This window comes from Streptomyces aureus (assembly GCF_000725495.1).
GTDB classification, from domain to species: domain Bacteria; phylum Actinomycetota; class Actinomycetes; order Streptomycetales; family Streptomycetaceae; genus Streptomyces; species Streptomyces aureus_B.
On record NZ_JNZD01000021.1, the window covers coordinates 56,731 to 114,401 of the forward strand.

45 protein-coding genes and 2 pseudogenes (2 of these 47 only partly in view) are annotated in these 57,671 nt (G+C 72.4%); 24 read left to right on the plus strand and 23 right to left on the minus strand.

Going from position 1 to position 57,671, the window contains the following annotated elements:
* Positions 1-348, plus strand: the final stretch of a protein-coding gene (locus IO36_RS46940; protein WP_037623167.1) for a hypothetical protein. The gene continues 924 nt to the left of window position 1, outside the view; the window shows 348 of its 1,272 coding nt (coding positions 925-1,272); its start codon lies off the left edge, out of view; it ends in the stop codon at positions 346-348.
* A gap of 68 nt (positions 349-416) precedes the next feature.
* Here the strand turns inward: IO36_RS46940 and IO36_RS24380 are convergent, their stop codons facing one another.
* Genes IO36_RS24380 through IO36_RS24400 form a run of 5 tightly spaced genes read right to left on the minus strand, consistent with a single transcriptional unit; the run spans position 417 to position 7,932 of the window.
* Positions 417-1,052 (minus strand): vitamin K epoxide reductase family protein, encoded by a 636-nt coding sequence (locus IO36_RS24380; protein WP_037622968.1) that lies wholly within the window; start codon positions 1,050-1,052, stop codon positions 417-419.
* A complete protein-coding gene (gene narI / locus IO36_RS24385) occupies positions 1,049-1,834 on the minus strand; it encodes a respiratory nitrate reductase subunit gamma (RefSeq protein ID WP_051900900.1) in 786 nt (261 codons plus the stop codon). Before narI ends, IO36_RS24380 begins: the two co-directional genes overlap by 4 nt.
* Positions 1,831-2,649, minus strand: a complete 819-nt coding sequence (gene narJ / locus IO36_RS24390) for a nitrate reductase molybdenum cofactor assembly chaperone (RefSeq protein WP_037622970.1) — start codon at positions 2,647-2,649, stop codon at positions 1,831-1,833. The genes narI and narJ overlap by 4 nt, the downstream gene beginning before the upstream one ends.
* Positions 2,646-4,226, minus strand: coding sequence for a nitrate reductase subunit beta (narH, locus tag IO36_RS24395; protein WP_051900901.1), 1,581 nt, complete (start codon positions 4,224-4,226; stop codon positions 2,646-2,648). Before narH ends, narJ begins: the two co-directional genes overlap by 4 nt.
* Position 4,227: 1 nt before the next feature.
* On the minus strand, positions 4,228-7,932 hold the full coding sequence (locus IO36_RS24400; protein ID WP_037622971.1) for a nitrate reductase subunit alpha: 3,705 nt from the start codon (positions 7,930-7,932) through the stop codon (positions 4,228-4,230).
* A gap of 459 nt (positions 7,933-8,391) precedes the next feature.
* Here IO36_RS24400 and IO36_RS24405 point away from each other — a divergent pair, with 459 nt between their 5' ends.
* Genes IO36_RS24405 through IO36_RS24420 form a run of 4 tightly spaced genes read left to right on the plus strand, consistent with a single transcriptional unit; the run spans position 8,392 to position 13,906 of the window.
* Positions 8,392-9,780: a TIGR04053 family radical SAM/SPASM domain-containing protein gene (locus tag IO36_RS24405; protein WP_245173461.1), complete on the plus strand. Its 1,389-nt coding sequence runs from the start codon at positions 8,392-8,394 to the stop codon at positions 9,778-9,780.
* Complete coding sequence (locus IO36_RS24410; RefSeq protein ID WP_051900902.1) at positions 9,761-12,418, plus strand: multicopper oxidase domain-containing protein; 2,658 nt, start codon at positions 9,761-9,763, stop codon at positions 12,416-12,418. Before IO36_RS24405 ends, IO36_RS24410 begins: the two co-directional genes overlap by 20 nt.
* Positions 12,418-12,864: a hypothetical protein gene (locus IO36_RS24415; protein WP_037622972.1), complete on the plus strand. Its 447-nt coding sequence runs from the start codon at positions 12,418-12,420 to the stop codon at positions 12,862-12,864. The genes IO36_RS24410 and IO36_RS24415 overlap by 1 nt, the downstream gene beginning before the upstream one ends.
* 31 nt (positions 12,865-12,895) lie before the next feature.
* Entirely contained in the window at positions 12,896-13,906 is a 1,011-nt protein-coding gene (locus IO36_RS24420; protein ID WP_037622973.1) for an Acg family FMN-binding oxidoreductase, read from the plus strand.
* 226 nt (positions 13,907-14,132) lie between these two features.
* Here the strand turns inward: IO36_RS24420 and IO36_RS24425 are convergent, their stop codons facing one another.
* From IO36_RS24425 to IO36_RS24450, 6 genes are all read right to left on the minus strand, one after another.
* Positions 14,133-14,546, minus strand: coding sequence for a pyridoxamine 5'-phosphate oxidase family protein (locus IO36_RS24425; protein ID WP_037622975.1), 414 nt, complete (start codon positions 14,544-14,546; stop codon positions 14,133-14,135).
* A 140-nt stretch (positions 14,547-14,686) separates the two neighbouring features.
* Entirely contained in the window at positions 14,687-15,145 is a 459-nt protein-coding gene (locus tag IO36_RS24430; RefSeq protein ID WP_037622976.1) for a GNAT family N-acetyltransferase, read from the minus strand.
* 94 nt (positions 15,146-15,239) lie between these two features.
* Positions 15,240-16,637: an FAD-dependent monooxygenase gene (locus tag IO36_RS24435; protein ID WP_037622977.1), complete on the minus strand. Its 1,398-nt coding sequence runs from the start codon at positions 16,635-16,637 to the stop codon at positions 15,240-15,242.
* A gap of 112 nt (positions 16,638-16,749) precedes the next feature.
* Positions 16,750-18,054, minus strand: a complete 1,305-nt coding sequence (locus tag IO36_RS24440; protein ID WP_037622979.1) for a hypothetical protein — start codon at positions 18,052-18,054, stop codon at positions 16,750-16,752.
* Between the two features lie 55 nt (positions 18,055-18,109).
* A complete protein-coding gene (locus IO36_RS24445; RefSeq protein ID WP_063764897.1) occupies positions 18,110-19,321 on the minus strand; it encodes an MAB_1171c family putative transporter in 1,212 nt (403 codons plus the stop codon).
* A gap of 3 nt (positions 19,322-19,324) precedes the next feature.
* Positions 19,325-19,864, minus strand: a complete 540-nt coding sequence (locus IO36_RS24450) for a hypothetical protein (protein WP_037622985.1) — start codon at positions 19,862-19,864, stop codon at positions 19,325-19,327.
* A gap of 357 nt (positions 19,865-20,221) precedes the next feature.
* Here IO36_RS24450 and IO36_RS24455 point away from each other — a divergent pair, with 357 nt between their 5' ends.
* Both IO36_RS24455 and IO36_RS46945 read left to right on the plus strand, forming a co-directional pair.
* A complete protein-coding gene (locus IO36_RS24455) occupies positions 20,222-21,037 on the plus strand; it encodes a DUF427 domain-containing protein (RefSeq protein WP_037622987.1) in 816 nt (271 codons plus the stop codon).
* 134 nt (positions 21,038-21,171) lie between these two features.
* Positions 21,172-21,537 (plus strand): hypothetical protein, encoded by a 366-nt coding sequence (locus tag IO36_RS46945; RefSeq protein ID WP_158997470.1) that lies wholly within the window; start codon positions 21,172-21,174, stop codon positions 21,535-21,537.
* Positions 21,538-21,616: 79 nt separating this feature from the next.
* On the opposite strand, the gene IO36_RS24465 is transcribed toward IO36_RS46945, so the two are convergent.
* Positions 21,617-23,248: an alpha/beta hydrolase gene (locus IO36_RS24465; protein WP_037622994.1), complete on the minus strand. Its 1,632-nt coding sequence runs from the start codon at positions 23,246-23,248 to the stop codon at positions 21,617-21,619.
* Positions 23,249-23,344: 96 nt separating this feature from the next.
* Between IO36_RS24465 and IO36_RS24470 the strand changes: the two genes are divergently transcribed.
* Entirely contained in the window at positions 23,345-24,259 is a 915-nt protein-coding gene (locus IO36_RS24470) for a helix-turn-helix domain-containing protein (RefSeq protein ID WP_037622996.1), read from the plus strand.
* Between the two features lie 171 nt (positions 24,260-24,430).
* Here the strand turns inward: IO36_RS24470 and IO36_RS24475 are convergent, their stop codons facing one another.
* On the minus strand, positions 24,431-24,988 hold the full coding sequence (locus IO36_RS24475; protein ID WP_037622998.1) for a pyridoxamine 5'-phosphate oxidase family protein: 558 nt from the start codon (positions 24,986-24,988) through the stop codon (positions 24,431-24,433).
* Between the two features lie 147 nt (positions 24,989-25,135).
* Between IO36_RS24475 and IO36_RS24480 the strand changes: the two genes are divergently transcribed.
* On the plus strand, positions 25,136-25,708 hold the full coding sequence (locus IO36_RS24480) for a GNAT family N-acetyltransferase (protein WP_037623000.1): 573 nt from the start codon (positions 25,136-25,138) through the stop codon (positions 25,706-25,708).
* 33 nt (positions 25,709-25,741) lie between these two features.
* Here the strand turns inward: IO36_RS24480 and IO36_RS24485 are convergent, their stop codons facing one another.
* On the minus strand, positions 25,742-25,999 hold the full coding sequence (locus IO36_RS24485; protein ID WP_037623001.1) for a hypothetical protein: 258 nt from the start codon (positions 25,997-25,999) through the stop codon (positions 25,742-25,744).
* 295 nt (positions 26,000-26,294) lie between these two features.
* Here IO36_RS24485 and IO36_RS24490 point away from each other — a divergent pair, with 295 nt between their 5' ends.
* A complete protein-coding gene (locus tag IO36_RS24490) occupies positions 26,295-27,233 on the plus strand; it encodes a virginiamycin B lyase family protein (protein ID WP_078943409.1) in 939 nt (312 codons plus the stop codon).
* Positions 27,234-27,437: 204 nt separating this feature from the next.
* On the opposite strand, the gene IO36_RS24495 is transcribed toward IO36_RS24490, so the two are convergent.
* Entirely contained in the window at positions 27,438-28,778 is a 1,341-nt protein-coding gene (locus IO36_RS24495; RefSeq protein WP_107065791.1) for an MFS transporter, read from the minus strand.
* Positions 28,779-29,280: 502 nt separating this feature from the next.
* Here IO36_RS24495 and IO36_RS24500 point away from each other — a divergent pair.
* From IO36_RS24500 to IO36_RS24520, 6 genes and pseudogenes are all read left to right on the plus strand, one after another.
* A complete protein-coding gene (locus IO36_RS24500; protein ID WP_063764898.1) occupies positions 29,281-29,733 on the plus strand; it encodes a hypothetical protein in 453 nt (150 codons plus the stop codon).
* 72 nt (positions 29,734-29,805) lie between these two features.
* Positions 29,806-31,630 (plus strand): annotated as a pseudogene (locus tag IO36_RS24505) (SPFH domain-containing protein).
* 75 nt (positions 31,631-31,705) lie between these two features.
* Positions 31,706-36,676 (plus strand): DNA repair ATPase, encoded by a 4,971-nt coding sequence (locus tag IO36_RS24510; protein ID WP_425535547.1) that lies wholly within the window; start codon positions 31,706-31,708, stop codon positions 36,674-36,676.
* A complete protein-coding gene (locus IO36_RS48985; protein ID WP_280923750.1) occupies positions 36,676-36,801 on the plus strand; it encodes a hypothetical protein in 126 nt (41 codons plus the stop codon). Before IO36_RS24510 ends, IO36_RS48985 begins: the two co-directional genes overlap by 1 nt.
* A gap of 178 nt (positions 36,802-36,979) precedes the next feature.
* Positions 36,980-37,444, plus strand: a complete 465-nt coding sequence (locus IO36_RS24515) for a CBS domain-containing protein (protein WP_037623003.1) — start codon at positions 36,980-36,982, stop codon at positions 37,442-37,444.
* A 431-nt stretch (positions 37,445-37,875) separates the two neighbouring features.
* Positions 37,876-39,073: pseudogene (locus IO36_RS24520) on the plus strand (SLC13 family permease).
* Positions 39,074-39,211: 138 nt separating this feature from the next.
* Here the strand turns inward: IO36_RS24520 and IO36_RS24525 are convergent.
* Positions 39,212-40,465: a lactonase family protein gene (locus IO36_RS24525; protein WP_078943410.1), complete on the minus strand. Its 1,254-nt coding sequence runs from the start codon at positions 40,463-40,465 to the stop codon at positions 39,212-39,214.
* 229 nt (positions 40,466-40,694) lie between these two features.
* Between IO36_RS24525 and IO36_RS24530 the strand changes: the two genes are divergently transcribed.
* The 3 genes from IO36_RS24530 to IO36_RS24540 all read left to right on the plus strand — a co-directional run bounded on the left by IO36_RS24530 (position 40,695) and on the right by IO36_RS24540 (position 46,377).
* Positions 40,695-41,303 (plus strand): hypothetical protein, encoded by a 609-nt coding sequence (locus tag IO36_RS24530; protein ID WP_037623004.1) that lies wholly within the window; start codon positions 40,695-40,697, stop codon positions 41,301-41,303.
* A gap of 426 nt (positions 41,304-41,729) precedes the next feature.
* Positions 41,730-44,015: an FUSC family protein gene (locus IO36_RS24535; RefSeq protein WP_051900903.1), complete on the plus strand. Its 2,286-nt coding sequence runs from the start codon at positions 41,730-41,732 to the stop codon at positions 44,013-44,015.
* Positions 44,016-44,139: 124 nt separating this feature from the next.
* Positions 44,140-46,377: a HEAT repeat domain-containing protein gene (locus IO36_RS24540; protein WP_037623005.1), complete on the plus strand. Its 2,238-nt coding sequence runs from the start codon at positions 44,140-44,142 to the stop codon at positions 46,375-46,377.
* A 33-nt stretch (positions 46,378-46,410) separates the two neighbouring features.
* On the opposite strand, the gene IO36_RS24545 is transcribed toward IO36_RS24540, so the two are convergent.
* Together IO36_RS24545 and IO36_RS24550 are read right to left on the minus strand one after the other, a co-directional pair.
* Positions 46,411-47,334, minus strand: coding sequence for an RNA polymerase sigma-70 factor (locus IO36_RS24545; RefSeq protein WP_037623008.1), 924 nt, complete (start codon positions 47,332-47,334; stop codon positions 46,411-46,413).
* Between the two features lie 22 nt (positions 47,335-47,356).
* A complete protein-coding gene (locus IO36_RS24550) occupies positions 47,357-47,830 on the minus strand; it encodes a carboxymuconolactone decarboxylase family protein (RefSeq protein WP_037623010.1) in 474 nt (157 codons plus the stop codon).
* A 377-nt stretch (positions 47,831-48,207) separates the two neighbouring features.
* On the opposite strand from IO36_RS24550, the gene IO36_RS24555 reads away from it, so the two are divergent.
* Positions 48,208-49,626 (plus strand): M48 family metallopeptidase, encoded by a 1,419-nt coding sequence (locus IO36_RS24555; RefSeq protein ID WP_051900904.1) that lies wholly within the window; start codon positions 48,208-48,210, stop codon positions 49,624-49,626.
* A gap of 32 nt (positions 49,627-49,658) precedes the next feature.
* The gene (locus tag IO36_RS24560) at positions 49,659-50,159 is read left to right on the plus strand and encodes a GNAT family N-acetyltransferase (protein WP_037623012.1); all 501 of its coding nucleotides are present in this window, start codon (positions 49,659-49,661) and stop codon (positions 50,157-50,159) included.
* Positions 50,160-50,198: 39 nt separating this feature from the next.
* Here IO36_RS24560 and IO36_RS24565 read toward each other — a convergent pair whose 3' ends face one another.
* The 4 genes from IO36_RS24565 to IO36_RS24580 form a co-directional block, all read right to left on the minus strand.
* Positions 50,199-50,735, minus strand: coding sequence for a 2'-5' RNA ligase family protein (locus IO36_RS24565; protein ID WP_037623015.1), 537 nt, complete (start codon positions 50,733-50,735; stop codon positions 50,199-50,201).
* 139 nt (positions 50,736-50,874) lie between these two features.
* On the minus strand, positions 50,875-51,480 hold the full coding sequence (locus IO36_RS24570) for a hypothetical protein (protein WP_037623016.1): 606 nt from the start codon (positions 51,478-51,480) through the stop codon (positions 50,875-50,877).
* A 619-nt stretch (positions 51,481-52,099) separates the two neighbouring features.
* The gene (locus IO36_RS24575) at positions 52,100-53,062 is read right to left on the minus strand and encodes an NAD(P)H-dependent flavin oxidoreductase (RefSeq protein WP_037623182.1); all 963 of its coding nucleotides are present in this window, start codon (positions 53,060-53,062) and stop codon (positions 52,100-52,102) included.
* Positions 53,063-53,351: 289 nt separating this feature from the next.
* A complete protein-coding gene (locus IO36_RS24580; protein ID WP_037623017.1) occupies positions 53,352-54,014 on the minus strand; it encodes a TOPRIM nucleotidyl transferase/hydrolase domain-containing protein in 663 nt (220 codons plus the stop codon).
* Between the two features lie 185 nt (positions 54,015-54,199).
* On the opposite strand from IO36_RS24580, the gene IO36_RS24585 reads away from it, so the two are divergent.
* Genes IO36_RS24585 through IO36_RS24595 form a run of 3 tightly spaced genes read left to right on the plus strand, consistent with a single transcriptional unit; the run spans position 54,200 to position 57,527 of the window.
* Positions 54,200-55,420, plus strand: a complete 1,221-nt coding sequence (locus IO36_RS24585; RefSeq protein ID WP_425535549.1) for a PP2C family protein-serine/threonine phosphatase — start codon at positions 54,200-54,202, stop codon at positions 55,418-55,420.
* A 50-nt stretch (positions 55,421-55,470) separates the two neighbouring features.
* Positions 55,471-57,081 carry a sensor histidine kinase gene (locus IO36_RS24590; RefSeq protein WP_037623185.1) on the plus strand — a complete coding sequence of 537 codons (1,611 nt, stop codon included), beginning with the start codon at positions 55,471-55,473 and terminating at the stop codon, positions 57,079-57,081.
* Positions 57,078-57,527, plus strand: coding sequence for a response regulator (locus tag IO36_RS24595; RefSeq protein WP_037623020.1), 450 nt, complete (start codon positions 57,078-57,080; stop codon positions 57,525-57,527). Before IO36_RS24590 ends, IO36_RS24595 begins: the two co-directional genes overlap by 4 nt.
* On the opposite strand, the gene IO36_RS24600 is transcribed toward IO36_RS24595, so the two are convergent.
* Positions 57,528-57,671 carry the end of a hypothetical protein gene (locus IO36_RS24600; protein WP_037623021.1) on the minus strand. Its footprint extends 1,833 nt past the window's final position, so 144 of the gene's 1,977 nt are visible here — the last part of the coding sequence; its start codon lies beyond the right edge, outside the window; its stop codon occupies positions 57,528-57,530.

Consider the following 57,671-nt stretch of genomic DNA (forward strand, 5'->3'; position numbering starts at 1 on the left):
CCCAAGGTGGTCCGCTGGAACCTCGACTACACCGACCGGCAGCTCGCCTCGCTCACCGCGACGGAGGCCGTCACCGTCAGCCAGCAGAAGATCCAGGGCGTGGTGTCCCGCAACACCAAGCACTACCTGTCCGCCAGCGACGGTCCCTCCACCAAGGGCACCCTGCGCACCTTCACCTCCGGCGGATCGACGGCGAGCGCGGTCTGCGACCTGGTCATCGGCTGCGAGGACCTCAGCTACCACAGCAGCGGAGCGTCCAAGTGGGCGTTCAGCGAGTCCGTGATCTGGAACGTGGGCGAGTACGTCAACAAGCGCTACGTGTACGCGGTGCACGCGGACGGTTCGTGACGCGGGGGAGCCGTCGGCGGGCACCGGGCGTGCCGCCGCCGGCTCCCACAGGGGGCCTCGGCCCCGTATCAGAACAGGCTGCTCCAGTACGGCCAGAAGCGGGTCAGGACGAGCAGCGCGATCACCCCGTACCAGGCGATGAGCAGCATCCAGTGGGACTCCCTGACGAGCGTCAGGACCGGGCGAGGCGCGGGCAGGAGGCCCCGTTCCAGGCAGTGCACGGTGGCGTACCAGAACAGCGCGATGGTGGAGACCCATACCCCGGCGCAGTAGGGGCAGATCCTGTCGAGCTCGTAGAGCGACTGCGCGATCAGCCAGTGGACGAACACCACCCCCGCCAGGGCTCCGGCGTCCAGCGCGAGCCACAGGCCCCGGCTCAGCCGGGACCCGGTCAGGACGGCGACCCCCAGGACGGCCACGGCCGCGAACGCGCCCAGCCCGAGCAGCATGTTGGGGAAGCCGAACACCCGGCCCTGAGCGCTGGACATCACACTGCCGCAGCTCACCACCGGACTGATGTCGCACGGCGGCGTGTACGTGGGATCGCGCAGCAACCGCCAGTCGTCCAAGGTCAGTTGGAACGAGGCGAGCCAGCCGGCGATCCCGGTCAGGAGCATCACCAGTCCGGTGCGCCGGGCGGAGCCCGTGGAACCGGTGCTCGCGAGTGCCGTGGCGTCCGCCGACAGCGCGGGGCCGTGGCTCATCGGGTCCGCCCCGGGTGCGGGGCCCGCCGGTTGCCGCCCGTCGCGGCCCGCGCGGCGGCCGTCGGCACGGCCCGGCGGCGGTAGACGATGTAGGGCCGGGCGAGGTACCCGATCGGCGCGCTCCACACGTGCACCAGGCGGGTGAACGGCCAGGCGGCGAAGAGCAGACAGGCGGTCAGGGCGTGCAGCTGGAACAGGAGCGGCGCCCCGGTGATGGCGTCCGGCTGCGGCTGGAGGGTGAACACGCCCCGGAACCACACGGAGACGGTGCACCGGTAGTCGTAGCCGGGGCCGAAGACGTTGTGGGTGGCCGTCGCCGACAGGCCCAGCAGCACGGTCGCGGACAGCAGCGGGAACAGCACCTTGTCGCTGCGGTCGGTGCCCAGCCGGATCGGCCGGGTCAGCAGCCGCCGGGCGCACAGCATGCCGAGCCCGGTGACCATGGCGACGCCCGCCACCGAGCCCGCCCAGACGGCCGTGGTGTGGTACGCGTGCTCGGAGATGCCCGCGGCCTCGGTCCAGGTGTCGGGGACGGCGAGCCCGACGACGTGCCCGCCGATCACCATGAACGCCCCGAGGTGGAACAGCGGACCGGCCCAGCGCAGCCAGCGGTGCTCGAAGAGCTGGCTGGTGCGGGAGGTCCAGCCGAACTGGTCCTGCCGGTAGCGCCAGGCGTGCCCGACCACGAACACCGCGAGACACGCGTAGGGGAAGGCGACCCACAGGAGCAGGTCGGCGCCGCTCGTGGAGGCGGCCGCTACGGGCAGGAGCGGGGCGTTCATCGGGGGCCTTCCGTACGGCTGGTCGGGTGGGCCGGCAGCCGGGTCGGCGGCGCGGGCATCGGCGGCACGAACGTGCCCGGAGGGGCGAACTCCCCCTGGCCGTACGTCCCGTAGGGGTCGAGCCCCACGTCCTCGTTCGGCGGGCCCTCGGCGATCAGCTGGTCCACCGCGGCCCGGTCCGCGTCGCTGGGCGGCGGGAGCAGGGTGAGCAGTGCCCCGAGTACGTGCCGGTAGGGGGAGTCGGCGTCGGTCAGCGCCCGGTGGATCAGCTCGAGGCCGCGCCGGTGCTGACGCAGCGGCGCCTCGCCCGCGCCCGGACCGGAGAGGGCGGCGAACTCCAGCACGACCGGGAGGTGGTCGGGCAGTTCGCCCCCGTCGGTGTCCCACCCGGCGGCCCGGTAGCGCTGGTTCAAGGTGAGCAGCGCCATGCCGCGGCGGCGGGTGTCGCCGTGGAGGTAGTAGGTGAGGTAGAGGCCGCTCCGCCGGCGCAGGTCGAACATCTCGACGTAGTGCCGCTCGAGGGCGTCCGGCTCCTGCGCGGTGAGCCAGCCCGCGAACGCGGAGAGCTCCGCGGCGGCGGGGGAGGCCGGGAGCGTCTCGACTGCGGCTGCCAACGCCGTTCGGGCCGAGGTGAGTTCGGCGTCGGGGTACTGGAGCAGCAGCGAGCACAGCCGCAGCACCAGGGTGCGGGCCTCGGCCTCCTCGGGTGTGAGCCGGGCCGGGCGGCGGACGGCCGCCCGGACGCGGGTGCGGACGAGGGAGGGAATGCTCGGGGACCGGGGGGTCGTCCGGACGGGGTTCGGGGCAGGGTTCACGGTCGGTCTCCGGTCTTCTTGCGGCGCAGGGTGGGGATCCCGAGCATCACCCGGCCGCCACCGGGGTCCTCGGCGCCGCCGGACGACTCGACCGGGCAGCGGTTCTCGACGGCGGTGAGGGCGGCCGCGTCCTCCTTGTGCGCGGCCGGCACGACATAGCGGTCGGCGTACTTGGCGACGGCCAGCAGCCGGTGCAGGTCCTCCGCCTCCCGCGTGGTGAGGCCGACGGCCTTGAGCACCGACTCGTCTCCGTCCTCGCCCAGGGTGCGTTCGCGCATGAAGGACCTCAGGGCGGTGAGCTTCATCAGCACGCCGCCGACCACGTCCGTGTCGCCCGCGGTGAACAGCTCCGCCAGGTATTCCAGCGGGATCCGCAGCCGGGTGACGGCGGCGAAGACATGGTCGGGGTCGTCCTGGTTGCCGCCCGCCGCGTCCACGGCGTCCAGCACGGGCGAGAGCGGCGGCACGTACCAGACCATCGGCAGGGTGCGGTACTCCGGGTGCAGCGGCAGCGCCACCTTGTACCGCATGACCAGGTCGTACACCGGGGAGCGGCGGGCCGCCTCCAGCCAGTCCTCCGGGATGCCCGAGTCCCGCGCCGCCGCGATGACGTCGGGGTCGTGCGGGTCGAGGAAGACCCCGCGCTGGGCGTCCAGCAGGTCCTTCTCGTCCGGGGTGGCCGCGGCCTCGCCGACCCGGTCGGCGTCGTAGAGGAGCAGCCCGAGGTAGCGCAGCCGCCCGACGCAGGTCTCGGAGCAGACGGTGGGCTGTCCGGCCTCGATGCGCGGGAAGCAGAAGGTGCACTTCTCGGCCTTGCCGGTGGCGTGGTTGACGTACACCTTCTTGTACGGGCACGCCGTCACGCACATGCGCCAGCCGCGGCAGCGGTCCTGGTCGACCAGGACGATCCCGTCCTCGACCCGCTTGTACATCGCGCCGGACGGACAGGCCGACACACAGGCCGGGTTGAGGCAGTGCTCGCACAGCCGGGGCAGATGGAACAGGAAGGTCTGCTCGAACTCGAACCTGACCTTCTCGGCCCAGGCGCCGCTGAGGTTGGGGTCGGCGCCGGCGTGCTCGCCCGCGCCGCCGAGGCCGTCCTCCCAGTTGGCGCCCCAGGTGATGGGGGTGGGTCTGCCGGTGAGGACCGAACGGGGCTGGGCCACCGGGAAGTCGGGGCCCGCGGGGGCGCTGACCAGGTTGTCGTAGTCGTAGGTGACGGGCTCGTAGTAGTCCTCGATGGACGGCAGGTCGGGGTTGGAGAACAGCGACAGCAGGCGCTTGACCCGGCCGCCCGAGCGCAGCACCAGCCGGCCGCGCCGGTCGAGCATCCAGCCGCCCTTCCAGTGCTCCTGGTCCTCGTAGCGGCGCGGGTAGCCGACGCCGGGCTTGGTCTCGACGTTGTTGAACCAGGCGTACTCGACGCCGGTGCGGTTGGTCCAGGTCTGCTTGCAGGTGACCGAACAGGTGTGGCAGCCGATGCACTTGTCGAGGTTCATCACCATCGCGACCTGTGCCATGACCCGTCCGACAGCGGCTTCGCCGCGGGGTCCGACGGTGGTCTCGCCGCTGGCCATGTCAGTACTCCACGTTCTGCGAGCGGCGGCGGACGACCGTGACCTCGTCGCGCTGGTTGCCGGTGGGGCCGTAGTAGTTGAAGGCGTAGGTGAACTGGGCGTAGCCGCCCGCCAGATGGGTCGGCTTGATCAGCAGTCGGGTCAGCGAGTTGTGGATGCCGCCCCGCTTGCCGCTGACCTCGGTCTTCGGCACGTTCACGTTGCGGTCCTGGGCGTGGTACATGTACACCGTGCCCTCGGGCATCCGGTGGCTGACCACGGCGCGGGCGGCGACGACACCGTTGCGGTTGTACGCCTCGATCCACTCGTTGTCCTTGACGCCGATTTTCTCGGCGTCGGCGGTGGACATCCAGATGACCGGGCCGCCCCGGGACAGCGCCAGCATGTGCGCGTTGTCCTGGTAGTTGGAGTGGATCGACCACTTCGAGTGCGGGGTCAGATAGCGGACGGTGACCTCCGCCCGGCCCCGCTCGTGCAGCCGGTCGTCCCCGTAGTGCCGGGGCGTGTTCAACGGCGGCCTGTAGGCGGGCAGTTGCTCGCCGAACTCGGCCATCCAGTCGTGCTGCACGAAGAAGTGCTGCCGGCCGGTGAGGGTGTGCCAGGGCTTCTTGTGCTCGGTGTTGATGACGAACGCCGAGTAGCGGCGCCCGCCGGTCTCGCTGCCCGACCACTCGTACGACGTCATCACCGAGCGGGGCTGGGTGCGGGTGTCGGCGAACGTGATCCGCTCGCCCTCCCGTTCGGCGGCGAGCTCCACGAGCCCCTTGCTGCCGGTGCGCCGTTCCAGTTCGCGGAAGCCCTCGGTGGCGAGGCGCCCGTTGGTGGTGCCGGACAGCGCGAGGATCGCCTCGCACATGTCGGAGGCGGTGGCGAGCGACGGACGCCCGGCGGCCACGCCGTCCCGGACGGTCCCGCAGCGGTGGCGCAGTTCCTCGATCTCCCGGTCCGGGTGGACCGTCACGCCCTTGGTGGTGGTGCCCAGCGTGTCCAGGAGCGGACCGACGGCACGCATCTTCTGCGCCACCGCCGCGAAGTCCCGCTCGATGACGACGAGTCTGGGCATGGTCCGTCCCGGGACCGGTTCGCACTCGCCGGCCTTCCAGTCCCGCACCACCCCGCCGGGCTGGGCGAGTTCGTCGGGGGTGTCGTGCAGCAGCGGCACCGCGAGGACGTCGGTGCGGGTGCCCAGGTGCTCGGCGGCCAGTTCGCTGAACCGGTCGGCGATGGTCAGGAACGTGTCGTAGTCGGTGCGGGCCTGCCAGGGTGGGGCGATGGCGGGGGTGAAGGCGTGGACGAAGGGGTGCATGTCCGTGCTGGACAGGTCGTCCTTCTCGTACCAGGTCGCGGCCGGCAGGACGACGTCGGAGAGCAGACTGGTCGAAGTCATCCGGAAGTCCATGGTGACCAGCAGGTCGAGCTTGCCCTCGGGGGCCTCCTCGCGCCACACCACCTCCTGCGGCCGTGACTCGGGCGGGGTCTCCTCGGAGCGGACCGCCGCGTCCGTGCCCAGCAGATGGCGCAGGAAGTACTCGTTGCCCTTGCCGGAGGAGCCCAGCAGGTTGGCCCGCCAGACGGTCAGCACGCGGGGGAAGTTGGCCGGGTCGTCGGGGTCCTCGGCGGCGAACCGGAGCTTCCCGGACGTGAGTTCGTCCACGATGTGCTCGGAGACCGGGCGGCCGGCCGCGGCCGCCTCGTCGGCGAGGTCGAGGGGGTTGCGGTTGAAGCCGGGGTGGCCAGGGGTCCAGCCCATGCGGATCGCCTGCGCCAGACAGTCGGCGGTGGACTTCCCCGCGAAACGGCCCTCGCCCAGCGGCGACGCCAGCTCGTCGGGCCCGATGGCCTCGTAGCGCCACTGGTCGGAGTTGAGGTACCAGTACGAGGTGCCGGCCATGTGCCGGGTGGGCCGCTGCCAGTCGAACGCGAAGGACAGATGCTGCTGCCCGGTGACCGGGCGGACCTTCTCCTGGCCGACGTAGTGCGCCCAGCCGCCGCCGTTGACGCCCTGGCAGCCGGTCATGGTCGTCAGCGCCAGGAAGGCCCGGTAGATGGTGTCGGAGTGGAACCAGTGGTTGGTGCCCGCGCCCATCGCGATCATCGAACGGCCCTGCGTGCGCTCGGCGTTGCGGGCGAACTCCCGGGCGATCCGGGCCGCCTGCTCGGCCGGCACCGACGTGATCGTCTCCTGCCAGGCCGGGGTGTACGGCTGCGAGGCGTCCTCGTACGACGCGGGCCAGCTGCCGGGCAGGCCCGGCCGGGCCACGCCGTACTGGGCCAGCATCAGATCGAAGACCGTGGTCACCAGCCGCCCGCCGATCCGGCGGACCGGGACCCCGCGCACCATGGTGGAGCCGCCCTCGCCGACGCCCTCGTCGAACCGGGGCAGCGCGACCTCGACCGTGTCCTCGGCCCGCTCCAGCAGACTCAACTCGGGCACGACGTCGCCCAGTTCGAGGTTCCAGCGGCCCTCCCCGGTCTCACCCCAGCGGAAGCCGAGCGAGCCGTTCGGCACGACGGGCTCGCCGGTCGCGCTGTCCAGGAGCACGGTCTTGGATCCCGCGTTCTCCGCGCCGGCCTCCGCGCCCCCGAGGTCGGCGGCGGTCAGGAACCCGTCCGGGACGAGACCCAGTTCGTGCTCGCGCAGCGTCACCAGGAACGGGGCGTCCGTGAACGTCCTCAAGTACTGACGGAAATACGGCACTTCGCGGTCGACCAGGAACTCGCGCAGGATCACGTGGCCTATCGCCATGGCCAGCGCCCCGTCCGTTCCCGGGTGCGGGGAGAGCCATTCGTCGGCGTGCTTGACGTTGTCGGCGTAGTCGGGGCTGACCGCGACGACCTTCGTGCCGTTGTAGCGCGTCTCGGTCAGGAAGTGCGCGTCGGGCGTGCGGGTGACGGGGATGTTGGAGCCCCACATCACCAGATAGCCGGCGTTCCACCAGTCGGCCGCCTCGGGGACGTCGGTCTGGTCGCCGAACACCTGCGGGGAGGCGACCGGCAGGTCGGCGTACCAGTCGTAGAACGACAGCAGCGTCCCGCCGATCAGCGACATGAACCGGGTGCCGGCCGCGAAAGACGCCATCGACATCGCCGGGATCGGCGAGAACCCGGCGACGCGGTCCGGACCGTACGCCTTGACGGTGTGCACATGGGCGGCGGCGACCAGCTCGCTCACCTCGTCCCAGCCCGCGCGGACCAGACCGCCCTTGCCGCGGGCCCGCTTGTAGGCCCGTGCCTTGGCCGGGTCGGAGGTGATCTCCGCCCAGGCCGCGACCGGGTCGCCGAGCCGCTTGCGCGCCTCACGCCACAGCTTCAGCAACGCGCCCCGCACATACGGGTAGCGGACCCGGCTGGGGGAGTACGTGTACCAGGAGAACGACGCCCCGCGCGGGCAGCCGCGCGGCTCGTACTCGGGGCAGTCGGTGCCGATCGACGGGTAGTCGGTGGCCTGGTGCTCCCAGGTGATGATGCCGTCCTTGACGTACACCATCCACGAGCAGGAACCGGTGCAGTTGACCCCGTGTGTGGACCGTACGACCTTGTCGTGCGCCCACCGGTCGCGGTAGAAGCCCTCCCACCGCGGGTCGCCCTCGCCGAACACCGCACGGCCGTCGGCCGACACCTCGCGGCGGGTCAGCAGCCGCCGGGCGGCCAGCGGCCAGTCCTCACCGAGCGGCGCCCGCCGTCGTACGTTCTGATCGTTCTCCATGGCGCCGACGCTAGGTGCCGCCGACCTCGGCGTATCTGGTCCGGCGGTCCCTGCCGGAGCGCCTTTCGGCCCTCTCCGGACGGCCGCATCAGGGCCGAACGGCCCCTGTTCGGGACCCGGTCGGCCGACGGGGCGGGCACGGCCCCGGTTGCATGCTGGCCACGGCCGGCCCGTTCGGGAGGACCGCCGGCCGCCCGCCGACCGCCACCCGTGGATGCCGACGGCGACCGATCCGGAGGACCCCGTGCACGACCGCAACGCCTGCCTTCGCCGCCGCGACCGCCGCCGTCACGCCCGGCGGGAACCGTGTTCGATCCGGCCCGCCCGGGGGGAACCGTGGCCGGCCCGGCCCGCCCGGCGGACCTCGTGTTCGGCCCAGGCCGCCCACTGTCGTGCCGCCCGCCGGCTCGCACCGGGCGCGGAGCGGTGCGGAGACCGCGGGCCGGGAAGGACCGGACGATGAACGCGGCCCCGCGCGCCGTCCGGCGTCAGCGGCACGACCCGGGGGAGCGGCCCTTCATCGTCATCTGGGAGTCCACCCGGGCCTGCCCGCTGGCCTGTCTGCACTGCCGGGCCGAGGCCGTGCCCGACCGCGACCCGAGGGAACTGGACACCGCCGCCGCCCGGGACCTGCTGCGCCAGGTGGCCGCCTTCGGACACCCCGCCCCCCTCTTCGTGATCACCGGCGGTGACCCCTTCCAGCGCCCCGACCTGACCGAACTCATCGCCTACGGCCGGGAAACGGGAGTGCGGGTCGCCGTGTCGCCCTCCGGCACCCCGACCCTCACCGAGGAGCGGCTGCGCGCCGTGCACGCGGCGGGCGCCTCGGGGCTCTCCCTCAGCCTGGACGGCTCCACCGCCGGACTCCACGACGCGTTCCGCGGCGTGCCCGGAGTCTTCCGCTGGACCCTCGACGCCTGGGACACCGCCCGCGCCCTCGGGATGAAGGTGCAGATCAACACCACCGTCACCCGGCACAACCTGCACGACCTGCCCGACATCGTCCGCCTGGTCGCCGAGCACGGGGCGATGCTGTGGAGCGCCTTCTTCCTCGTGCCCACCGGACGCGGCCGACGTCTGGGGGTACTGACGCCCGGTGAGGTCGAGGACGTCCTCAACTTCGTCCACGACGTCGGCCTGACCGTCCCCGCCAAGACCACCGAGGCCCACCACTTCCGCCGGGTCGTACTCCAGCGGCGCGTCCTCGCGGACCGCGGCGAGGACCATGTCGCGGCGCTCGGACTCGGCCCGCTGTACCGGGAGTTGAGCGCACGGGCCGCCGAACTGGGCCTGACCGCCGGAGCGCGCCGGGTCCGGCGTCCGCCGCTCGACGTCAACGCGGGCCGCGGGTTCGTCTTCGTGTCGCACACCGGGTCCGTCCACCCCAGCGGATTCCTGCCGCTCGGCGCCGGGAACGTTCGGAAGCGGCCGCTGACGGAGATCTACCGCGACGCGGAACTGTTCACCGCGCTGCGCGACCCCGGCCGGCTGGGCGGCAGATGCGGGGCCTGCGAGTTCCGCCGGGTCTGCGGCGGCTCCCGCTCGCGCGCCTACGGCGTCACCGGCGACCCGTACGCCGAGGAGCCCTGGTGCGGCTACGTCCCCGGCTCGCCCGTGCAGCCGTCCGCCCCTCCTCGTACGACCGCCGCCCCGGTGCAGCCGTCCGCCCCTCCTCGTACGACCGCCGCCCCGGTGCAGCCGTCCGCCCCTCCTCGTACGACCGCCGCCCCGGTGCAGCCGTCCGCGCCTCCCCGGACGACCGCCGCCCCCGCGCTGCCGCTCGTCCCTCCCTGTACGACCGCCGCCCCCGGCGGCAAGGAGCCCCACCGTGCACAGCACCCTCGATGACCCGGCCGTCGGCCCGCCCCGCCCGCCGAGCAGGTTCAGGACGTCCGGCCGGCGTGGCCGTCACCTGGCCGCCCACGCCCTGGTCGCCGCCTGGGCACTCCTCGCACTGCTCGCGGCGAGTGACCGGCAGACGCTGCCCGTGGCCCGCTGGCTCGCGATCCACCTGTTCCTGCTCGGCGCCGCCACGACGGCGATCGTCGTCTGGAGCGAGCACTTCGCCGTCGCCATGCTCCACGCCCGGCCGCCCGCGCGACGCTGGAGCGACGCCCGGCTGGCCGGCGTCAACGTCGGCGTCGCGGGCGTCCTCGCCGGGGTGTGGACGGACCTGCCCGCACTGACCGGCGCGGGGTGCGCCCTGCTCGTCACCGCCGTCACCGCTCACCTGGTGGTGCTGGTCCGCCTCGGGCGCGGGGCGCTCGCCGGGCGGCTCGCCCCGATCGCCGACTACTACCGGGCCGCGGCGGCGGCGCTCGTCGTGGGCGGGGTCCTCGGCTGGCTGCTGGCCACCGGCCGGACGGGGGCCGGGCAGTACACCGGGCTCAAGCTGGCCCATGAGCACATCACGCTCCTCGGCTGGATCGGACTGCCCGTGCTGGGCACGCTGTTCATGCTCTGGCCCACCGTGCTGGGCGTGCGGATGGCCGAGCGCACCACCCGGGTGGCCCGCCGGGTCCTGTCGCTGACCGTGGGCGGGCTGCTCGTCACGGTCGTCGGACTGACGCTCGGCGTACGCCCCGCCGCCGCGGCCGGCATGGCCCTGTACGCGGCCGGGATCGCCCTCACCGGGCACCTGTTCGCCGGAACGCTGCGCCACAAGCCGGCGATCTCACCGGCAGCCGCCTGGACGCTCGCCGCCGCCATGGCCTGGCTGGCCGTCGGCGTGAGTGCGGACCTCGGGCTCCTGACCCTCCGGCCCCTTACGGTGGTCCGGGACGCCGTCGGCTCCCTGCTCCCGGTGCTGCTCGTCGGCCTGGTCGCCCAGGTCCTCGTCGGGGCCCTGACCTATCTCCTGCCCGTCGTGCTCTCCGCCGGCCCGAAGGAGCGGGCCACGCTGCGGGCGGTGCTGGAGCGGTACTGGCCGCAGCGACTGGTCCTCCTCAACGCCGGTGTCGCCCTCCTGGCCCTGCCCGCTCCGGGCCCCGCCGGCACGGTGGGCGCGCTGCTCGCCGCAACCGCCGGGGCCGCGTTCCTCGCCCTGACGGCCACCGCGCTCGTCCGGAGCGGACTCGCGCTCCGGCGGGAGACCGGCCGAAGCGGCGGGGCGGGGCGTCCCGCGCTGTGGGGCATCGCGGCCGGAGCCGTGGTGACCGTGCTGGCCGTCCTTGTGGCCAACAGCGGTGGCGGAGACGGGAGTTCGGACGTGGCCGGTGGCGCGGCGGGCCGCGGCTCGGGAGCCACCCGTACCGTCGCCGTGGCCCTGACCGACCTGCGGATCCGCCCGGCCCGGATCGAGGTCGCCGCGGGCACCCGGCTGCGTCTGGACGTCACCAACACCGACTCCCAGCGGCACGACCTCAAGGTGGAGGACGGTCCCGCCACCCCGATGCTCGCCCAGGGCGAGGGCCGGGTGCTCGACCTCGGGCCGGTCACCGCGGACCGCCGGGCCTGGTGCACCATGCCGGGTCACCGTGCGGCCGGGATGAGTCTGGACATCGTCGTGAAGAGGTACGGAACGGCGACCGCCGGCAGCGGAACGGCGACCGTCGGCAGTGGAGCGGCGACCGCCGGCGCCGGACACTCCGAGCACATGACCGCCGGACCCGGCGGCCTGGACCTGTCCGCCCCCTTCTCGGCCGGCTGGCGTCCGCGCGCCGCCGAGCTCGCCCCCGCCCCGGGCGGCACCGTCCACCGGGCCGAACTGCACGCGGGCAGCAAGGAGATCGAAGTGGCCCCCGGGGTGAACCAGCGGATGTGGACGTTCGGCGGCACCGCGCCGGGCCCCACCCTGCACGGAAGGGTCGGTGACGTCTTCGAGATCACCCTCGTCAACGACGACACCACCATGGGCCACGGCATCGACTTCCACGCCGGCTCCCTCGCCCCCGACCGGCCCATGCGGACGATCCGGCCCGGCGAGCGCCTGGTCTATCGCTTCCGCGCCGAGCGGGCCGGGGCCTGGCTGTACCACTGCAGCACGGCGCCGATGCTCCAGCACCTGGGCAACGGCATGTACGGAGCCGTCGTCATCGACCCGCCCGGACTCAGGAAAGCCGACCGCACGTTCGTCGTCGTCACCTCCGAGATCTACCTCGGGACCCCGGGCAGCGCCGCCCAGACCGCCAAGATGCGCCGGGACACCCCGGACGCCTGGGTGTTCAACGGCGTCGCCGGCCAGTACGAACGGGAGCCGCTGAAGGTGAAGGCCGGTGAGCGGGTGCGCTTCTGGGTGGTCGCGGCGGGGCCGAGCGACGGTGTCGCCTTCCACGTCGTGGGTACGGTCTTCGACACCGTGTACAAGGAGGGCGCCTATCTGCTGCGGCCCCAGGAGGCAGGGGGATCGCAGGTGCTCGACCTCGCGACCGCGCAGGGCGGCTTCGTCGAGACGACCTTCCCCGAGGCCGGGCACTACGCCTTCGTCGACCACGACATGCGTCACGCCGAGGCGGGCGCGCACGGCACGGTGGAGGTGACCGGCTGATGGACACCGTCGGCTGGTGGTCCCTCGTACGCTTCGCGCATGTGACCGGCGCCGTCCTGTGGGTCGGCGGTCAGCTCGCCCTGTCCCTGGTGATCCTGCCGCTGGCCCGCCGGCTGCTCGACCCCGGGCCCAAGGACCGCTTCACCACCGCGGCCGGACGCCGCTTCGGGATCCTCACCGGGACCGTGTTCCTGCCGCTGCAACTGGCGACCGGCTGGGCCATGGCCCGGCACCGGGGCGTCACCTGGGCCTCGCTCGCCGAACCCGGCTACGGCCGTACCCTGGCCGCCAAACTCGCCCTGTTCGCCGTGGTGATGCTCGCCGCCGCCGGCCACGGGATCGCGCAGTCCAGAGGACGTCCGGAGCTCGCCCGGTCCCTCGCCGTCGTCTCCCTCGTTGGTTCCCTCGGCGTCGTCCTGCTCGCCACGGCCCTGCCCACCACCTGACCCGAACGTCCCACCCCGCGAAGGAGCCCCGATGCAGACCCGGAAAGTCGATGCCGCGACGGTGCGCACCCTGCTGACCGCGGCGGTGGCGGCGCCCTCGATCCACAACACCCAGCCCTGGCGGTTCGGCCTCGACCCCGACACCGGAGTGATCCGTGTCCGGCTCGACCGGACCCGCCCGCTGCCGAAGGCCGATCCCCGGCTGCGCGCCCAGCACCTGTCGGTCGGCGCGGCCGTCCTCAACCTCCGGGTGGCCGCCGAGCACCTCGGCTGGGAACCCCTCGTCCAGCTCTGCCCCGTCCCGCAGGACCCGGACCTGGTCGCCACCGTGCGGCTTCTCCGGCCGGCCGCGGACGCCCGGCTGCCGCTGCGCGAGCTGTACGAGGAGGTCGAGCGACGCCACACGAGCAGGATGCCCTTCACCGGCCGTCCCGTGCCGGATCCGATCACGTACGAGATGACCGCAGCGGCCCGGGCCGAGGGCGCGCAGCTGGACGTGCCGGACATCATCGGGACCCGGCGCCTGCTGCGGCTGACCCAGGCGGCCGAGGCCCGCACCAGCGCCGACCCGGCCCGGGCCGACGAGGAGCGCTCCTGGGTCCGGGTGCCCGGCACCGACGGGCCGTACGGCATCCCGGTCAACGCCCTCGGGGCACGGGACGCCTCCGGCCGGATGCCGGTGCGGGACTTCACCGGCGGTCTGTCCGTGCCGCGGCTGGCGGCCCTGCGCTTCGAACGCCACGCACAGGTGGCCCTGCTGTGGACGCCGTACGACTGGCGGGAGGACTGGCTGCGGGCGGGGCAGGCCCTGGAGCGGGTCCTGCTCACGGCGACCCGGCACGGGGTGCGCACCTCGGTGCTGCACCAGGCGATGGAGTGGCCGGACCTGAGGACGGCCACGGCCGGAGCCAAGCGGCGCTGTCGCCCCCAGGCCCTGATCCGCTTCGGCTACGGAACCGACGGCGGCCGCACACCTCGCGCCGAACCGGAACCGGGGCCGGGGCCGGGGCCGGGGGTTGGTGGGCGTGGGGGTGGGAGCTGAGGGGTGGGGCCCCGGCGCGGGGCGGCACTGAAGGGTGTTGCGGCGGTGCCAGAGCTGAGCGGGGTGCTGGTCGCGCGGGGCGGGAGCCGAAGCGTGGGGCGGCGGCGCGGGGAACCCCGGCGGGCCCCGCTGCCCCTTGCCCGCCGCTCGGCGGTGCGGGACGGCGAGGGCCCGCCCGGGCCGGATCAGCGGGGAGACGGCGTTGCGATCCGGCCGGCGGCCATGGTCAGGCGTGGCCCCGGAGATCGCGTCCGGTGACCATTTCCGACTCGATCCGTACGAACACCGGGCGCCGCAAGGGCATCCAGGACGCCGGACCGACCTGCGACAGCCGTTCGTGCTCGGCCGGGTCGGTCACCAGCGTGGCCCGTCCGGTGACGACCACGCTCCAGCCGGACCGGTTCTCCGTGTCGAACTCGTCCGCCTCGAAGGCGACCACGACGCCGTCGATCGCGCGGACGAGGTCGGAGTCCGACGAGGTGCGCAGCAGTACGGAGTCGTCCGTGTCCAGACAGAAGTTGACCGGAAGGACCGCGGGGAGCGCCTGCCGGGTGTACACCACGCGGCCGACCGGAACCTTCGCCAGGAGGCGCAAGCACTCCTGCCGGTCGAGTTCGTGAAAGGTGTCTTCCTGGGACATCCAGCCATGGTGCCCCCGCGCGCCAGGACTCAATAGGGCCGGTCGGCCCTATTGAGGGGGAGCCGAAAGGCAGGTTCTCGCGCCGGTCGGCCCGGGTGGAGCGTCGCTGCTCGCGCGCCCTTCCCCACGGCTGCGCCGCGTCAGCCGGGGTTCGCCACCCGCAGAGGGGCCCGCACCATGAACACGTCCACCGGATCCTCCGCCTCGACGGTGAACCCGTACCGCTCGTAGAGCCGCCGGGCCGGACTGCCGCGCAGGACGTTCAGCCGGACCGGGACTCCGGCACGGTCGCACCGCTCCAGGAGCTCACCGAGCACGCCCGAGCCGACACCCTGTCCCTGGACACCAGGGGAGAGATAGAAGTGCTCGAGCCACCGGGTGTCGTCGTCCGGGCGCAGGGCCACGCAGCCGGCGAAGGAACCGGCGACCTCGATCACCCAGGTGTGCGCCGGATCGAACCCGTCCCGCAGTCGCTGCCGTACGCGGTGCGGGTCGTACCGTCCGAGCCGTTCCAGATCCGCCCGCAGCACGACGGCCCGCAACTCGGCCACCGCCTCGACGTCGCGCGTCGACGCGGGCCGCAGTTCCCAGTCAGCCATGACGATCAACCTATCGCGCGCGCTGCGGCCCGGTTCCGCGGGACCACCCCTGCACGCGCACCCGGGCGCCGGACCCGGCGGTCGTCCGGCGTGATCAGAGTCCGGCCGCCGACCGCTCGTCCTCCGTCAGCGGCGGGCCGTCCAGCAGGGGCTCCTTCCGGCCGAGGAAGACTCGGAAGAGCATGTCGGGTGCGAGGAGCCGGACCGGTGGCCGTTCCATGCTCATGACGTCCAGAAGCACGCGCAAGGCGTCGGGGTTGCGCGCCCCGGCGTCGACCGCGCGGTCGATGAACCGGGCGGCCGCACGTTCCAGTCTGCTGGGTGCCACGTCCGTGGCGCCCGGATAGAGGACGTCCTGGCCGACGGCGAGATCCCAGGCCTGCCCGACGGGGCGTGCCGCGCGGCGCTGTATGTGCCGGGCCGTCTCCGGGGAGTCCAGGGGGTGCCGCGCGAGGACCCCTTTGAGTGCCAGGACGCTCTGCGCGGCGGCCGTCAGTCCGTGTCCGTAGACGGGGTTGTATCCGGCGACGGCATCGCCCAGAACGGCGAAGCCCGCGGGCCAGCTCGGCGACTTCTCGTAGTAGCGCCGCTTGTTGGCCGTGCTGCGGGTGGTGACGACGTCGCTGAGCGGTTCGGCCCCGGTGAGGAGTTCTCCGATGACGGGATGCGCGAGCTTACGGGCGAAGTCCACGAACTCGTCGTTGTCGCGGCCGGGTTGGCCTCCTCGGGTGCCGGAGAGGGTGACGAGCCACCGGCCCTCCTCTATGGGGAGGATGATGCCGCCCCGGCCCGGCGGCCGCCTGGGGTCCGCCTGGACGTTGACGATCGGGAAGTCCTCGCCGGTGGAGGCGGGAGCCCGGTAGATCCGGCTGGCGTAGCCCACGCCGGCGTCGACGACCCGCTCCTCGACCGGCGGCAGGCCGAGGTCCGTCAGCCAGACCGGCGCGCGGCTCGCGCGTCCGGTGGCGTCGATGACCAGGCCGGCGGGGAGGACCTCTTCTCCCTCGGTGCCGTGGACCCGCACCCCTGTCACGCGGTCCGCGGTGCCTTCGAGGGCGACGAGTTCGGTCCGTTCGCGCAGGGTGACGCGGGGAAGCCGGAGGACCTCGGCGCGGATCGTCGAGTCGAGCAGGTCGCGGCTGCACACGAGGTTGAGGTGGCGGGCGTTCTCGAAACGCCGGAACCACTGCCCGGAGGGGGCCTTGCTGACCATGCCCGACATGATCGGTACGCGGCGGGCGCCGCGCGCGACGAGCCGGTCCGTGATGCCGGGCAGCAGTGCCTCCAGGGCCCGCACTCCACCCGACCAGAGCAGATGGGCGTGGCGTGCCTGGGGCAGTCCTCTGCGCGGAGCGGGGAGCCGGGGCAGGACGTCGGACTCGACGACGGTGACGTCCGCGTGGTCGGAGAGTACGGCCGCCGCGAGCATGCCGGTCATGCCTCCCCCGATGACGAGCGCGGCGGGCCGACGACCGGACGATCTCTCGGGCATTGGCGGGAGCACCCTTTCTGACGGCCGTCCGGCCGTGACGGCCCCTGACCGGCGACAGCCGCCAGAGGCACGGAGTTCGAATTGGGGACAACGTACCTTCTGCGGGCCGCAGTCACTCCTGGTGGACGTCCTGGAGGGCCGCGCGCCGACGGGCCGCCGCGACGATGGGCGAGGTGTCGATGGCCCGCGCGAGTCCGACCCTGGTGCGAGGCCGTTCCACGGTCTCCAGGAGCTTCACCTCGGGCGTGTGGTACGACTCATGACGACCCGTCACATGCACGCGGGCCGCGGCCAGCATGGCGGCGTCCGCCACGACCCTCGCGTCCTCCAGCACCGTCTGCGGAGCCTCGTCGGCCCGATGACGGTCCGTGGGCGCGGGCGACGCCTGCCCTTTCCGCGCGCCGGTCCATGTCCACCGGCGGCGGAGGCCCGGGGCGGTGCCGGGCTCCGTCGGCAGGGCCGACTGGCGGAGCGCCTCGGCGTAGGCCGCGTCCCGGATCTCCTGGTCCAGGTAGGGCGCGCAGGCCAGGACACCGTCCAGGATCGTGATCTCCTGCTGGGTCAGCCGGACCACGGGCGAGGTCCACCAGCGGAATTCGGCGGTGGCCGGGCCGCGCAGTTCGTGCAGTTCCGCCCAGAGCGGCTTCTGGAGACGGTAGCGGTGCCAGGCCCGCACGTTGTCCGCGAGCGGGGGGCCGAGACGGGGCAGCGCGAACCCTGCGGCGACGAGGACCCCGGCCGTCGCGACGAGCGGCGGCGACACGTCGGTGCTGAGGGTGTCCCAGTCGTGGCCGGTCCAACGGGCCGCCATGGAGGTGTACTTCGCGACCTGGTAGGACAGGTCGAAGCAGCTGCCGATGCCGATCAGGGTGAGACCGGTGCGGGTGACGCCGGTGATCATCCGGCGCCAGCTGAGGCACATCCCCGTCAGGGCGACGGTGGCGAGGGTGTGGAACGCCAGGTACAGCAGGATCATTTCGCGCATGTACGGCGTCGTGGCGTAGTAGGTGTCCATGTCCCGTGTCCGCTCGACGGGCACGTCGGCCAGCCCGAAGAGCACCACGATCCCGATGATCACCAGCGTGTAGAGGGCCACGACCAGGAGCGTCCGTCGCTTGATGGCGGAGCGGGGCCCGCCCCGCCACGCGATCATCAGAACGAGGTAGGCGGCGCTCAGCGCGGACATGCCGGAGTACACCAGCGGTCCGGAGAAGTTGGCGATCCCGGTGAACGCGTTGACCGCGCTGATCGTCGGCGGAGCGGACAGGACGCAGACGGCGGCGCCGATCAGCAGGATCGCGTTGCTGGGAAGGGTCGCGGGGTCCCGCCAAGTCCGCTTCAGGGAAGGCGCCTTGATCGCGACGACGATCAGCAGGACCACACCGGGAACGTAGAACACCAAGCCGCTGCCGTTCATCGCTCACGGGCCTTCCGGACAGGGGTGGACCCCGCGGGCGGGGTGGCGGAGGGCTTCATGTGGTTGATTTCTCGCCATCCTCGACGTGTTCGACCGCAGGACGCGGCGGCGCGGCGCGATCCGCGGGGACGGCGGCCACGAGGGGGGAGTTCCGCAGGGCGCGGGAGACGCCCACGAGAGCGGACCGCGCGGTCGGGACGGCGGAGTCCCCCGGGACGCGCGGTGTGCGGGTGAGGCCCTGGCGCGTGGCCTGCGAGGCCGCGCGGATCATCGCCGCCTGGCCGATGAGGACGGCGTCCGGACCCGTGCTGCCAGCGGCTTCGGCGGCGGACTGCGCGCGAGCGCGGAACTCGTCGTCGAGCTGCGGACGCACGAGGCTCAGCCCGTCCTGGATGCCGGCCTCGCGCCTGGTCAGATGGACCTGGGGCGAGGCGTACCAGCGGATGGGCGCGGCCAGTGGTGTGCCGGGGCTGGCGTCGCCGAGTTCGTCCCACAGCGGACCCAGCCGGACGTAGGCGGCGAGGGTCCGGACGGTGGCCACGGCCCAGGGACCGACGAGGGGCAGCAGGAATCCCACGATGGCGAAGGGCGCGGCCATCGCCGAGACGAGCGGGGAAAGGGTCGTGCTGAGCACGTCCCAGTCCCGGCCGGTGCGGTGGGCGGCCACCGCGACGAGCTTGAGGCCGCTGAAGGCGAGGTTCAGCAGCCAGCCCACGCACAGGATCCACAGACCGGCCCGCAGCCACCCGTGGACCTGGAGGGCCCAGCGCCAGCACATCATCGTGGTGACGAGCGCCGCGGTCATGTGCGCCAGCAGGTACAGCATGATCATCTCGCCGATGTACGGCGCCGACGCGTAGTACGTGTCGAAGTCGGTGCGCCGTTCGACCGGAGCGTCACCCAGGCCGAACAGCGCGATCAGAATCGCGACGACCACGGTGTACGCGAGGAGCCAGTGCCGTGAGACCCGCCGCACGTGCTCGGGCGAGCCGCCCCGCCAGTGGACGATCAGCAGCAGGCAGGCGGCGCTGAACCCGCTGATGATGATGTACACCAGCAGACTCGACGCGTTCGGGATCCCGCTGACGTCGTTCACCGCGGCGATCGTCGGGGGAGCCGCGAAGAAGAAACCCGCCCCGCCCACGGCGATGACGACACAGACGGAACGGACGAGCGGGTCGCGCCATGCCCTCCGAAGATCGGGGAGTTTCACGGCGAAGCAGATCCACAGGGCGACCGCGGGAATGTAGTAGTCGAAGGAGTTCACGGCTCAGACCTGCCGGCGACGGTTTCCCAGCGAGGCGCTGATGCGTCCGGCGATGTCACCCCGCCCGGCGGGCACGGCCCCGGGCTCGCTCTCCAGCCACACGCGGAACCGCGTGGCCGCCAGGAGGCCGAACGTCTCGGCGGTCCTCTCCTCGTTGTGCTTGAACTCCGAGCGCGCGGCCACCCGGCGCACCGTGTCGTCGAGTTCGGGCAGATCGGGGCGGGTGGACAACATCCTGGTCGCGACGGAACGGCCCACCGCGTGGTTGCCGCAGGCGCCGTCGAGGAGGTGCCAGACCTCGTGGAAGAAGATGGCCAGTTGATGGAGCGGAGTGGCTCGCTCGTCGATCACGATGATGTCGCGGTCGGGCAGGTCGAGCCAGAGACCGCTGGCCGTCCGGTGCGGGAACTCCTTGCGCAGGACGACGAGTTCGCGCCCGGTCTTCGCGCCGACCAGCCGGATCAGCGCGTCGAACAGGGCGTCCGGCTCCGTGGGGACCGGCAGGGCGACACCGGCGACCAGTTCGTCGACGAGCCGACGCATGACCCTTCCCTTGCGCACTGATCTCCCCAGGAAGTGCGAGAAGCCTGCGGCTTCGTGTCGGTGTTTCCAGCCGGTCGGTGCCGATCCGGGACGGCGACGCGGTGGGTCTCCGCACGCAATATGCCAAACCCGGGCTTGCCGTGCACAGGGCAACGACACGCCGGCGGCGCCGTGCCGGCCCGTATCATGCTGAACAAGTCGGATAAAAGCAGATCTATGAGGGCTCGGCCGGATGACTGGTTCTGGCCGTCGTCCGAGCGGTCCGGCGCGCCTTCCGGCGGGAGCTGCGGCGTCGGCGGGTGGCCCCGTGTGAATCTTGGACCGTCACCGACCGGGCGAACCGAAGGAGACCGGGTCATGACCGCCTTCCGCACCACCCGAGACGTCCGGAGCACCCCGGAGGGCCTCCTCTGGGAACCCAGCGCCCGCTGGGTGCGCGGCCGGCGCGGGGAGGTGACCGTCGTGGACAGCAGGCACCCCGTCCTCGTGTGGGAGCCGGACGTGCCGGTCCCGCTCTACGCCTTCCCCCGCGACGAGGTCCGCGAGGACCTGCTCCGCCCAGCGCGGAACCCCCCGACGGGCACGCACACCGGATCACGGATCTTCTACGACCTCGAGCTCGACGGCGAACTCCTGGCCAACGCGGCCTGGACGTTCCCCTCCGCCGACCTGGCCGGACACATCGCCTTCGAGTGGTTCGGCCGGGTCGGGCGGGGCCTGGACCACTGGTACGAGGAGGAGGAAGAGATCTTCGTCCACCCGCGCGACCCGCACAAACGGGTGGACGCCCTGGCGAGCGCCCGGCACGTGCGGGTCGAGATCGAGGGCACGCTCGTCGCCGACACCGTCCGCCCGGTCCTCCTCTTCGAGACGGCGCTGCCCACCCGGTTCTACATCCCGCGCGAGGACGTCCGCCTGGAACTGTTCGTCCCCACCGCCCACCACACCGCCTGCCCCTACAAGGGCACGGCGGACTACTGGTCCCTGCGGGGCGACGCCGCCGTCCCGCCGAACATCGTCTGGAGCTACCCGGACCCCCTGCCGGCGGTGGCCCCGATCCGGAACCTCCTCGCCTTCTACAACGAGGCGGTCGACATCACCGTGGACGACGAGCCCCAGGCCCGCCCCGTCACCCCGTTCACGAAGTCCCTCGAACACCAGAAGCGGAACTGACGGAACAGCACCCCACGCCCGACGCCCCGGAGACCGTCGTGGCCGGGCACCGTGAAAGACGTCGCCGATCTTTCCGCCGGGCGACGGCGAGCGCTACGCTCCGGGGCCGACACATCAGTCGCGAGGGGGCCGGGATGCGTCGAATACCGTTGAAGCGGCTCGTCCCGTACGCGATCGGCGGAACCTGGCTCGTCGCCTCCATCGCGCTGCGGGTGCACAGCTGGCACGAGCGGGCTTTCGTCGCGGCCTTCCTGCTCGGGGCGTGCTGCTACGGCCTGCTCTTCCACCGGTGGCGCCAGGAGGACGACATGGCCGCACGGCGGTGGTGCCTCGGCGGCGCGGCGCTGTGGGCGCTCACCGTGGCCGTGGCGTCCTTCGACGACGGCGCGGCCACTCCGGTCGCCGGGCTCGCGGTCCTGGTGGGCGTCGTGGGCGCCCTGACGCTCGCCCGCACCGCGCGCCCGCGCGCCAAGCCGGACCCGGGTACACCCGACCACTGACGACGGGCCGGTACATCCACGCAGCAGGGGTCCGAGGTTGTGTGCGGGGCCTACGGGGTCGGGGCCGAGGACCCCGGCTCTATTCCGAGGCGGGGCCGAGGTGCCTCAGTACCGATCGCAGCGCCTCCTCCACCGCCCGGCGCGCCGCCTCGGAGTGGTCCGTCGTCTCGAAACCGTGGCGGCCCTGCGGCAGGTCGATCACCTCGACCGCCGCGTCACACTCCTTCGCGGCGGCCAGGAACTCCTCGACCGTCGCCGCGATCTCGGTGCGCTCCCGCCCGACCCTGGTCAGCACGACCGGCAGCCGCCCCGCGCCCTCCACGGCGGTCGCCGGACGGAACCGGGTACCGAAGGTTCCCCAGTTCGGCATCGGCTCCAGGACCGGATACGAAGCCGCCACGCACCGCAGCCAAGCCGGGGGCGCCGCGAGCCAGTCCGCCGACAGCAGCCCCCCGACCGAGAAGAACCACAGCGCCACGCGGTCCGCGTCCACCCGCGGATCGGCCCGTACGAGGCCGACCGCCTCGGCGATGTCCTCGGCGGCCCGCGGGAGGTCGCCGAGATCGTGCAGCCGGTGGTCCACCGTCACGCCGACCGCTCCCAGGTCCGCCACCGAGCGGGCGTAGCCGACGAATCCGGGCCAGTCGCGCGGAGTCGGCCGCACGTCGGGGTGCACCGGACCGCCGTGCACGAACACCACCGCCGGCCAGGGGCCTTCGGTTGCCGAGATGCCGTCGGGGACGTCGTCGCCGTGAAGGTCGTCGTGGAGATCGCCGTGAAGGTTGCCGTGGACATCGCCGGGGAGGTCGCCGGGGAGATGGAGATCGACTCGTCCGATCCGCTCCCGGCGTCGCTCCGGAGCGTCCAGCACGAACGGGCGCAGGTGCCCCGGCAGTTCGCCCACCTCGGCGGTCACCCGGTGGCCCTCGCCCGCGGCGGCCCGGAGCAGGATCCCTGCCACCTCGTCCGCGCGCGAGAGCATCGGCCAGTGCCCGGTGTCGAGTTCGAAGAACGTGATCCGTGGTTCGGCGAGCGCCTTGAACCGGGGGTCGCCCATCGCCACCATGCCCTCGACCATCGCGATGCTCGAACCGTTGCCGGTGCACAGGACACCGGTCGCGGGAAGGTCCGCCGCCGCTCCCGTCAGCCGCAGGGGCCGGGTGAGGGTGCCTGCCGGCTGCGGGACCGCGTCCTGCGCCAGCCGGGTCAGCCGGTCCGAGGGGATCCCCGCGACGCTGCCCCAGCGTTGCCACTCGTCCCGCGACGGCGGCGGGACCAACCGGTCGCCGCCATCGCCCTCGCCATGGCCTTCGCCCACGCCGGTGGCGGTCCGGGCCGACAGCCGCTCGCGCACCTCCTCGTCCGGGAGCAGCGCCAGCGCCCGGTCGCCGTTCCCCGGCATGCCGGCGTCCATGTGGACGATCCGGGCGACCCGTTCCGGCCGTCGGTCGGCCGCCCCGAGCACCGGGAAGATGCCGTAGCAGTGACCGACCAGCACTACCTGCTCGTCGTCCACCTCGTCGACGAGCCGCAGCAGATCCTCGATGTGCGTCTCCAGGTCCGTGCCGGGGCCCGCCGGACGGTCCGGGGCACCCATGCCGGTGAGCGTCACCGGATGGACCCGCGCCCCCGACTCCCGCAGCCGGGCGGCCACGTCGTCCCAGATCCAGCCCCCCGTGTGAGCACCCGCCACCAGGACGAAAGCCGTCATCATTGCCTCCTCGCACGGTCCTCGGCGGGCCCGGCCGTCCCGGTGTCCCGCGCTCGCCGGTACCGTAGGAACTCCCCCTGAGGGAGGTTCAAGTCCGTGTCTTCCGAGACCGTGTGGAGCATCGGGGAGCTCGCCGAGCGCGCCGGCGTCACCGTCAAGACCGTCCGCTTCTATTCGGACCGGGGACTGCTGCCCGAGGCGGCCCGCAGCTCCGGCGGCCACCGGCGCTACGGTCCCGAGGCGCTCGACCGGCTGCACCTGATCCGCTCCCTGCGCACGCTCGACCTGCCCGTCCCCGAAGTGGAACGGATCCTCGACCGGGACGACGCGATCGAGGACGTCGTCGCCGGTCAGCTGCGGGAGGTCGGCTCGCGTCTCACCGCCCTGCGCTGGCAGGAGGCGGCCCTCCGGCTGGTCCAGGACTGCGCCCCGGAGGAACGCGCCGCCCGCATCAGGCTGATCGGCGCCGTGTCCGTCCCGCCCAGCACCGCCCCGCTGGCCCGCTTCTGGCGGCGCTGGCTGCCGGTGCGGCTCCCGGCCCGGCTCGTGTCCACGATCGTCGAGCACTCCATCCCGCAGCTTCCCGAGGGCCCGACCCCGGCCCAGGTGCTGGCCTTCACCCGGCTGCACGCCTTCGTGACCGCCCCCTGCCCCGGAACCGGGAACGGCCAGCCCGCGACGCACCGGCCCGACGGCGGCCGCCCCGACGTGCTCTACGACGGACTGGTCGAGGCCTACACGCTGGCCTCGCCGCAGCTCCGGGCCGACCGGGCGCCCCGAGCGGGCGAGGCACTCGACTGCTTCGTCTCCGCCTACGCCCGGTCGTACGGCACCCGCGACACCCCCGACTTCCGGCGCGGCCTCAGCGGACAACTGGCCGCCGATCCCCGGATCGACCACTACTGGAACCTGACCGCCGAGGTCACGGCCTCCCCGGACCCGACCCCGGGCGCCACCCACGACTGGCTCTGCGCCGCGCTGGACGATCAGATCGCGGGTGCGGCCGGCTGATCGCCCACCGCGCCCACTGCACTGTCGCGCCCGTCGCGCCCGTCGCGCCCGTCGCGCCCGTCGCGCCCGTCGCGCCCGTCGCGCCGACCGCGCCGACCGCGCCCACCGCGCCCACCGAGCCCGCCGCACCTGCCGTGCCCGAGAGGCTCGCGAGGCCAGAGAGCCGGTCCCTCAGAACGACCAGCGGGTGTGCGTGAAGACCCCGTTGTCGCGGCCGAAGCCGTACGCCGTGTCCGGGCGCACGGCGTACACCGTCGCCTGCCCCTTGCGGAACGCGTCCCCGATGCCGTGGAAGGTCCCCTCGGGCGAGGTGATGTGCGGGCCGTACTTCGTCTCGTACGCCCCGATCACCCGCTCCAGCGCCTCCGGATCGGTGACGGCTTCGGCCGTGCCCTCGACCACCAGGTCGAGGCCTTCCGTCAGCGCGTTCGTGCCGGTGGTCAGCGCGCAGTGAGCGTCGTGAGCCAGGTTCCTCGCCTTCTGCTCTCCCGGACCGGTGGAGAAGTACAGCACCCCGTCGTGCCAGGCGGCGATCACCGGGGTGACGTGCAGCCGCCCGTCCGGCCGCACCGTGGACAGCCAGAAGATCTCGGCGGTCTCCAGCCGCCGTCGGCCCTCGGACCACCCGGTGGCGGTGACGTCCTCGGCACCCGGGCGGGCCCGGAGCGCGGAGCTGTAGCGCGCGTCGAGTTCCGCGGTGGGCTCGTGCACGGGTTCCTGCGTGGGCATGGCGGATCTCCCTCGTCCTGTTCGACAACGACATCTCTCCCTGACAACGACCGGTCGCGCACCCGGAAGTCATCGCCGCGCCGGGCTCCTCCGCCGCCGGACCGCCGGGCTTCTCTGCCGCCGGATCACCCGTGAGAGGGTGGCGGTATGACCATCACCGTGCGTCCGGCGTCGGCGGTGGAGGACGTCCGTACGCTCGTCGGCCCGAAGTCCCCGACGGCCACGGTCTGCTGGTGCCTGAGCCACCGCGTCCCCGCGAAGCTGGACAAGGAACTCCGCGGACCGGCGCGCGGCGCCTACGTGGCCGAGCTGTGCCGCAGGGAACCCGCGCCGGGCGTGCTCGCGTACGAGGGGGACGAGCCGGTCGGCTGGGCCGCCGTGGCGCCGCGCTCGGAGTCAGCGTACGCCCGCAGCCGTACGATCCCGCACCTCGACGACCTCCCGGTCTGGTCCCTTTGGTGTGTCCGCGTCCGGCCCGGACACCGCAAGCAGGGCATCTCGCACGCCCTCATCGCCGGTGCGGTCGACTTCGCCCGCGTCCACGGAGCGCCCGCCGTCGAGGCGTACCCCGTGGACAACGGCGACGCCCGGGTGGACGTGACGATGGCGTACGTCGGGATGCGGAGGAACTTCGAGCGCGCCGGGTTCGTCCACGCCGCCGACACCACCTCGGTGCTCGCCGGTCACCCGCGGGTCCTGATGCGGTTCGACCTGCGCTGACGTCCGGTCCGGACGCGGACGGACCCGTCGGGGTCAGGAGTCGACCAGGGCGCTCAGCCCGTAGTCCAGCTCCGCCCCGTCGACCAGCAGCGCCTCGACCGTGCGCGAACGCGGGTCGATGTCGGCCACGATCCCGTCGCCGGCGAAGCGCGGGTATCCGGTCTCCCCGGTCTCGCCGGTCGCCTCGACGACCGCGGATCGCACCGCCGCGTCACGAGCGGAGACGGCTTCCGCCTGCTCGACGAACTCGGGGACCAGCAGGACGGTGTAACGCTCAGGTTCGGTAGTCACGCTCCGGTATTCAAGCGCCTCGCGCGCCGCCCGTCGTGCAGGCGCACGGCGGTTCCCGTACTCCCGCGGTCGGCCGAGCGGGGGACGGCGGTGGAATGCGCCGTCCGATGGGGGAAGGCATCGATCATGCCGCCGACCCGGGCGCCGTCCGGGACCACGCGAGCGGCCCCGCTGTCCCGTGCCGCTCGCCGAGCCGGCGGCGCGGCCCTGGGCGCGGCCGTACGCACCGGCGGCGGCAACCGTTTCCGCAGACGGCCCGGCGACGCGCGGGCCGTCGAGAACAGAGGGGCGCACCGTGAAGCACTGGACAAGGCAAGCACGAACCCGCACGTCCGCGTCCGCCGCCGGCCGCGCCGGGTGGGCGCGGCGGCTGGCGGCCGTCACGGGAGTCCTCCTGCTCTGCGCCCTCCCCACCGGAACCGCGGGCGCGGCGCGGGGCAACGGTCCCTCGCCCGCCAGACCGCCGCTGTTCGTGTCCGACTACGGCAACAACCGCGTGCTGCGCCTGCCGGCGCTCGGTGACGGCCAGTCGACGGTTCCGCTCGAGGGCATCGTCCGTCCGACCGGTCTCGCCTGGGACGCCACCCACGACCTGTACATCTCCGACACCGGCAACAACCGGGTGGTGAAGCTGGAGGCGAGGGGCGGGCCGCAGTCCACCGTCCCCACCACCGGCCTGTCCCGTCCGCTCGGCCTCGCCGTGAGCCCCCGCGGGGACCTCTACATCGCCGACAGCTTCAACGACCGCGTCGTGAAGGTTCCCGCCGACGGCAGTGGGCAGACGACCGTGCCCACTACCGGGCTGGTCCACCCCTGGGGCGTGGCCCTGGGCTCGCGCGGGGACCTGTACATCTCCGACTTCGTGAACGACCGGGTGGTCAAGGTCGCCGCGAAGGGCGGCGCGCAGACCACGGTCCCCACGGTCGGCCTGGCCCAGCCGACCGGGCTCGCCCTGAACGCCGCCGGGGACCTCTTCATCGCGGACAGCGGCCACGACCGCGTCGTCAAGGTGGCCGCGCGCGGCGGTGCCCAGAGCACGGTGCCCACGACGGGTCTGGACGGTCCGCTGGGCCTCGCCCTGGACGGCCGCGGCGGCCTCTACGTGGCGGACGGGTCCAACAACCGGGTGGTCCGGGTCCCGGAGAAGGGCGGCGCCCAGGTCACGCTTCCCTTGACCGGCCTCAGCACGCCGACAGGTCTCGCGTTCCCGCCGGCCGACAAGCGGCATGGGTGAGGGGGAGCACCACTTGGGTTCCGGCGGGCGGGGGCGGGTTCCGGACCGGGGGACGTGGGTTGGCGTGACGTGGCCGGTGTGACGCGGGCCGGCTGACACGGTGGGGCGGGCGGGTCGGCGTGGTGCCGTGGAGCCGTCGCGCAGGCACGGCCCGCCGGTCAGGACACGTCCGGGTCACCCGTCAGACCGTGTCCGATCCGCCCCTCAGGAGGCGTCCGGTACCCCGGTGTCCGGTACGCGTGTGTCTACGGGTTGGCCGACGGGCGCGGCGCCGGCACCGCTACCTCCCGCTCCCGCCCCGGCCACCACTCCCGCCCCTCCGGCCACCGCTCCTCCACGCAGCTCCGGCGTCCGCGCACCGACCCACAGGACCGCGAACAGGCACAGGAGTCCGCCGCTGACCAGGGAAGCCGCCCCCGAGGTCCAGCCGGCCACGACACCGCCGCGCAGATTGCCGAGGTGGGGACCGGCCTGGCCGACGATCGTCTCGGCCGCGGTCACCCGGCCCAGCAGCGCGTCCGGGGTGTGCGTCTGCACGATCGTGCTACGGGAGATCACCGAGGCGGCGTCGCCGGCCCCGGCGAGGGCGAGGAGGACGAGCGCGGCCCACGGATCACGCACCAGGCCGAAGGCGGCGAGCGCCACGCCCCACACTCCCGCCCCGCAGATCATCACGAGTCCGGGACGGTTCAGCCGAGTGATCGCCCCCGACAGCGCGGACGCGGCGATGCCGCCGACCGCGAGTACGGACAGGAACAGACCGAGGGTGCGCGGACTGCCGCCAAAGCGTTCGGCGTTGACCAGTGGGAAGAGGCTGACCGGCATCGAGAGGACGGTGGCGGCCAGGTCGGTGACCAGGGCGCCCCGGACCACCCGGTGGCCGGCCAGGAAGCGGAGACCGTCCAGCACCCCGTGCACTCCGGGCCGGGACGGTTCACCCGTGGGCGGAAGGGCGGGCAGTCCGAAAGCGCCGTAGAAGGAGAGCCCGAAGGACAGGGCGTCGATCAGATAGCAGGTGCCGATGCCGGCCCAGCCGAGCAGGAGGCCGCCGAGCGCGGGGCCGACGAGCATCATGCTCTGGGCCGTGACCTGCTGGAGCGCGAGCCCCGCGGCCACCTGGTCCTTGGGCAGCAGCCTCGGCACGAACACGCCCGTGGCGGGAGCGCCGACGGCCGAGAAGCAGGACTGCGCGGCCACCAGCGCGAGCACGCCCGCCACCGGGACGTGCCCGGTGAAGCCCTGGACCGCGAGCAGCGCGGAGACGACCGCCTGACCGACCGTGGCGTAGAGGTAGATCCGCCGCCGGTCGCCGCGGTCCGCCCAGGAACCGGCGAGCAGACCCAGCACCACCATCGGCACGGCCTGCGCCAACCCGACGGCACCGGTCCAGACCGTGCTGTGCGTCATGTCCCAGACCTGGTACATGACGGTGACCATGGTCATGAAGCTGCCCAGCACGGACACGGTCCGCCCGATCAGCAGCCGCCGGAAGACCGGGGACGTACGCAGGGGCCGGACGTCGATCAGGGTTCGGCCGAGACTCATGAGGGACGGCGGGAGGCGCGCGGGTGGTTCTTCACGCCGCGCAGGGTAACGGGCGAGTTCGAGTCAGGGCGAATTGCTTTTGGCCCTGCTCTTCGCCGCCTCCTCGCGCGTGACCGCGCGCTCTCCGGCCACCGCGTAGATCCCGGCACGACGTGGCGCGTTCGCAGCCCTCGGCGAAGGCGTCCGCCAACGGGTGGAACCGGTGGCGAACGCGGTGTCGGTGGAGCCGAGCGCGTGGGGCCGGACGGAGCGATCTCCCGGTCCTTCACATCGTCCCGAATTTTGACGCGTCGGCGACGGATTCCTGGCGGCTCACCGGCATGCAGACCGAGTGAACACTGCCGGGAATCGGCAATGCGCGCGTGCGCCGCAGCCGTGCACCATGGCGTGCGGGGGCGCCGCGGGGCGGGCTGATGCCGGACACCGGCAGGTCTGTCCGGTCCGGAAGCCGGGGGAGCGGTGCGCCGTGAAGGTGTGCAGCGCAGGGGGAAGGGGCCGGGAGATGCGGACGTTCGTGGAGGCCGTCACCGGTCCGCCCGGGATCCTGTTCACCGCGGCCCTCGTCGTGGCCGTGTGCTTCTGGCTGCTGGTCGTCGTCGGTGTCGTGGCCGTGGTCAGTTTCGACGCGGACGCGGACGCGGATCTCGGCACCTGGAGCATGGGCGGGGTGCCGGTGCCGGTGGCGGTCGCCGTGTCGCTCCTGACCGCGATCACCTGGCTCGTCATCGTCGGCGTCGCCGTCCTGCCCGCCGCCCTGGTGACCTCGGGTCCCGCCACCGGAGCCCTGCGCTTCCTGGCGCCCGTGGGTGCGTTGCTCGTCTCCTGGCGGCTCACCCGCCTGTCCATCCGGCTCCCGCACCGGTTCCCCGACGAACCCGCGCCGCCGGCCCTCGTCACGGGCGCCGGGGGCCGGTGCTCCCGTGGCGTGCTCGCCGCCGGGGACCGCGCCGCCTGAGCCGTCGGTCCGGCAGACGCTTCTCGACACTGCCGCGCACGTCAACTCGCTCACCTCATAAGGACTTATGCCATGGTTGCCATCGGCGTGCTCGCCGCCGCCCTGCTGTTCCTCACCGCGGTGCTCCTGCTCGTCTGCTCCCGGCTCTTCCGCAAGGTGGAGCAGGGCAAGGCGCTGATCGTCTCCCAGACACGGACGGTCGCCGTGACCTTCACGGGTCAGATCGTGCTGCCGGTCCTGCACAAGGCCGAGTTCATGGACATCTCGGTGAAGACCATCGAGATCACGCGCACCGGCCGTGAGGGACTGATCTGCCGCGACAACATCCGTGCCGACATCCGGATCTCGTTCTTCGTCCGGGTCAACAAGACGGTCGAGGACGTCATCAAGGTCGCGCAGGCCGTCGGTACCGCGCGGGCCAGTGACCGGGACACGCTGCAGGAACTGTTCCACGCGAAGTTCTCCGAGGCGCTGAAGACCGTCGGCAAGCAGATGGACTTCACCGATCTGTACACCAAGCGCGAGGAACTCCGGTACCAGATAATCGAGTTGATCGGCGTCGACCTCAATGGCTACCACCTGGAGGACGCGGCGATCGACTACCTGGAGCAGACGCCGCTGACCCAGCTCGACCGAGGAGGCGGAGACGGCTCGGGTGGTGGAGGAGGAGCGGCTGCGTGCTCAGGGCGCTTTCCTGCGCACCGAGGAGCAGTTGGGCATCCAGCGGGAGAACCAGGCGCGCGAGGTCGCCGTCGCAGCGAAGAACCGCGAGCGGGTGATCGCCGTCGAGAACGAGCGCATCGAGAAGGACCGGCTCCTCGAGGTCATCGGGCGCGAGCGCGAGACCCAACTGACCCGGATCGCCGCGGAGAAGGAGATCGAGGCGGAGAAGCGGGACATCGCCGAGGTCATCCGTGAGCGGGTCGCCGTGGACCGCACGGTCGCCGAGCAGGAGGAGTCCATCAAGAAGCTCCGTGCCGTGGAGGCCGCGGAGCGGGACCGTCAGGCCGTGATCATCGCCGCCGAGGCCGAGGCGCAGGAGAAGCTGGTCAAGGACATCAAGGCCGCGGAAGCCGCCGAACAGGCCGCGACGCACCGTGCCGCCGAACAGATCACGCTCGCGGAAGCCCAGTTGACGTCGGCCGACCTGGAGGCGAAGGCCAGGCTGCGCCGTGCCGAGGGCGTCCAGGCCGAGGCGGCGGCCGAAGGTCTCGCGGCCGTCCAGATCCGCGACAAGGAGGCCGAGGTCATCGAGAAGGCCGGCCGTGCCGAGGCCGTGGCCACCGAGGCCCGGCTGCGCGCCGAGGCCGAGGGATCGCAGGCCAAAGCCCTCGCGGAGGCCATGGCCATCGGCGAGAAGCTCAAGGCGGAGGCGGCCGGTCTCACGGAGAAGGCCGCCGCGATGGCGGCCCTCGACGACGCGTCCCGCGGGCACGAGGAATACCGTCTGCGCCTGCAGACGGAGAAGGAGATCCGGCTCGCCGGGCTGGACGTCCAGCGCCAGATCGCCGAGGCCCAGGCCACCGTCCTCGCCACCGGACTGGAGAACGCCGACATCGACATCGTCGGCGGCGATTCGATCTTCCTCGACCGGCTGATGTCCTCCATCGCCCTCGGCAAGGGGATCGACGGCTTCGTCGGGCACTCGGGGACCGCGCAGGCGCTCGCCAAACCGTGGCTGGAGGGCACATCGAGCTTCACCGAGGACCTGAGCCTGGTGCTCGGCTCGGTCTCGACGGCCGACGTGCGGAACCTGACCGTCTCGGCGCTGCTGATGAAGCTCATCAAGTCCGACGGCGCGCTCGCCGGGCCCGCGCAGCGGCTCCTCGACCAGGCAGGGCAACTCGGCATCGGCGACACCCCGGCCGCCGCGCTCAACGGCACCGCGAAGAGCTGACCGCACCACCCGCCGGATCCGCCGCGCAGGGGACGGCGGCTCCGGCTCGTACACCTCCGAAGGGAATCACGCATCATGGCAATCGGCCTCCGGACCGGGATGCCGGGGACGACGGCGACGCCCGGGACGCCCGGGGCCGGGCCGTACGACGCCGTCGACATCGGTACCTACGAGGTGCTGCGTGACCGGCTCGCCACCCAGGCCGCCGAACTCGCCGCCCGTGCCGAGGCGCTCAACGCCCGCCGTGTCGAGGAGTTCGGCGCGGTACGGCTGGAGCTCGGCGGCACCGCACGGCTGCGCACCGAGAACGCGTGCGCGCCCCGTGACATCGTCGCTGTCGGGAACACCCTGCTGTTCGGCGGCGTTCCGCATCTCGAGGCCCGGCGGGAGACGGCGGTCGGTGATGTCTTCGCCCTGTACGACGAGGAGTTGAGCCGCCTCCCCGAGAACGCGGTCCCGGGCCTGCTCGACGATCCGGGGTTCGTGCGGGAGTTCGCCGCGCTGTACCGCTACTTCCGGCAGACCCGACTGCTCCGGCTCCGCCGTGTGGACGGCCGCCTGCTGGCCGTCTTCCAGACGGGAGACAAGGCCGGGGACATCCGAGTACTGCGCTGGGCACTGACCGCGGACGGGCAGGCCTCCTTCCTGGACGCGCACGGGGAACGCGACCATGTCTTCCCGCCGTCCCACGACTTCGCTTGGTCCGGGACGAGTCGCGCGGACCACGTACTCGGCCGTCGGCCGCACATTGCCGTCCAGGGCGAGGTCTTCGTCTCGGCCGTCGGCGGCGCCCTCACCGTCACGGTGGACGACGACACCGAAGCGGGGGAGGTGATCCACAGCGAACCGGTCGACGAGCCGCTCCAGTCGCTGGCCGACGCGGACATCGCCCACGCCCGGGTGGGCGCTCTCGTCCTGCTGCGCGTCCGCCCCTACAACGAGGACGCCCACCGGTACCTGGTGTTCAACACGCTCACCCGTTCCGTGATCCGCCTCGACGGCATCGGCCAGGCGTGCCGCCGACTGCCCGACGACCAGGGCATCGTGTTCCCCGGCGGATACTGCCTGGCCACGGGCGCCCACAAGACGTACGACCTGAACACGACGGGCCTTGAGTTCGAGCGTGAGGTGCGCTCGCCCAACGGCGAGGACGTGCTGTACGAGTTCCGTACCCGCGCGGAGGGCCGGGGCCTGCTGCTGCCCTACAACATGATCCGCAGGGAGGTCGCCACACCACTGTCGTGCCACGGCTCGGCGCTCTTCGACGACGGCACCCTCATGGCGCTGGGCGCCGACGGCGGGGAACCGGCACGCGTCCACCCCCTGCGGCTGTGGCGCTCCCCGTTCGTGTCCGACCTCCACGCCGCCACCGCGCCCACCGGCACGGGGCCGCTGGCCCGCGTCGGCAACGCCGACCTCGTCCACGGCATCTCCGCCTGCCTGTCCGTCACCCGCGCCGTCGCCGGGACCACACCGACGACGGAGGTGTACGAGGCCCTGGCCGCGGCCTGTGTCCGGGCGGCCGACACTTGTCACTGGCTGGGCGACGAAGAGCTGGGCGACCTGCTCACCCCGCTGGAGGCCGTGCGCGGTACCGCCGAACAGGTGCTGACCGAGTTCGAGAACGTCCTGGCCCTCACACGCCAGGCATCCGACGCGCTCGACGAGGCACGCGACCGGATCGCCGCGGTGGTGCGCCGACTGCGCGGTGAGACCCCGCGCGACGCGACCGCCTGGATCGGCGGTCTGACGGAACTCCGTCACGCCCAGGGCCACTTGCTGACCCTCAAAGAGCTGCGCCACTGCGACGTCTCCCGTGTCGACGCACTCGCCGCCGACGCGGCCGCGGACCTCACCGCCTTCGGGCAGCGCGCCGTCGGATTCCTGGCCCGCGAGGACGCCTTCGCCGGACACCGCACGAACGTCGAACACCTTCTCGCGGACGCCGAGTCGATCACCACCGTCGCCGAGGCCGCGGCGGTCACGGCCCGCATCCACGAACTCGCCGAGAGCCTGGGGACGGTGACCGAGGTCGTCACCGGGATCGACACCACGGACGCGACGGTCCGCACGTCCGTGCTGGAGCGCGTCGCCGAGGTGCTGGGCGCTCTGAACCGGGCCCGCGCCACCCTCGACGCGCGCCGTCGAACCCTGCTCGACCGGGAGGGCCGGGCGGAGTTCGCGGCCGAGTTCGCCCTGCTGGGCCAGTCGGTCACCGCGGCGCTCGCGGTGAGCACCGGCCCAGACGCGTGCGACGAGCAACTCGCCGGCATCCTGGTGCGACTGGAGAACCTCGAAGCCCGCTTCGCGGAGTTCGACTCCTTCCTCGGCGAACTGGAGGACAAGCGCACCGAGGTCATCGAAGTCTTCGCGGCCCGCAAGCAGACACTCGCCGACGCCCGCGCCCGCCGAGCCGACCAACTGGCCACCTCCGCCTCCCGTGTCCTGGAGACGATCGCCCGACGCTCCAGGACGCTCCCGAACCCCGACGCGATCTCCACGTACTTCGCCTCCGACCCCATGGTCGCCAAACTGCGCCGTACAGTGGACGAATTGCGCGATCTCGGTGACACCGTACGGGCGCAGGAGCTCGAAGGCCGACTGAAAGCCGCCCGGCAGGAGGCGGCCCGCGCCCTGCGCGACCGCACCGACCTCTACTCCCACGACGGCCGCACCATCCGCCTGGGCAGCCACGACTTCGCCGTCAACACCCAGCCTCTCGACCTCACCCTGGTGCCGCACGCCGACGGCCTCGCCTTCGCCCTCACCGGCACCGACTACCGTTCACCCGTCACCGACCAGGACTTCGCCGCGACGCGCCCCTACTGGGACCGGAACCTGCCCTCCGAGTCTTCCGAGGTCTACCGCGCCGAGCACCTGGCCGCCCGCCTGCTCGGGGAACACGGCCCTGAGGCCCTCACGGAGGCAGCCCTCCCCGCTCTCGTACGGAAGGCCGCGGAAGAGGCGTACGACGAGGGCTACGAGCGCGGCGTGCACGACCACGACGCCACCGTGATCCTGACCGCGCTGCTCCCGCTGTACGAACAGGCCGGCCCACTGCGCCACCCGGCCACCTGCCGCGCCGCGGCCCAGCTGTTCTGGGCCCACGGCACCACCGCGGAGGCGCGCGCCACCTGGACGCTGCGCGCGGTATCCCTCGCCCGGGCACGGGACACCTTCGGCCCGGCCTCTGCCGTCACCGAGCTGGAGGGCGAGCTGGCGACGGCGATCGGCACATGGTCCTCGGCGGGCACATGGTCCTCGGGCGACACGGGGAACCCGTCCGCCGCCGCCTCGTATCTCTTCGATGAGCTCACCCACGGCCCCGAAGGCTTCGTGATCAGCGGAGCCGCCCGCACCCTGCTCGACAAGTTCCGCCACACCGTCGGTCCTTCGGCCTTCGGCGAAGACCTGGCCGGCCTCGATGATCTCGCCGCCCGCCGTCAGATCATCGAGGCGTGGCTCACCTCGTACGCCTCCTCCACGGGAGCGGACGTCGACCCGGGAGACCTGACCGAAGCGGTGGCCGCGGAGCTGTGTCCGGCGCTGGTCCGCTACGAGTCGGACGCCCCCGTGACGGCCGCGGCCGAGGGACTGCTCGGCACGCACCCGCGCGTCGCCGATGGCCGCCTGCTCCTGCGGATCGACGAGTTCCTCGCCCGCACGGACGGATTCCGCGCGGTGGAAGCCCCCGCCTTCCGCGCCCACCAACGTCGCCGCACCGCCCTGACGAGTGCCGAACGCTCCCGCATGCGCCTGGCCGACCACCGGCCGCGAGCCATGGCGTCCTTCGTCCGGGGCCACCTCATCGACGACGTGTACCTGCCGCTCATCGGCGACAACCTCGCCAAGCAGCTCGGCACGGTCGGCGAGACACAACGCACCGACAGGGGCGGTCTCCTGCTGCTCGTCTCCCCTCCGGGCTACGGCAAGACGACGCTCGTGGAGTACGTCGCCGACGGCCTCGGGCTCCTGCTCGTCAAGGTCAGCGGTCCGGCGCTGGGCCGGGGCGTCACCTCGCTGGATCCGGCCGAGGCTCCGAACGCCACGGCCCGCAGGGAAGTGGAAAAGATCAATTTCGCTCTGGCGGCGGGCAACAACACCCTTCTGTATCTCGACGACATCCAGCACACCTCGCCCGAGCTGCTGCAGAAGTTCATCCCGCTGTGCGACACCACCCGTCGCGTGGAGGGCGTATGGGACGGTGAACCGCGCACCTTCGACCTGCGGGGAAAGCGATTCGCGGTCTGTATGGCGGCCAACCCCTACACCGAGTCCGGGAGCCGCTTCCACGTGCCCGACATGCTCGCCAACCGTGCCGACGTGTGGAACCTCGGCGACGTACTGACGGGCAAGGACGACGTCTTCGCCCTCAGTTTCGTCGAGAACGCGCTCACGTCGAATCCGGCCCTCGCACCACTGGCCGGCCGCGATCACGCCGACATCGACCTGCTGATCAGGCTCGCCGCCGCCGATCCGAACGTACGGGCCGACCGGCTCACCCACCCCTACCCACCAGCCGAACTGGAGCGCATCCTGTCCGTCCTGCGCCACCTGCTCACCGTGCGCGACACGATCCTCGCGGTCAACGCCGCCTACATCGCCTCCGCCGCGCAGTCCGACGGCGCCCGCACCGAACCGCCCTTCCGCCTCCAGGGCTCCTACCGCAACGTGAACAAGATCGCCCAGCGCATCCAGCCCGTCATGAACGACGCGGAGCTGGCCGCCGTCATCGACGACCACTACACGACAGAGGCCCAGACGCTCATGGACGGGGCCGAGGCGAACCTGCTCAAACTGGCCGAACTCCGGGGCACGCTCAGCGCCGAACAGGCCGTCCGTTGGGCCGCGGTGAAGGCCGCGTACCTGCGCACGCGAGCGCTCGGCGGCCCCGACGGCGACCCCCTCGACCGCGCCGTCGCCGCCCTCGGCCTGCTCGCGGACCGGGTCGCCGCCGTCGAGTCGGCCATCACCCGTGCCGCGGGCACCCGGCCCGTGCTCGCCGACACCCGCTCCCGGTACGCGGCCGGGGGACAGGAGGCGTGATGACCGGTTTCATCCTGCCGCTCGCCGCGGCCCTCGTGATTGTCGCGTTCAGCACGGTCGTCCTCGTCCGCCGGGACCGACGCACGATGGGGTGCCGGGGGCGACTGCCTCACGAGCACGAGTAGTACGAGTAGTACGAGCGGCACGAAACGTGTCGGTCGAAGGTGCCGCGTCCTGCCGACCGGCCCGCTCGCGCCGGCCGGTTGTATCGTGCTCCTGTCACCTGTCACCTGTCGCTTCGGACCTGACGTCGAAGACGGGTGATGGTCACGGGTGTGACCAGGACCGAGACGGGAGCCGGGCGTGCGTGCGCGTGACTTGGCGGAGGAGTACGAGACGGTCGGTCTCGACAGCGACGCCATGGACGCCGCGCGGCTGATGGCCGACCACCGGCTTCCCGCGCTGCTCGTGCTGGACGAACAGGGCGCACCGAAAGCGATTCTGCCGGCCTCCCAGATGATCAAGACCCTGGTGCCGGGATACGTCATCGAGGACCCCACCCTCGCGGCCGTCGTGGACGAGCGTCACGCCGACCGGCTGTGCGCCGCGCTGAAGGGCCGCAAGGTACGCGACTGCCTGTCCACGGCCACACCTCCGCCCGTGGTCGCCGCTCCGGACGACACCGCGCTGGAGGTCGCCGCGCAGATGGCGCAGGCCCGCTCTCCGCTGGTGGCCGTCGTGGGGAAGGACGCGACGGGGGCGCGGCTCCTGGGCGTCATCACCGCCTCCCACTTGCTCGAACGCCTCCTTGCCACCGGCTCCGCCTGACACGTTCCCGGAACCGTCACCTCATGCGGCCCCGGAACCTTGACCGGCGGCTCGGGGATCTCCTGCACGGCGGCCCACGCCTTGCCGGGAACCGGCAGCCCTGGCCGCTCCCGGACTGCCTGCCAACGGCCTGCCAAGGATGCGTCAAGAATCAGTAAGGTTCACTGCGGTGTGCCGGGAAGTCTGGGCGGCGGACCGGGGATCACTCTCTGTCTCCCTCCCCATCGTCCCTCCGCCCCGATCATCACCGCCGGTACGGCGTCCCGAACGGTCGGCCCGGAGCCGCAGCTCGGACCGGGCCGCGGAGTCCTCCTGCCGGTGGAGGGCAACGCCGTGGTGCGATGACGCCTGCCGGAAGCCAAGCCGATGACGCCGCCAGGCGTGTCTCCCGCAGGAAGCGCCTTTCAACCCCTCGGAGGAATCGGAGCAGCGTGAGCGACTGGCACAGTTGGGCGGCGGTCGTCGTGTTCGTCGGTGCGTACGCACTGATCATCAGCGAGAAGATCCATCGGGTCGCGGTGGCCCTCGCCGGCGCGGGCCTCATGCTGGCGATCGGGGCGACCGACGACGTCTCGGCGTTCTACTCCGAGGACTCCGGCATCGACTGGAACGTCATCTTCCTGCTCATGGGCATGATGATGCGTCGTCATCACGGCGGCCGCTTCCGCGCTCCTCGACAACGTCACCACGGTTCTGTTGATCGTCCCGGTCACGCTGCTGGTCTGTGAACGCCTCGCCCTGCCGGCCGCGCCCTTCCTCATCGCGGAGGTGTTCGCCTCCAACATCGGCGGAACCGCGACCCTCGTGGGCGATCCGCCGAACATCATCATCGCCGGCCGGGCCGGCTTGACCTTCAACGACTTCCTGGTCCATCTCGCCCCGCTGGCCGCGTTGCTGGTCGTCGTCCTCGTTGCGCTGTGCCGGGTGATGTTCCGCAGGTCGTTCGTCTACGACGAGGACCGCGCCGGCGAGATCATGGCCCTGGAGGAACGCGAGGCCATCAAGGACCCCCGGCTGCTGGTCCAGGGACTGATCGTCCTCGCCCTGGTCGTGGCCGGGTTCGTCCTGCACCCGGTGCTCCACTACGAGCCCAGCATCGTCGCCCTGCTCGGGGCGGGACTGCTCGTCGCGGTCTCCAGCGCCGAGACGAGCGAGGTCCTGTCCGAGGTCGAGTGGCCCACCCTGGCGTTCTTCGCGGGCCTGTTCGTCATGATCGGCGGCCTGATCGACACCGGTGTGATCGATTCGGTCTCCAAGACGCTGGCCCACGCCATCGGCACCGACGAGCTCCTCGGCTCCCTCACCCTGCTGGGTGCCTCGGCGATGCTGTCCGGTGTGGTGGACAACATCCCCTACGTCGCCACGATGGCGCCCATCACCGGCGATCTGGTCCACAACATGGGCGGCGGCAGCGACCACGTCATGTGGTGGGCCCTCGCCCTTGGTGCCGACCTGGGCGGCAACGCCACCGCGATCGGTGCCTCGGCCAACGTGGTCGTCCTCGGCATCGCCGAACGCAACCGTCAGCCCATCACCTTCTGGCAGTTCACGAAGTACGGTCTGATCGTCACTGCCGTGACGGTGACCATCTCCCTCGGCTATGTGTGGCTGCGGTATTTCGCCCTCTAGCCTCCAGGGATCGAACGCCCTGGAGGCGCGGCGAGCGAGGCGAGCGCTCGGCACTCCGTATCCGTCCGCCCCGCACCTCGCGCCGGGGCTCGGCGGGTGCGGGCCCCTTTCGACGCGGGAGCAGGGAGTCGGTGTGGATCAGACGGCGACGATGCCTTCCATACCGGATTCGCCGAAGGGGGACAGGCCCGTGCCGGCTGTCGTGACCTTGGTGAGCTGGCCGTCCGTCTTGACGCGGAAGCCGTCGACGGTTCCGGAGACGGCGTTCTGGACGTAGACGAACCGCTCGTCCCTGGTCACCGCGAGATCGATCACGCCCTGCGACCTGGCCGAGGGCGGCGTGGCGATGCCCACGTCGTTGGTCAGCGAGAGCCGGCCGTGCCTGTTCATGCGGTAGCCGGTGACGGTGGAGTTGCCGGTGTTGCCGCCGTAGAAGTGGTCCCCCGCGCGCTCGAGCCAGCACAGGGTCTCCTGGCCGTTGGGCAGGGGCTTCTGAAGGACTTTCAGGGTGCCGTCGTGCCGAACCTTGTAGGTCGTGACCGTGGACTTCGCGGCCTCGGCGACGAGCATGCGCCTCCCGGTCGCGTCGAAGGTGATCGCGAACGGGACGGCGCCGGCCGACTTGTTGACGATCGGTGCGGCGACGGCCGGCAGTCCGCTCCGCTTCAGGGGGAGGACTTCGACGGTGTTGGCGGACTTGGTGGTGACGACGAGGGCGCCCCCGTCCGGAGTGAACGCCACCTGGCCGGGAGAACTGGAGAACAAGGGGATGTCCTTGTTGTCCAGACCCAGCGAGCGGCGGGACCCGGCCAGCGGCCGCAGTCCCTCACCGGATATCTCGAAGCCCTGGACACTGCCGCGTCCGCCCGCGTTCATGACGTACGCGACCCGTCCGTGTACGGCGATGGAGGCGGGGAACGCGCCGCCTGCGCTCACAACGTGCCGATCCTTCAGTCGGCTTCCCTCGACTCGGAAGGAGGTCACCGTGCCGCTGCCCGCGTTGACCGCCAGCAGCATCCCCGAGGCGTCGTCGTAGACGAGGGAGCCTTGGGAGGCGAGCGAGTCGGTCGGGGCGTCGACCTGGTCGCCGCCCTTGCCGCCGGTGGCGTAGGTGCCCGAGGCGCTCAGCGTGCCGTCGTCGCCACGGGCGAACACATGGATGGTGTTGCCGCCCAGCTCGTTGCCCTGGACGAAGACGGCGTGGTCGGCTCCGGGCGTGCTTCCTGAGGGCTGACTGGCCGACGCCACGGTCACAGCGACCGTGGCCGCCGCGGCGGCTGCAAGAGCCCCGCCACCGATCATGATCCGCCGAGTTCGCGACTTCGCCCGGTGACCGCCCCGGACGGCGGCGGGGCGGGTCGTACGGCCATGGCTCTCGGGGGTGCTGTCCATCGGCGCTTCCCATCCTTGTGAGGTGTCTTCACGGGTCGGCCCACGGCCTTGTGGGCCGCACCAGAGTGGACGGTGGGAGAGGTGTGACGACAGGGAACTGTGGCCGCGTCAGACTCTCGTAAGGACCGTGTCCGGCGCGGAGCGAAGCGGTGGCCCGCGCCACGGCCGATGTCTTACGGAACCCTTACGCGCCTCTCGCCGGGGCATCAACGGCCCTACTCTCACTGCCGTGTTGACCATACGAAAGATCGCTCTTGCCACCGCCGCCCCACTGGTGCTGGCCGCTGCGGGGCTCACACATCCGCACGGGCTGTTCCGTTCGACGGCCTCGCACTGGACCGGGATGCACATCGCGCTCCTGCCGGTCTTCCCGCTGCTCACCGTCGGCCTCCTGATACCGCTGTGGCATCGGCCCCGACCCGGCCTCGCGGGCGTCGCCACGGTGGTGGCCTGGGCGGGTGCCTTCGGCTACGCGGTCTTCTACACCGGACTCGACGCGATCGCCGGCATAGCCGCGGGGACCGCGGTCGGGCACGTCGGTCCGACGGCGAGCATCGGACCGGTCAAGCACCCGCTGTACGACACGGGAGAGCTCCTCGGACACGTCGGCGTGTACGCCCTCATCGGCGCCGTCGCCGCCACGGCGGCCGCACTGTTCCCGAAGCACGGAGTGCGGATCCTGCCCGGCACGGCGGTACTCCTCGGCGCCGGCTGGTCCTTCGTGGACAGTCATATCTTCTGGCCACGCGGCGTCTGGACAATGGTCGCCTTCGCCCTGGGCTTCGCACTGCTCGCCTGGGGCGCCGCGGACAACGAACCCCACCGGCACCGGCCCTGATCCCCGTGATCGCCCACGTTGAGGACTGCCGGTGGGCGTGGGTCGAGGAGTTCGAGCATGCACGCGCCTGACGGCCGCACTCAGAGGTCGGCCGCCCTTCGAGAGGCGTCGGGCATCGCCACGACACAGGGCACGCGCTGAACGATGTCTACGCGGCGACGCAGACGAAGCAGCACCGGAGCCCTGACCCGGTTCGACCGGCCTCGACACGACACGCGGGCGTGTCGCGCGCCCCCGGAGTCGGAGCCTGACGTGTCTTCATAGGGCAAGGCGTCGGATTGACGTGAGGTGCGAGAGACCGGATGTGTCTGGGAGGCGTCTGCCGTGAACGTCCTACGGTCCCTGCTTCGGCGCGACGTGGGTCATGCTGCGCTCCGCAGGTCTGTGAGAGCCGCGATCGTCGCTCCGGGGCTCTTCGCCGTAGCGATGGCGATCACGGACAGTCCGGTCGTCCCGCTCTTCGCGGCGTTCGGATCGATCGCGATGCTGCTGTTCGTGGAGTTCGCCGGGTCCATGCGCGACCGGCTCGTCGAACAGGCCGCCCTCGTCGTGACGGGAGCCGTGCTGATCTCGCTCGGCACGCTGGTGTCCCGTGGCGTCTGGCTGTGCACCCTCGCAACAGCGGTCGTCAGTTTCCTCGTGCTGTTCTCCGGTGTGGTGAGCTCGGCCGTGGCGGGTGCCTCCACCTCCTTGCTCGTGAGTTTCGTCCTGGCCGCCACCCTCCCCGGGACGGCAGCGGCGATCCCGGACCGGCTCGCAGGCTGGGGCCTGGCCGGCGTGACCTCGCTCCTGGCCGTCCGGCTGCTGTGGCCCACTCCCGTGCGCGAGCCGCTGCGGGACGCCACCGCGAACGCGTGCCGAGCGCTGGCTCTGCAGTTCAGGGCCGAGGCGGACTGCGTACTGCGCGGCCTCGGCACAGCGGAGCGCACGGCGCTCGGCACGATCGTGGACGAGGCGAACGACGCGGTGACGGCACTGCGCGAGGCGTACTTCGCCACCCCCTACCGGCCGACCGGTCTCGCCACGTCCACCCGCGTCCTGATCCGCCTGGTCGACGAGGTGCTGCTGCTCGCGACGATCCTGGACCGCGTCTCGGTGGGCGAGCGCGTGACCCCCTCGGACGTGGTCGTCTGCGGGGTGAAGACGGCCGCCGGGGACCTGTTGCGAGCGAGCGCGGAGGCGCTGTCCGCGACGGAGGACCAGGAGCCCGGACACCTGATTCCGTTGCAGGAACGCCTCGCCCTGACCCGGTCGGCGATGGAGAACACCGTCACCTCGTTCCGGCCGGTCACCACCGATGGCCGCCAGGCCGAGCAGCCGCGGGTCGAGCAGCCCCAGGCCGAGCAGGCCCGGGCCGACCGTCGCCCCGACTCGACCGTCACACGCTTCGTGAGCTCGCTGGAACCGAGCTTCCGCGCCCAGGAGATGAGCTTCGCCGTCTCCGCCATCGCCAGGAACGTCGAACTCATCCTCGTGGCGCGCGGGCGCACGCTGTGGCAACGGCTCATCGGACAACGTCCCGAAGGGGCTTCCTCGCCCCTGATCTCGGCCCAGGAACGCGCCGGCGCGCACACCGAGCGGCACTCCGCCTGGCTGCGCAACAGTGTCCGCGGCGCGATCGCGCTGGCTCTCGCCGTGCTGGTCGCGGAGCGGTCGGGGGTGCAACACAGCTTCTGGGTGGTCTTCGGAACCCTGGCCGTTCTGCGCTCGAGCGCCGTACTCACCGGGCAGAACTCGCTGAGGGCCATCGCCGGTACCGCGGTCGGCATCCTCATCGGCGGTGGACTGATCCATCTGATCGGATCGACCACCACGTTCCTCTGGATCCTGCTCCCCGTCGCCGTGCTCTTCACCGGCCTCGCCCCGGCGGCCATCTCCTTCGCCGCGGGCCAGGCCGGCTTCACCGTCTCGATCCTGATCCTGTTCAACCTCCTCGAACCCGTCGGCTGGAGCGTGGGAATCGTACGGATCGAGGACGTCGCCATCGGATGCGCCGTGAGCGTCGTCGTGGGAACCCTGTTCTGGCCCCGCGGCGCCGCGCCCCTCCTCGGTCACGCCCTCGCGGAGGGGTTCTCGGAGAGCGCCCGGTATCTGCGCGGCGCGATCGGCTACGGAGTGACCCGCTGCGACAGCCTCGTACGGACCGCGCCGCTCCCGGACGAGGAACGCCGCCGGGCCGCCGCGGCGGCCCGGCGGCTGGACGACGCCTTCCGGGGGTTCCTCGCGGAACGCGGCACCAAGCACCTTCCGCTGACGGACGTCACGACTCTGGTGACGGCCGTCGCCGTGCTCCGGCTCACCGCCGACGCCGTACTCGACCTGTGGGACCGTGATCAGGGCCGGTCGGGTTCCGATCGCACCGCCGCCCGCTCGGAGATCGATCGCTCGGGGGACGCACTGCTTGCCTGGTACGAGGCGACGGCGAACGCCATGACCGGGTTCGGTGACGTGCCCGAGGCATTGCCCAGGGACGTCGGGGCCGACGAACGGCTGATCCACGCGGTCGAGCGCGACCTCGTCGACGAGCGGAGCGAGCAGTCACCGGACGCCATCCGGGTCGTGTGGACCGCCGACCATCTCGAGGCGGCACGGCGGCTGCAGCGGATCGTGCTGAAACCTGCCCGCGCCGTGGCCGAGCGGCAGCGCGAGCACAACGCCCGCCTGGGCCTGTTCCGGCCCTCTGTCCGCACCCACCGGCGACGGACCGGCTGAACCGGCGACGGCCCGGGCGGCGCGGGTGGTTTTTCACACCGCGGGCGCCCTGTGACCACAGCGAAATGTCTGGGCGGCCGTGACCGGCACGGCGTTGTCAGTGGCCTGCTGCACACTTCCGGCCATGATCAACGAACTCGACGTCATCGACTGGTCCTCGATGAACCATGCGTACGGCCAGGCGGACGAGATTCCGGGATGGCTCAGGGCGATGGCCTCGATGGACCGTTCCGTCCGCGATGGAGCACTGAGCGACTTCTACGGCGCGGTGCACCATCAGGGGGACGTGTACGTCTGTACGACGGCGAGTCTGCCGTTCCTGTTCGCGCTGGCCGACGACCCCGGCACGCCGGACCGCGCGTCCGTCGTCGAACTGGTGGTCAGCATCGGGCGCCATGCCGTCGAACGCTGCATGTACGACTACGGCGGCGAGATGGGCTACGCCGGAAGCGCCGTGGTCGTCCGCGAGCGGGCGGACGCCTTCGTCTCCTACGCGGCGGACGACGACGCGGCGGTGCGCCGGGCGGCTGTGGAAGGGCTGGGGCTGTTCATCGACGACGCCGGTCGGGCGGCCGGGCTGCTGCGCGACCGGATGTCCGCGGAGCGCGGTGTCCGGGAGCGGCTGCCGATCGTTGAGGCCATGGCCACGCTCGCGCTGCGGCTCCCGGAGGCGGCGGAGACCGCGACGGCGTGGTTCGACGGCCTTGCGGGCGACGTGACGACCGAACCGGTGGTGCGGCTCGCCGCAGTGGTGCAGCGGGCGAGGTGCGCGCCGGACCTCATCGACGAGGAACTGGTACCGACGGCGATCGGCCTGCTGCGACGGATCCCCGTCGTTGTGAAGGAGGTGCCTGAAGGCGGCGGCAACGGATGCGGGACCATCGTGGACGGTACCGCCACCGGCGCCGGTTCCGGTACCGACGCGGAGGCCGATGCCGGTGCCCACCCCGGTGCCGAGCCCGAGTCTGAAGCCGTGTCCGAAGCCGGTGCTGCCCCCGGCGTCGGCTCGCAGCCCCGTGACCCGGCCTGCACGGCACCGGAGGTCGCCCCTCCCACCGCGCCGTCGCCGGGCGTCCCGCCGCAGGTCCTCGCCGCGTTCGAAGACCTCGACCGGTCCCAGCTCGTCCACTCGCCCGCCACACCGCTGCTCCGGGCCCTGCACGAGGTGCTGGACTCCCGGGTGCCCGAGCGGAGCGCCCTCCTCGCCGAACAGCTCGACAGCCCCGACCCGGGCGTCCGCCACGACGCGATACGCATGGCCAAGGAGGTCATGACCTCTTGGCGCGGCGACCACACCGCGCTGCTCATGAGGCTCGCCGACCGCCTGGTGACGAACGATCCGTACACCGCCGCCGAGGTGGCCGAGACCCTCCGTACCGTCGCCCGGATAGCCGAACCCGCACGGGAACCGCTCGCCGACTTTGTCGAGGCCCAGCGCACCGCGCACGGCCCGGAGGTGTGGGCCATGCCGGATCCGTCCGTGCGGCGGGCGCATCAGCAGGCGGTCATGGCGCTGGCCCGCCTCGGCGACCCGCGTGCGCTGCCCAGCCTTCTGGTGGCCTTGGACACGGGCGTGGACGCCTGGCGAGCCGTGCAGGTGGCCGCTTCGCTTCCGGCGGCCGCCGGACAGCTGGTGCCGCGGCTGTGCCGGGAACTGGAGCGGTTCGAACGGTCGCCGGAGCACGCCGACATGGGGGTGTCGGCCGTGCTGTCCGCGCTGGGTCGCCTCGGTGACGCGTCGGCCGTACCCGTGATCGCGGAGACCGTGACCGCCGCGATGCGTTCCGTGCAGTGGCCCACGGCGGCCACGGCGCTGAACGCACTCGCCGCGTTCGGGCCGGCGGGCGCTCCCGCCCTCGGGGTGATCCGGAGCGTGACCGGGACCCGCGATCCGGCGGTCCGGGTGGCCGCAGCGGGCGCGCTGTGGGCGATCGAGGGACGCCCGGAGGAAGTTCTGCCGCTCCTGGAGGACCTGCTCGATTCCCACTGCGAGCATGAGGCCGCCGATGTTCTCGGCCGTATCGGCCCAGCCGCGTCCCGCGTCGTGCCGCGCCTGAGGCGGATGCTCACCGCCGGGTACGAGTGGACCCGCGTCCACGCCGCCACCGCCCTGTGGGACATCGGTGGCCCGGACGAGGCGCCGCAGGTCCTGGAGACCCTGCTCGACGCCTGGCGGACGAACGAGTTCACCGCCGACAACGTGATCGCCTGCCTCGACCGGATGGGGCCGGCGGCGGCTCCTGCCGTGCCCCTCGTCCGCTCGGAACTGGCACGTCCCCGCCGGGGCGGCCGGTTCCACGGCGTCGAGAACGACGAGGAACTGCAGCGGGTCAGCCGTGCGTTCCTGCTGCGGCACGGCTGACCCGGGGAAACCCGCTCGCCAGGGTGGACGGTGTCAGTTCGTCCGGCGGCGGGCCGCCTGGACCTCTCGGTGGACCGCCCAGGCGTCGGCCACCGGGCCCAGATGGCCGAGCTTGTCCGGGTTGAGGACCGAGCGGATGGCCTGGATCCGGCCGTCGAGCACGTCCAGGGCCAGCGTGTGCAGGATGCGGCCGTCCGGGGCACGGAAGACCGCGCCGGGCTGGCCGTTGACCTCGTGCGGCTCGAACGTCACGTTGATCCGGGCCATCACGGGGAACGCCGAGGCGAGCAGACGCGCCACGTTCCGCGCGCCGACGACGGCCCGGGCCAGGTTCGGGGCGTTGCCGCCGCCGTCCCCGACCATGTGCACATCGGCCGCCAGCAGGCTCTGCAGGGCGTCCACGTCGCCGTCCCGCAGCGCGTCGAAGAACCGGTCCGCCAGTTCGCGCCGCTCCCGGCGGTCCGCCTCGAAGCGCGGCCGGCCCTCCCGCATGTGGCGGCGTGCCCGGACCAGCAACTGCCGGCACGCCGCCTCCGAACGGCCCACCGCCGCCGCGATCTCGTCGAAGCCGAAGGCGAACACGTCCCGCAGCACGAACACGGACCGCTCCAGCGGGCTGAGCCGTTCCAGCAGGAGCAGGGCCGCCATCGACACGGAGTCGGCCAGCTCCGCCGAGCGCTGCGGATCCTGGTACGGATCGTCCAGCAGCGGCTCGGGCAGCCAGGGCCCCGCGTACCGCTCCCGACGTACGCGCGCGGAGCGCAGCACGTCGATCGACACCCGGGTCACCGTGGCCGACAGGAAGGCCCTGGCCGACGCGGGCGGCGTCGTGGAGCGGTCGAAGCGGAGCCAGGTCTCCTGCACCGCGTCCTCGGCCTCGCTCACGCTGCCCAGGATCCGGTAGGCGATCGAGAACAGCAGCCCGCGCAACTCCTCGAACTCCTCGGCCTTGTTCACGGGGTTTCCCTTCCCACGCTTCTCAGTGGAACTGTCCGGGCCGGTAGTCCCCGGCGGGCTGCCGGGTGATGATGTTCAGCCGGTTCACCGTGTTCATGAAGGAGACCAGCATCACCAGTGCGGTGAGCTGTTCGCCGTCGTAGTGCCGGGTGGCGCCTTCCCACACCGCGTCGCCGACTCCCGGTGCCGCGTCCGCGACCCGGGTGCCCGCCTCCGCCAGTTCCAGGGCGGCGCGCTCGGCCTCGGTGAACACCGTGGCCTCCCGCCAGGCCGCGACCAGGTTGAGCCGCACCGAGGTCTCCCCGGCGGCCGCCGCCTCCTTGGTGTGCATGTCGATGCAGACGGCACACCCGTTGATCTGGCTCACCCTCAGCGCCACCAGCTCCTGCGTCGCGGCCGGCAGCGCGGAGTCCTTCAGCGTCCTTCCGGCCGACATCAGGTACTTGAGCGCCTTGCCGGCCGTCGGGTCGGCGAAGTAGTCCAGTCGCGCGTCCATCGTGGGCCCCTCTCGTTCGTCGTCGTCACCCCCAGGACGAGGCAGCCCGGCCGTGTGTGACATGCGGGGATGCGACCCGCGTCACACCATCACCCGCCGGACAGGCGGTTTCCGGCCACTGGTTAGGATCCGGCATCGCCCTCGGCCCGTCCGGGCCGCCGTGTTCCGTGGGGGGACTCCGATGCCGTTCCGTCCGCGCGCCCTGCGCGCCGTCCTGCTGCTCGCCGGCTTCTTCCTGATCGGCGTCGTGCTTCTGGCCGCCATGGCGGGGCTGGACTGGCTTTTGGTGACCCGCCTGCTCACCGCCCGGGCGGCCCGATTCGAGGGCATGATCATCGCCGTCACCGTGCTGCTGGCGCTGGTCGTCCTGCGGGGGCATGTTCACCTTCCTGCGGGCCGGACGCCTCGGACGTATGGACCAGGGCGTCGCCGTCGGCCCGGACGATCAGCCCGAGCTGTGGGCCGAGATCAGGGCCGCCGCCGAGGCGGCGGGCGAGCGGCCGCCGGACGAGCTGTACCTGGTCGCCGAGGTGAACGCCGGGCTCGCCGAACAGAGCCGCCTGCTGGGCTTGCTGCCCGGACGGCGCCGGATGCTGCTGGGCCTGCCGCTGCTCGCCGGCCTGACCGTGCCCCGGCTGCGCGCCGTCCTCGCCCACGAGTTCGGGCACTACAGCGACCGCGACGAACGGCTCGGCGCTCTCACGATGCGCGGCCGGAAAGCCGTACTCCACACGGTGGAGATGTTCCAGGAGGGCAGCACCGCCTTCCACCAGGCGATCGGCGGCCTGTACGTCCGCTACGCCCACATGTTCCTCCGCACCTCGCAGTCCGTCGCGCGTGACCGGGAACTCGCCGCGGACCGGATGGCCGCCGAGCACGCGGGCCGGGACGCGACAGCCGCGACCCTGCGCGCTCGGCCGGTCCTCCTCGCCGCCCACACCCACTACCTGAAGACGTACGCGGGCATGGGACAGCCGCTGGGAGCGCTGCCTCCGGTGGGCGAGGTGTACGGCGGATTCCGCCGCCTGCTCGCCGCCCGGCCCGGTGAACGCCTCACCGCGCTCTCCACCGGGACGCGTCCCCCGCGCCCGCACCGCTACGACTCGCACCCGCCGGACGCCGAACGGATCGCCCGGATCGAGCAGTTGAGCGCCGACGGCCGGCCCGACGGCGCGGACGGCCCCGCCGCCCTCGACCTGCTGCGCGACCTGGACGGTGTGTTCGTCGCGATGGAGGCGCGGGGGCTGTCGGACGAGGTCGCGCGGTTGCCCCGTATGAGCTGGGAGGACCTCGTCCTGGCCCGTGCCCTCGCCGACGCCGAGGAATGGTCCCGGCCGCTGCGGGTGGCCGTAGCCAGGGTGCTGCGCTCCACGGCCCCGGCCGGGGCTCCGGCGAGCGCCGATCCGACCGGCGTCACCGCCGTGCGGGAGGAACCCGCCCTGCCCGGCCTCGACGAGGTGCTGGACGCGATCGACCGCGGACTGCTGTGGCCGGAGGTCGCCGACCGCCTGCCCAAGCCTCCCCAGGCGGCCCGGCTGACCGGGGCGTCGGCCCGGAACTTCATCCGGCCCACGATTTTCGACGCCCTTGCCGGCCTGGTCCATCTCCACCTGGTCGGCAACGGAAGTGCGACCCCCGACACCGGGTGGTCGGGGCTGCCCGGACTCGCCCTGCCGCAGCGGTGGGAGGCGGGCCTGGACAACGCCCTCGACGCGGCCGTGTCCGACACACCCGACACCGCGCCGCTGCGCTCACTCCTCGCCGGCGACCCGGCCGACCCGGCCGTATCCGTGTAGCGGCCGCCCCGGCGGCTGGTTAGCCTGCCGGAATGTCATCGCTGATCCTCACACCGCTCCGCTTCTCGTCGCAGGAGATGGCCGAGGTGGTCCAGCTCTACGCGAGCAACCCGGAGTACTGCCGGGCCGCCGGCGAGTACGACCCCGAGGACGTTCCGGCCGACAGGATCGAGGCGGATCTCCGGGAGGAGGCGGGCACCGAGGGCTGCGAGGTCCTGCTCGCCCGGGACGAGCGGGACCGGATCGTGGGTCTGGTGTGCCTGCTCGACCGCCATCCCACCGACGGCCATCCGTGGATCGGCCTGCTCCTGGTGCACGGGAGCCTGCACCGGCAGAGGATCGGACAGCGGCTGGCCGGGCTGGTCGAGGAACGCTACCGGCGCGAGCACCGGGACGGCATCAGGCTGGCGGTTCTGGAGAACAGGCCCGCGTCGCTGGCCTTCTGGAGCTCCCTGGGCTGGCAGGAGATCGACCGGCGCACCGATCGTCAGTACGGCCGTCCCTGCATCGTCATGCACAAACCGCTGAGCTGAACCCGGCAGCCCCTTGCCCTCCTTTGCCCTCCGCCGTTCTCACCGGAGCGCGAACGACGCCCTCGTTCGCCACCGCGATCCGTCGTGCACCATGAGGTCGACCGACGCGACACGGGTGACGAACGGGAGCCGGTCCCGAAGGTCGGCCTCGGCCCCGTCCAGGACGGCCTCGTCCTGGCCTTGGGCGACGGTCAGATGCGGCACGATCTCGTCGAACTCGCCGCCGAACGGCGGGGTTTCGGGCCACCGGTCCACGACGGCCTCGGTCAGCGCGCGAAACGGGGCGTCCGGCCGCGGGGCGAGATACAGGGTGCCGGGAAACCGCCCGAAGTCCCCGAACCGGGCCTCGAAGGGCCGGTGACGTCCGATCACCGCCTCGATTTCGGCCAGCGTCCCGCCGTCGAGGCGGCTCTCGTGGAGGAAGGGGAAGAGCACGGTGACATGGGGCGGTATCCCAGAACGGACGGCCGGGTCGAGCCGGTCCCGGCACGCCCGGACCACGGGTTCCGCCTCGGTGACCGTCACCACCAGGCCCGTACGGCCCGCTTGACCGGTACCGGAGTTCTCGCTCGTCATCGCCCCTGTCTATCCGTCGCCGGAAGCGGTCGCGACCGGTTTTCGGAGCGTGCCGCAGGCGCCGCCCCCGGCCCTGCTGTTCTCCGTGCGGCCGGCTCGGGGGCCTGCGTTATGGGCGGCGAGGCACTGGAGGCCCCCGTCACGGCCGGAGGCCAGCCTGCCTGAGCGACAGCCTCGACAGGTCCGCGATCACCTGTTGGTCTCCCCGGCGCCAGCCGTCGGCGAGACCGCCGGGCGGGGCGGGAAGCGCCGCGAGATCGCGCTGCGGGCCGGTCAGGGCGCGCAGGGCGAGCAGGTCCGCGCCTCCGGGAGCGTCCAGCAGACGGCGGGTGGTGGCGCTGCGCCGGATCCAGATCAGCCGCGGCGGGAGCCACAGCACCAGGACGATGGACACGGAGAGGACAATCAGGGCCACCGCCGCCAGTGTGGCCACCCGGCCCACCAGGTCCTCCAGCGACTGGCCGGCGTCGGAGAGGCCCGTCGCCGCGTCGGCGGCCGAAAGGAGCGGCTTCTTCAGGGAGCTCCCGACGAAGGGCACCTTCGACGCCGCGTCACCGGCGTCGTCGAGGCCGCCGGCGAGGCTGTCGCCCGCGCTCTGGGCCTTTCGCCCCGGCTCGGCCAGCAGCATGATCGCGTGGTGGACGACGAGGGCGAACTTCACCGCGGCCGCGATCAGGGCCACGGCGATCAGGTCGGCGACCACCTGACGGGTCCGGCGCGCTGGGGTCTGGGCGTAGAGGCGCATGGGCGTGCTCCTGTTCCGGCGATGCCGTGGACCGGACCGGCCCGGTCCGTACGAGGTGCCGCGGTCGTGCTGCCGGGGCCCGGCCGGTCGTGTGCGAACGGGGGAGTGGGGGCGGGTTGCGAGCGGTTCGAGTAACTGGTTTCCACGGGTGGTGAGTTGAATCGGGATCGGGGTGGGGTGACGTCGTGTGGTGAGGAGCTGTTGCCGTCGCCGGGTGCTTGGCGCCCGTTGCCTGGCGCCTGTGCGGGGTGTTCGGGCGGGCGGCGGGCGGCGGGCGGCGGGCGGCGGGGGGTGTGCGGGCGTGCGGGCGTGTAAGGGGGGTCGGGGCGACCGGGTGGACGTGGCGAGCAAGCGTGCGACGCGTGCGGGCGTGGCGCAGGGTGCGTGGCCGGCAGGCGTGCGGGATCAGGGACGTAGGAGCGGGCGGATCCGAGCAGTTTCCGCGCCATGGTGACATTCCGTCAGGGCGACACCCCGTCTTTCGCGCGGTCGTGTGGGGTGTGGTGTGCGTGCGGGAGACGGCAGGCGCCCCCGGTGCGATCCCGCGCCGGCCCGGCGGTGCAAGCGGACCGGGCCGCCCGACGGACCCGGCCGGCCCGACCGGCCGGACGGCCCGACCTCAGCCGCGTCCCGCCCGGGCCAGCGCCCGTTCCGCGTCGGCCGCGAGGGTGGCGACCAGCTCGGCCGCCGGGGGTAGGTCGGTGACCAGGTCGACGCCCTCACCCGCCCAGACCGGCTGGGCCGGCACCGCGCCGCTCGCCACGTCGGCCTCGTACGCCCGCCGTGCCGCCGCGGGGTCCGCCGCGAGTTCCGCCTCCCGGCCCCGCCACACGTCTAGGTGGGGGTGGCCCAGGGTGCGAGCCGTGTACCGCTCCGGCCAGCGGGAGCTCCGGGCGATGTCGAGCACGCGGTTGCGCTCCGTGTCCTGGCCACGTCCGGCGACGAGCGCCTCGGCGGTCGACGGAGGGACGAGGGACTCGGCCGTGGCCTGGAAGCGCGTGCCGATCAGCGCCCCCTGCGCACCCAGGGCCAGGACCGCTGCCACGCCCCGGCCGTCCGCGATCCCGCCGGCCGCCAGTACCGGGATGCCGTCGGCCAGGTCCACGACGACCGGTACGAACGGGAGGGTGGACCGCCCGCGCCGGGCGCCGTGCCCGCCGCCCTCGGTCCCCTGCGCCACGATGACATCGGCGCCGAGATCCACGGCCCGCCGTGCCTCCTCGACATCGGTGACCTGGACAATCACGGCCGCGCCGGCCGCACGGACCCGTCCGGTGAAGGGGCCCGGGTCGCCGAAGGAGAACATCACCGCCGCAGGACCGTACTCCAGCGCCTGCTCGATCACCGCGGGTCCGGTCGCCCAGGTCTGGAACCCGGCACCCCACGGTCTCCCGGCCCCCGCCACGATCGGCAGCTCACGCGCCAGCCACTCCGGGTCGCCCCCGCCGGCGCCGAGGAGACCGAGTCCGCCGCCCCGCGAGACGGCCGCCGCGAGTTCACCGCCGGCCGACCCTCCCATCGGGGCGAGGGCGATCGGGTGCCGGATCCCCAGCAGGGTCGTGAACGCGGTCGACAAGGGCATGACCGCCATCATCGCCCTTCAGCGGGACGGCCACCATGGGGCGTCGACGGCGGTTGGAGCGTGTGGTGGCCATGGGGCGTCGACGGTATGGGGCGGAGCGCATGGTGACAGCGGGACGTCGACGGTATGGGGCGGACGGGGGGTCGACGGCGCACTCCGAGCGGTCCGGCCGGCGCGGCACGGTCGCCTGCCGGCTCGGCACGGCACCGTCAGATGATCCTCCAGCGGAGCCGGCACCTGCCCCGGCCTGCCGGCGCCGCACAGCATGGCACGGTCGCCTGCCGGCGCGTCACAGCGCGGTCAGCAGGTCCTCCAGCGGAGCCGGGACCTGACCCGGAGCGAGCGCCTCCACCAGGACGCGGCCGTAGTGGATCTTGCGGCCCTTCTTCGTCCCGAGGAAGCGGCGCAGCTGCCGCTGCGGAGAACGGCCGTGCTGCGCCGGCTGGCGCTGGAAGGTCCGCAGGGCGCGCAGGTCGCCTTCCTCACGGACGAGTTCCTCCACCCGGGACACCCCCAGAGCCCGGATGAGCTCGTCCTCCAGGTCGGCCGCGCAGACGAAGAAGGCGTGGTCGCGGGCTCCGGCCCGGTCCGGGGTGTGCCGGAGCGCGGTTCGTGGCTCCGGACCGTCCTGTTCCAGGGCGCGGGAGTAGTAGCCGCGCTCCGCCTCGTCGCACAGCCCCGTGAGACGCAGGCCCAGACCGTCGGGCCCGAGGACACGGGCGAAGCGTCCCACGCTCATGGCACCGTTCATCGCCAGGACGCAGACCCCTTCGGCCTCCAGGTCCCGGCCACGGCTTCGGGCCAGCGCCTCGACCGCGGCCCGGTCGCTCGGGCCCTCGAGCAGGACCACCGTCCGTACGGGCATGCGCGCGGCCAGTTCGCGCGCCAGATCACCGGGGCCGCCCGCCGCCCAGGCGGTCACCGCCTCCCGGAACGCCCCCATGTCGGTCATACCCCGAGTCTGATCTCCGTCCCCGCGGCACGGCAACGCATTTGCCCCCGGTCGCCGTCCCGGTTCCCATACCGCACGAGGAACAGAAGTCCTGGTGGCGTGGGTGAACGCGAGCGTGAGTATGCTCGCGGGGTTGTCCGTCATGAAGCGGCGGAATGGTGGCGGGTGTGGGGGTTCATTCGATGATGACGTCGCAGCCCGGGGCCGCCGGCGTGGCTTCGCCCGACCTGGACCGCACCGCGGCCTGGGGGACACAGGAGCCGTCGGTGCTCCTGGTGGAGGACGATCCGGGCGACGCGCTGCTCGTGGAGGAGATGGTCGCCGACAGCGCGCTCGGCATGCGCCTGCGGTGGGTGCGCTCGATGGCCGAGGCCTGCGACGTCCTCGCCACCGAGGTACCCGACTGCGTGCTGCTGGACCTGCACCTCCCGGACGCGCAGGGGCTCGAGGCCGTGTCGCGGGTGCGCGAACACGGGGAGCACGTCGCCGTCGTCGTACTCACCGGACTCGCCGAGGAGGGGACCGGACTGGCCGCCGTGGCCGCCGGCGCCCAGGACTACCTCGTCAAGGGCCGGGTCGAACCAGAGCTGTTCGGACGGGCGGTCCGCTACGCGATCCAGCGCAAGCAGGCCGAGCGCGACGCCGTGGCGCTGCAGGCCAGCCAGATGCAGGCCCAGGAGAACGCCCGCCTGGAACGGGGCCTGCTGCCGCGCCCGCTGCTGCGCGGGGACGGCGTGGAGGTCGTGACCCGCTACCGGCCCGGCCGCGCGCACGCGCTCCTGGGCGGGGACTTCTACGACATCGTGCAGAGCGCCGACGGCACCGTGCACGCCCTGATCGGCGACGTCTCCGGACACGGCCCGGACGAGGCCGCCCTCGGGGTCGCGCTGCGGATAGCCTGGCGCACCCTCGTACTGAGCAAAGTCACCGGCGCCGACCAGGTGGGCCGGCTCGAGGAGATCCTCCTGGCCGAACGGGCACGGAACGGAGTCTTCGCCACCCTGGTCGTCCTCAGCGTCGACCCCGGCGGGCGACAGGTGAAGATCGTGCGCGCCGGCCACCACGGCGTCCTGCTGTGCGGGCCCGACGGCGTCGAGTGGGTGGAGGTCAGGGGCGGACCGGCGCTCGGGATCATCCCGGGCGGGGCGAGCTGGCCCGTCGAGGAACTGGCGTTCCCGCAGGGCGCGGCGCTGGTGCTGTTCACCGACGGCCTCTTCGAGGGGCGGGTCGGACGCGGCACGCAGCGGCTGGGTGAGGAAGGGCTGCTGGCGATGGCCCGTGAACTGGCCCCGCTGCCCCCGGCCGCGTTCGTCGACGGACTGATCGACGGGGCGGAAGCCCTCGCCGAGACACAGGGAGGGCTCGCCGACGACGTCGCCGTGCTTCATCTGCGGTGGCGCCGGTGAAAGGCAAGAGCGAGCGGGAGAACAGTGACATCGAGGACGGGACGGGCGACATGACCGGCGAGCGATGGGCCGGACGCCGGCTGACGGTGCAGGGCTGGATCGCCATGGTGCTGGCGCTCATGGCGCTCGTGGTCGTCGTGGGCGCCGGCGTCGGCGCCACGCTGCTCCAGCGGACGGCCTCGGTCACCGACCATCTCCTCCTGGACGTCGAGCCCGCGCAGACCGAGGCGTACCGGCTGCAGTCGGCCCTGGTGAACCAGGAGACCGGACTGCGCGGTTACGCCATCGCGGCCGACCGCCAGTTCCTGGCGCCCTACACCCAGGGCCGCAAGGACGAGGCCCAGGCCGTCGCCCGGCTGCGCGCCCTCATCGGGGACCGCCCCGAGCTGCTCGGCGAACTCCGGGCGGTCGAGAAGCGGGCGGACGACTGGCGGCGGACCTACGCCGAGCCCGTGATGGCCGGCATCACACCGGGTGAACCGCGCACGGCCGACGCGGCGGCCGCCGAACGCGGCAAGAAGTCCTTCGATCTGATCCGCGGTGCCTCCGCCCGGCAGATAGCCGGACTGGCGGAGGCGGTCGACAAGGGCCGGGACCAATTGGCGTCCGCGCGCACGTTCCGCGACGCGGTCCTCGCCGGCATGGTCGTGGCGTTCCTGCTGACCGGCGTGGTGCTCACCGTCCTCGTGCGCCGATTGGTGACCCGTCCGCTCGACGAACTGCGGATCGCCACCCGCCGGGTCGCCCAGGGCGACTTCGACCATGTCATCACCGGCGGCGGGCCCGTCGACCTCCTCGCCGTGGCGGGCGACGTCGAGAACATGCGGCAGCGGATCGTGGCCGAGCTGGACTCCTCCCGCGAGCATCGGGAGATCCTGGCCCGGCAGACCGCCGACCTGGACGCGCAGGCCGTCGAACTGCGCCGCTCCAACGCCGAACTCGAACAGTTCGCGTACGTCGCCTCCCACGATCTGCAGGAACCCCTGCGCAAGGTGGCGTCCTTCTGCCAGCTCCTGGAGAAGCGCTACGGCGACCAACTCGACGACCGCGCACGGCAGTACATCGACTTCGCCGTCGACGGAGCCAAGCGCATGCAGGTCCTCATCAACGACCTGCTCACGTTCTCCCGGGTGGGCCGCGTCAACGACGCACGCCTGCCGGTGGATCTCGACCAGACACTCGGCAAGGCGCTGGCCAATCTGGACAGCGCGATCACCGACAGCGGGGCCCGGATCGACCGGCCCGAGAAACTGCCCGAGGTCGTGGGGGACCCGACCCTGGTCACGATGCTCTGGCAGAACCTGGTCGGCAACGCCGTCAAGTTCCGTCACCCCGACCGCCCGCCCCACGTCCGCATCACCTGTGAGCGGGACCCCGAGGACCCCGGGGCCTGGCGTCTGTGCGTCACCGACAACGGCATCGGCATCCCCGAAGAGTTCGAGGAGAAGGTATTCGTCATCTTCCAGCGGCTGCACAGCCGCGACGCCTACGGTGGAACCGGCATCGGCCTCGCGCTGTGCAAGAAGATCGTCGAGTACCACGGCGGCCGTATCTGGATCGACACGGCCCACACCGACGGCACCCGTTTCTGCTTCACCATCCCGTCCGCCGACCCGGCGGACGCGCTTCACGACAGCACCGAGGACAAGGCCCTGATATGACGACTCCCGCCGGCACCCCCATCGACGTCCTCCTCGTCGAGGACGACCCTGGCGACGAGCTGATGACCCGGGAGGCGTTCGAGGACAACAAGATCGGCAACACCCTGCACGTCGTACGGGACGGCGAGGAGGCGCTCGACTTCCTCTACCGGCGCGGCGCCCACACCGAGGCCCCGCGGCCCGACCTGATCCTCCTCGACCTCAACCTGCCCAAGTACGACGGCAGGCAGGTCCTGGAGAAGATCAAGTCGGACCCGTCCCTGTCCCACATCCCGGTCGTCGTCCTCACCACCTCGGCGGCCGAGGAGGACATCCTGCGCAGCTACAAGCTGCACGCCAACGCCTACGTCACCAAGCCCGTCGACCTGGACCAGTTCATCGCCGCCGTCCGTCAGATCGACGACTTCTTCGTCCAGGTGGTGCGCCTGCCCCGGCAGAACGGCTGATCAGGCACCCACGGCCGCCGGCTGCCAGGTGGCCCCCACCAGGGCGCGTTCGACTCCCGCCAGATAGACCGCCGCGGCCAGCCACGACCGGGCGTAGCCGTCCGGGTCGGCGCCGCCCGTACGGCCGAACACGTCACGGGTGCG

Coding starts and splice junctions, on each gene's coding strand:
- IO36_RS24575 (WP_037623182.1), bottom strand. CDS start 53,062: ATGCCCTTGTCGACCGCGTTCACGACCCTGCTGGGGATCCGGCACCCG.
- IO36_RS24550 (WP_037623010.1), bottom strand. CDS start 47,830: ATGGACGCGCGACTGGACTACTTCGCCGACCCGACGGCCGGCAAGGCG.
- IO36_RS48985 (WP_280923750.1), top strand. CDS start 36,676: ATGACCGGTTTCATCCTGCCGCTCGCCGCGGCCCTCGTGATTGTCGCG.
- IO36_RS24440 (WP_037622979.1), bottom strand. CDS start 18,054: ATGAACGGCAGCGGCTTGGTGTTCTACGTTCCCGGTGTGGTCCTGCTG.
- IO36_RS24500 (WP_063764898.1), top strand. CDS start 29,281: ATGCGGACGTTCGTGGAGGCCGTCACCGGTCCGCCCGGGATCCTGTTC.
- IO36_RS24475 (WP_037622998.1), bottom strand. CDS start 24,988: ATGCCCACGCAGGAACCCGTGCACGAGCCCACCGCGGAACTCGACGCG.
- IO36_RS24430 (WP_037622976.1), bottom strand. CDS start 15,145: ATGGCTGACTGGGAACTGCGGCCCGCGTCGACGCGCGACGTCGAGGCG.
- IO36_RS24565 (WP_037623015.1), bottom strand. CDS start 50,735: ATGACGAGCGAGAACTCCGGTACCGGTCAAGCGGGCCGTACGGGCCTG.
- IO36_RS24555 (WP_051900904.1), top strand. CDS start 48,208: ATGTTCACCTTCCTGCGGGCCGGACGCCTCGGACGTATGGACCAGGGC.
- IO36_RS24455 (WP_037622987.1), top strand. CDS start 20,222: ATGACCGCCTTCCGCACCACCCGAGACGTCCGGAGCACCCCGGAGGGC.
- IO36_RS24425 (WP_037622975.1), bottom strand. CDS start 14,546: ATGTCCCAGGAAGACACCTTTCACGAACTCGACCGGCAGGAGTGCTTG.
- IO36_RS24595 (WP_037623020.1), top strand. CDS start 57,078: ATGACGACTCCCGCCGGCACCCCCATCGACGTCCTCCTCGTCGAGGAC.
- IO36_RS24380 (WP_037622968.1), bottom strand. CDS start 1,052: ATGAGCCACGGCCCCGCGCTGTCGGCGGACGCCACGGCACTCGCGAGC.
- narH (WP_051900901.1), bottom strand. CDS start 4,226: ATGGCCAGCGGCGAGACCACCGTCGGACCCCGCGGCGAAGCCGCTGTC.
- IO36_RS24465 (WP_037622994.1), bottom strand. CDS start 23,248: ATGACGGCTTTCGTCCTGGTGGCGGGTGCTCACACGGGGGGCTGGATC.
- IO36_RS46945 (WP_158997470.1), top strand. CDS start 21,172: ATGCGTCGAATACCGTTGAAGCGGCTCGTCCCGTACGCGATCGGCGGA.
- IO36_RS24400 (WP_037622971.1), bottom strand. CDS start 7,932: ATGGAGAACGATCAGAACGTACGACGGCGGGCGCCGCTCGGTGAGGAC.
- IO36_RS24540 (WP_037623005.1), top strand. CDS start 44,140: ATGATCAACGAACTCGACGTCATCGACTGGTCCTCGATGAACCATGCG.
- IO36_RS24580 (WP_037623017.1), bottom strand. CDS start 54,014: ATGACCGACATGGGGGCGTTCCGGGAGGCGGTGACCGCCTGGGCGGCG.
- IO36_RS24420 (WP_037622973.1), top strand. CDS start 12,896: ATGCAGACCCGGAAAGTCGATGCCGCGACGGTGCGCACCCTGCTGACC.
- IO36_RS24415 (WP_037622972.1), top strand. CDS start 12,418: ATGGACACCGTCGGCTGGTGGTCCCTCGTACGCTTCGCGCATGTGACC.
- IO36_RS24560 (WP_037623012.1), top strand. CDS start 49,659: ATGTCATCGCTGATCCTCACACCGCTCCGCTTCTCGTCGCAGGAGATG.
- IO36_RS24535 (WP_051900903.1), top strand. CDS start 41,730: ATGGCGATCACGGACAGTCCGGTCGTCCCGCTCTTCGCGGCGTTCGGA.
- IO36_RS24590 (WP_037623185.1), top strand. CDS start 55,471: ATGACCGGCGAGCGATGGGCCGGACGCCGGCTGACGGTGCAGGGCTGG.
- IO36_RS24510 (WP_425535547.1), top strand. CDS start 31,706: ATGGCAATCGGCCTCCGGACCGGGATGCCGGGGACGACGGCGACGCCC.
- IO36_RS24570 (WP_037623016.1), bottom strand. CDS start 51,480: ATGCGCCTCTACGCCCAGACCCCAGCGCGCCGGACCCGTCAGGTGGTC.
- IO36_RS24480 (WP_037623000.1), top strand. CDS start 25,136: ATGACCATCACCGTGCGTCCGGCGTCGGCGGTGGAGGACGTCCGTACG.
- IO36_RS24405 (WP_245173461.1), top strand. CDS start 8,392: ATGAACGCGGCCCCGCGCGCCGTCCGGCGTCAGCGGCACGACCCGGGG.
- IO36_RS24525 (WP_078943410.1), bottom strand. CDS start 40,465: ATGGACAGCACCCCCGAGAGCCATGGCCGTACGACCCGCCCCGCCGCC.
- IO36_RS24435 (WP_037622977.1), bottom strand. CDS start 16,637: ATGCCCGAGAGATCGTCCGGTCGTCGGCCCGCCGCGCTCGTCATCGGG.
- IO36_RS24450 (WP_037622985.1), bottom strand. CDS start 19,864: ATGCGTCGGCTCGTCGACGAACTGGTCGCCGGTGTCGCCCTGCCGGTC.
- IO36_RS24585 (WP_425535549.1), top strand. CDS start 54,200: ATGACGTCGCAGCCCGGGGCCGCCGGCGTGGCTTCGCCCGACCTGGAC.
- narI (WP_051900900.1), bottom strand. CDS start 1,834: ATGAACGCCCCGCTCCTGCCCGTAGCGGCCGCCTCCACGAGCGGCGCC.
- IO36_RS24495 (WP_107065791.1), bottom strand. CDS start 28,778: ATGAGTCTCGGCCGAACCCTGATCGACGTCCGGCCCCTGCGTACGTCC.